Below are 56,636 nucleotides of genomic sequence, written 5' to 3'. Positions count from 1 at the left end.
CCCAGCGCGGCAAGGACACCACATGTACGCAACGAAACTCACCTTGATCCTGCTGGGCGCTTTGCTGTACCTGCTCGGAACCGTAGTCGGGTTCGTCGTGGGCATACCTGCCCTGTTCAAGTCTGGTAGCACACAAGAAATCATTGCCGCCTTTGCCGGCATCATCACCTGGGTGCTGATCACCTTCGGTTTCATCATCCACATCATCAAGACAGCGCGGCCCAGTGCGGGCGGCGGGAGGTAGCTATGCAGGCTGAAATACTGTCGGACGAAGAGCTTGCCGACCTCACCGGCTACAAGCGTCGATGTGATCAGCGCAAATGGCTCAAGGATCGCAACTGGGTGTACGTCGAGAGCCGTGGCGGCCGGCCGCTGGTGGGCAGGATGTTCGCCCGCATGAAGCTGGGCATGGTCAACGCCACAATTGCAGATCCGAACCCGCCGCCGGCGCGACCGGCTTGGACACCAGATTTTTCCAGAGTGAACTGATATGCGCCCCCGCAACATAGAAAACAGAGATTTGCCACCTGGCGTTGTAAGACGCAAGCGCAAAAGCGGCAAAGTTTGGGTCGGCTACTACTACCGCGACTCGACAGGCAAAGAGATCGCGCTCGGAAGTGATCTGAGCAAAGCGAGACTGAAGTGGGCCGAACTGGAGGCCAAGGAAAAACCAGTCGACCTGACCACAATGAACGGGATCTTCGACCGGTACGAGCACGACGTAATCCCGAAAAAGGGTGAGCGCACCCAGAAGGACAACCTGGCGGAGCTCAAACAGCTTCGACCCACGTTTGACGGAGCGCCCATCGATTCGATAACCCCTGCCAACATTGCAGGCTATCGCGATGCACGGTCAGCCAAAGTCAGGGCAAACAGGGAAATCGCCCTGCTTTCTCACGTGTTCAATATGGCGCGGGAATGGGGGCTTACCGAGCGGGAGAACCCATGCCAAGGCATCAGGAAGAACAAAGAGACGCCGCCTGACTATTACGCAAACGCGGTGGTGTGGGATGCGGTCTACGGGATGGCAGAGCCTGAACTCCGGGAAGCTATGGATCTTGGCTATTTGACCGGTCAGCGGCCCGCTGACGTGATCATCATGCGCAGCGACGATACCGAGGGCGACTACTTCCTGGTGACGCAAGGCAAGACCGGACTAAAGCTCAGGATCTTGATGCGCACCGAGGTCGGGGAAAACAGCCTGGGGCAACTTATCAGGGAGATTTCAGAAAGGAATGCACACCACCCTTCCAAATATCTGCTTATCAACAAGCATGGGAAGCGGATGACAAAGGGAATGTTGCGCTTGCGTTGGGACAAGGCAAGGGAGAAGGCGCAGCAGAAGGCAATCGAACAGGGCGACCCAATGCTGGCTGCGAAGATTGGAGGGTTTCAATTCCGTGACATCCGACCAAAGGCGGCCTCAGAAATCGTCGACATTGGCGATGCAAGCCTGCTGCTTGGCCACAGCAAACAGGAGATCACAAAGAGGGTTTACCGAAGGATTGGCGCGACTGCCAAACCCTCAAAATAGGAAAAGTTTCGGAACTCATGCTTTTGCCACTCCCCTCCAGGCCGAACCCCAGAAACGCGAAAGCCCCGCATTAACGGGGCTTTCGTGTAAATCTTGGCGGGAAACCAGGGATTCGAACCCTGGAGACGCTATTAACGTCCGCCGGTTTTCAAGACCGGTGCATTCAACCACTCTGCCAATTTCCCTTGTGCAGCACAGGATTATAGTAGTCCATCCTGTCTCAGCGGGCGCCATAATACCCGAATGAAACACACTGTCAAACTCTCGCCATCGCTTGTTACAGAGCGTCTGTTATGATCTTTGCGACTGAACGTTTCAAAACTGAAGGAGTGTCGCCATGCGCGAACAGAATTACGCAGTGAATGGCAACGCGCAGGCTGAGCAGCTAGAAGTTAGCCGCGTCCTGCGCAATACGTACGGCTTGCTCGCTCTTACCCTCGCATTCAGCGGCGTGATGGCCTACGTTGCCCAGCAAATGCGCGTCGGCTACCCGAATATCTTTGTCGTGCTGATCGGCTTCTACGGTCTGTTTTTCCTGACCAACAAGCTGCGTGACTCGGCCTGGGGCCTGGTATCGGCGTTTGCCTTGACCGGTTTCATGGGTTTCCTGCTGGGCCCTATCCTTAACCGTTACCTGGGCATGCAGGGCGGCGCTGAAGTGGTCAGCTCGGCGTTTGCCATGACCGCGCTGGTGTTTGGTGGCCTGTCGGCTTACGTGCTGATCACCCGCAAGGACATGAGCTTCCTCGGTGGTTTCATCACCGCTGGTTTCTTCGTGTTGCTGGCAGCGGTAGTGGCCGGGATGTTCTTCCAGATCAGTGGCCTGCAACTGGCGATCAGCGCAGGTTTTGTGCTGTTTTCCTCGGTCTGCATCCTGTTCCAGACCAGTGCGATCATCCACGGCGGTGAGCGTAACTACATCATGGCAACCATCAGCCTGTATGTATCGATCTACAACCTGTTCATCAGCTTGTTGCAGATCTTCGGCATCATGAGCCGCGACGACTGATCGCAGCCTTATGCAAAAAGCCCGCTTCGGCGGGCTTTTTGTTGTCTGCGGCTTTATCATTAGCCCAGGTTTGCCCACAGAGTGTTCCATGAAGTTCGCGATTGCGCTTTTCTCCGCCGCCCATGTGCCCTCCTCGCGCCGCGCCCTGCTGTTCGCCCAGGCGGCGCTGGCCGGCGGGCATGAGATTGTGCGGCTGTTTTTTTATCAGGATGGCGTCTACAGCGCGTCCAGTAACATTGTTGCGCCGCAGGACGAGCAGGATATCGCCAGCCAATGGCGTGCCTTTGTCAGCCAGCATCATCTCGATGGTGTGGTGTGCATTGCCGCAGCCTTGCGCCGTGGGGTATTGAATGCCGAAGAGGCTACGCGCTATCAGCGCAGTGCCGTAAACCTGGACGCGCCCTGGGCGCTGTCGGGCCTTGGGCAATTGCACGACGCCGCCCAGGCCGCTGACCGCTTGATCTGCTTTGGAGGGCCATGACATGTCGAAATCCTTGCTGGTGATCAGCCGCCAGGCACCGTGGTCCGGGCCCAGTGCACGGGAGGCGCTGGATATCGTGCTGGCCGGCGGTGCATTCGATTTGCCCATTGGCCTGCTGTTTCTGGATGACGGGGTGTTTCAATTGGCAACGAGCCAGGATGCCAAGGCCGTTCAGCAAAAGGACCTCAGCGCTAACCTGCAAGCGCTGTCATTATTTGGTATCGACGATGTATTTGCCTGCCGTCATAGCCTCAACGAGCGTGGGCTTGTATCACCCACCAGTGCGCAACCGCTGAGCAGCAAGCAGATCAGCGAGATGATTGACCGTTACGACCAGGTGATAACCCTCTGATGTCGACTTTGCATGTGGTCTCCCACTCCCCCTTTACCGATAGCCGGCTGGACAGCTGCCTGCGCCTCTGTGGCGCGCAGGACGCGATCCTGCTGTGCGGTGACGGCGCTTACGCCCTGCAAGCTGCCAGCGTGCCTTTCCAGGCCCTGCAGGCCAAAGGACTGAAGGTGTTTGTCCTCTCAGAAGACAGCCAGGCCCGCAATATGCCGGTGCCCGCCTGGGCCGACAGCGTCGATTACCCGGCCTTCGTCCAGTTGTCGATCGACTATGACAAGGTCAATACGTGGCTATGAACACCCTGACCATAGGCGAGCGCACCCTTGAACTGGACAAGGACGGTTACCTCATCGACTTGAGCGACTGGTCCACCGACGTGGCCAATGCCCTGGCCGCCGCCGAAGCCATGGAGTTGACCTCCGAGCACTGGGAAATCCTTGAGTTGCTGCGCGGTTTCTACGACGAGTTCCAACTGTCACCCGCCACCCGTCCGCTGATCAAGTACACCGCCTTGAAGCTGGGCCCGGAAAAGGGCAACAGCCTGCACCTCAACCGACTGTTCAAAGGCACTCCCGCCAAACTCGCCGCCAAGTTGGCGGGCCTGCCCAGACCGACGAATTGCTTATGACCGACTTTGCCCCGTTGATCACCGAAACACCTGCCGAGCATCCGTTTGCCCCCTTCGTGCGCATCCTCGGCAAAGGCAAGCGCGGCGCCCGCAGCCTGACCCGTGAGGAAGCCCGGGAAGCCATGGGCATGCTGCTCGATGAAAAGGTCGAAGACACCCAACTCGGGGCGTTCCTGATGTTGTTGCGGCACAAAGAGGAAAGCCCGGAAGAACTCGCCGGTTTCACCGAAGCCGTGCGCGAACGCTTGAATGCACCATCGCTCAACGTTGATGTTGATTGGCCTACTTACGCCGGTAAAAAACGCCACCTGCCGTGGTACCTGCTGGCGGCCAAATGCCTGGCACAAAACGGCGTGCGCATTTTGATGCACGGCGGTGGAGCGCATACAGCAGGCCGACTCTACACCGAGCAGTTGCTGGAAGGCTTGCAGATACCGTTGTGCCGCAACTGGCAGCAAGTCGAGTCAGCGCTTGAACAGGGCAACCTGGCATTTATTCCGCTAGGGGATTGGGCGCCGCAACTGCAGCGCATGATCGACCTGCGCAACACCCTGGGCCTACGTTCGCCGATCCACTCCCTGGCGCGTATCCTCAATCCTTTGAACGCCCGTTGTGGCCTGCAAAGTATCTTCCACCCCGGCTACCAGGGCGTGCACCGTGACGCCAGCGGCTTGCTCGGCGACAACGCCATTGTGATCAAGGGCGACGGCGGCGAGATCGAGATAAACCCCGACACCATCAGTCACTTGTATGGCACCACCGGCGGCGAAAGCTGGGATGAAGAGTGGCCCGCCCTCTCCACCCAACGCCACGTCAAGCCCGCCGCACTCGACCCCGAGCACTTGAAAGCGCTGTGGCGCGGCGACGCAGAGGACAGCTACCCGCAACTGGCGCTGATTGCCACCATGGCCCTGGCCTTGCGCGGCCTTGGCCACCCGCGGGAACAAGCGTTCGAACTCGCCCAGCAATACTGGGACGCCCGGAACAAATCGATTTAGTCGATCATTAACCCCCAGCCTTTGCGCTTTTTGTTCGAACCCAGACCTTTAGACTGGACTCCAACGCTTATTAGCCAAGGAGTCAGTCATGGGTTTGCTGATCGAAGGACGCTGGCATGACCAGTGGTACGAAAGTAGCGCAGATGGCGCCTTCCAACGTGAACAGGCGCAACGTCGCAACTGGGTCACTGCCGATGGCCAGCCCGGCCCCACCGGTGAAGGCGGCTTCGCTGCCGAGGCCGGGCGCTACCATTTGTACGTTTCCCTCGCCTGCCCCTGGGCCCATCGCACCCTGATTCTGCGCAAGCTCAAGGGGCTGGAAAGCCTGATCGATGTGTCCGTGGTCAGTTGGTTGATGCTGGAGAACGGCTGGACCTTCGACAAGGCCCACGGCTCTACCGGCGACACGCTTGATGACTTCACCTACATGCACCAGCGCTACACTGCCGACACCGCTACCTATACCGGACGCGTCACGGTGCCGGTACTGTGGGACAAGAAGTTGAAGCGGATTGTCAGCAATGAATCGGCGGAGATCATCCGCATGTTCAACAGTGCGTTCGACGAGCTGACTGGCAACACGCTGGACTTCTATCCTGAAGCCCTGCGCTCAGCCATTGATGCCCTGAATGACCGGATTTACCCGGCCGTAAACAACGGCGTCTACCGCGCAGGCTTTTCCACCTCGCAAAAGGCTTATGAAGCAGCGTTTGATGATGTATTCGCCGAACTGGATCATCTGGAACAGCACTTGGGCGCCCATCGTTACCTGGCAGGCGAGTACCTGACTGAAGCCGATATACGGCTGTTCACCACGATGATTCGTTTTGATGCGGTGTATTACAGCCACTTCAAATGCAACCTGCGGCGGGTTGTCGACTACCCGAACCTGTCGAGCTGGCTGCGGGAGTTGTACCAATGGCCGGGGATTGCCGAGACGGTGGATTTTGCTCACATCAAGGGGCACTACTACGCCAGCCACAGGACGATTAATCCGACGGGGATTGTGCCGAAAGGGCCGTTGCAGACGTTTGATGCGGGGCATGATCGGGCGAGGTTAAGCGGAAAAGGCGTGTGGGCCAGATCGAAATAATGCGCTGAATTTGAGGAGCCCGGCTCCCACACTGATGAGTGCAAGGCCGGGCAACGCATTATCAGACCTGCGACTGAGCGCCTTCAAACCACTTCAATTTCTCACGCAATTGCACCACTTCCCCTACGATCACTAGTGTCGGTGCATGAACCTCATGCTCCGCCACCAGTTGCGGCAGGTTGGCCAAGGTGCCCGTGAAGACCCGCTGGTTCGACGTAGTGCCTTGCTGAATCAATGCTGCCGGCGTATCTGCCGAGCGACCATGCTGGATCAGTTGCTCACAGATAATCGGCAAGCCGATCAGGCCCATATAGAACACCAAGGTCTGTGACGGCCCTACCAGATCACTCCAGGGCAGGTCCGAAGTCCCGTCCTTTAAATGCCCGGTAATAAAGCGTACCGACTGCGCATAATCGCGATGGGTCAGCGGGATACCGGCATAGGCTGCACAACCACTGGCCGCCGTAATGCCTGGCACGACCTGGAACGGGATGCCATGGGCCGCCAGCTCTTCGATCTCTTCGCCGCCACGGCCAAAGATGAACGGGTCGCCACCCTTGAGTCGCAGCACGCGCTTGCCTTGCTTGGCCAGGTCCACCAGTTGCTGGTTGATCTGGTCCTGAGGCAGCGCGTGGTCCGCACGACGCTTGCCGACATACACCCGCTCGGCATCACGGCGGCACAATTCAAGAATGGCGGGCGCCACCAGGCGGTCATACAGCACCACATCGGCCTGCTGCATCAAGCGCAAGGCACGGAAGGTCAGCAGGTCCGGATCACCGGGGCCAGCGCCCACCAGATAGACTTCACCCGGCGCATGAGGCGGCGCGCCATTGATTTTTTCCACTAGCAAGCGTTCGGCTTCATTGCCTTGCCCAGCCAGTTGCCGATCGGCAATCGGGCCTTGAAAGACGTCTTCCCAGAATGCACGACGCTGCTGTACATCCGGGAACAGGCTTTTGACCTGAGTACGAAAGCGCGCCGCCAGCCCGGCCAGTTGGCCATAGGTCGACGGCACCCAGGTTTCCAGCTTGGCCCGGATCAACCGCGCCAGCACCGGCGCATCGCCGCCACTGGACACCGCAATCACCAATGGCGAACGGTCGACAATCGCCGGGAAGATCACGCTGCACAGCGCCGGCGCATCCACCACATTGACGGGTACACAACGACGCCGGGCATCACTGGACACTTGCGCGTTCAATGGCTCGTCATCGGTGGCCGCGATGATCAGGGTGCAACCCTCAAGGTCAGCCTCCTGATAACCGCGCAAAATCAGTTCACCGCCACTGCCCAGCACCAATTCACGCAACTGGTCTTCGATCTGGGGAGCAACCACCCGCAACACCGCACCGGCGTCGGCCAGCAGCCGGGATTTGCGCAAGGCAATCTCCCCGCCACCGACGACCAACACACGACTGCCGCGCAGGTTATGAAACAGCGGCAGAAATTCCATTTAGCCGATGACCTCAACGCCCGCCATGTAAGGCTTGAGCACGTCAGGTACACGGATCGAACCGTCGGCCTGCTGGTAGTTTTCCAACACGGCCACCAGGGTCCGGCCTACAGCCAGGCCCGAACCGTTGAGGGTGTGGACCAGCTCAGGCTTGCCGGTTTCCGGGTTACGGAAACGCGCCTGCATACGACGGGCCTGGAAGTCGCCGCAGTTGGAGCACGACGAAATCTCACGGTATTTGTCCTGGCTCGGCACCCACACTTCCAGGTCGTAAGTCTTCACGGCGCTGAAACCCATGTCGCCGGTGCACAGCGCCAGAACGCGGTACGGCAACTCGAGCAATTGCAGGACGCGTTCGGCGTTGGCGGTCAGGCCTTCCAGCGCTTCCATGGAGGTGGACGGCTCGACAACCTGCACCATCTCGACCTTGTCGAACTGGTGCTGGCGGATCATGCCGCGGGTATCGCGGCCCGATGCGCCGGCTTCACTGCGAAAGCACGGCGAATGGGCAACAAACTTGATCGGCAGTTGCTTGGCGTCGAGGATTTCCCCAGCCACGATGTTGGTCAGCGACACTTCGGCAGTCGGGATCAGGTACAGATCGGCTTCGCCATCGCGGCTGATCTTGAACAGGTCTTCCTCGAACTTCGGCAGTTGGCTGGTGCCCATCAGCGCGGGAGCCTGAACCAGGTACGGGGTGTAAGCCTCTTCGTAGCCGTGTTCGCCTGTATGCAGGTTGATCATGAACTGCGCCAAGGCACGGTGCATACGCGCGATCGGACCGCGCAGCAAGGCAAAGCGTGCACCGGACATTTTGGCGGCTGTTTCAAAATCCAGGCCACCGGTCAATTCACCCAGGGCGACGTGGTCCTTGATCTCGAAATCGAAGGCTTTTGGCGTGCCCCAGCGACGGACTTCGACGTTGCCCTCTTCGTCTTCGCCGATCGGCACAGATTCGTGCGGCAGGTTCGGGATACCCAGCAGGATCGAATCCAGTTCGGTCTGGATCGCGTCCAGATCGACTTTACCGGAGGCCAACTCACCGGCCATGCGCTCAACGTCCGCCATCAGCGGCGCGATGTCTTCACCGCGCTGCTTGGCTTGACCGATGGATTTGGAACGCGCATTACGCTCAGCCTGCAGTGCTTCGGTGCGGGTCTGGACGGTCTTGCGCTGTTCTTCCAGCGCTTCGATGCGCGCAACATCCAAGGCAAAGCCACGGGATGCCAGGCGGTCCGCTACGTCCTGAAGGTTGCTACGTAACAGTTTGGAATCGAGCATGTCGGTCTCTCGTTTATCAAAGTTTGGTCAAGGACAGGCCAGCCCAGGTGGCGAGCAGCCCGCCGAACACGCTGATGGCCAGGTACCCGAAGGCGACCGGTGCCTGCCCGCTTTCCAGCAAGCGCAACGTATCCAGTGAAAAGGATGAAAAGGTCGTCAGACCGCCTACAAAGCCGACAATCAAGCCGGCGCGAATTTCAATCGGCACTTCCGGGCGCACCAGAAACCACCCGTACAACAAGCCGATGATCAAACAGCCCACCAGATTGACCGCCAACGTCGCCGCATAAAAATGCCGCGGCCAGTTGGCGCTGACCCACGTACTGGTGGCGAAACGCAATAATGTACCAGCGATGCCGGCCACGGACACGGCAAGAATCGTTCTGAGCACTACTTTCTCCGCTGTTTCGGGCTGAGCCGGTCAAGTTGGGCCAGATGGTTGAGTTTTTCACCGATCTTCAACTCCAGGCCACGGGGCACCGGTTGGTAGAAAGGTTGCGGCTCAAGCTCATCGGGAAAATAGTCTTCGCCGGCGGCGTAGGCATCCGGCTCATCGTGGGCGTAACGGTATTCGTCGCCATAACCCAGCTGTTTCATCAGCTTGGTCGGCGCATTGCGCAGGTGCAGCGGCACTTCCAGGGAACCGTGCTCGGCGGCAGCGCGCAAGGCGGACTTGAAGCCCATGTATACCGCGTTGCTTTTCGGCGCGCAGGCCAGGTAGGTGATGGCTTGGGCCACCGCCAACTCGCCTTCCGGGCTGCCCAGGCGTTCCTGCACTTCCCAGGCTGCCAGGCATAGGCTCAGGGCACGCGGGTCGGCGTTGCCAATGTCTTCGCTGGCCATGCGCACCACGCGCCGGGCGAGGTACAACGGGTCGCAACCGCCATCGATCATCCGGGCAAACCAGTACAGCGCACCGTCCGGGTTGGAGCCGCGCACCGATTTGTGCAACGCAGAAATCTGGTCGTAAAAGGCTTCGCCACCCTTGTCGAAGCGGCGGCGGGTATCGCCCAGCAGGCTTTGCAGCAGGTCGACGCCGATTTCGCTGCCATCCTCAGCCAGATCGGAAGCGTTTTCCAACAGGTTGAGGAAACGTCGCCCATCACCGTCGGCAGCCGTCAGGAGAATCTTGAAGCCTTCCTCACTGACCGTCAGTTGCCGCTTGCCCAGGCCCTTTTCCTCGGTCAGCGCCCGCTGCAGCAGCTTCTGCATCGCCGCTTCGTCGAGGCTTTTAAGCACATAAACCCGCGCCCGCGACAGCAACGCGTTGTTCAGCTCAAAGGAAGGGTTCTCGGTGGTAGCACCGATAAAGATCAGCGTGCCGTCTTCGACATACGGTAAAAACGCATCCTGCTGCGACTTGTTGAAGCGATGCACTTCGTCGACGAACAGGATGGTGCGCTTGCCGTATTGCCCGGCCTGCTGCTTGGCCACGTCCACCGCCTGGCGAATCTCCTTGACCCCGGCCAGTACCGCAGAGACTGTTTCGAAGTGCGCGTCCGAGACTTTCGCCAGCAGCCGGGCCAGGGTGGTTTTACCCACGCCCGGCGGCCCCCAGAAAATCATCGAGTGCAGGGCACCCTGCTCCAGGGCTTCGCGCAAGGGCTTGCCGCGAGCGAGCAGGTGTTCCTGCCCGACGTACTCATCCAGGTTGGTCGAGCGCAGGCGCGCCGCCAAAGGCTGAGCAATCGGGTCACTTCGAAACAAGTCCATGGGCAGCGTTTGAAACCTCTAAACAGTTTATTCCTGGATCACGTCGGCACCCTTGGGGATGTCGAACTTGAACTTGGACGCGGCGACAGGCTGGTTGGCCTTGACCCCGGTGAACAGGATGTTGGTGCGCTGGCCGACGCTGTCGATCAACTGCATGTCATTGATCACGCCATTACGGAACGACAGGCGCAGGCTGTCGAACAGCGTGTCTTTGGTGGTCGGCTTGAGGGTAAAGTCGATCACGCCGCTGGCTTGCTTGGACGTAATGTCAAAGCTCTTGCTGATCTGCGACACATCGCCGGACAACAGCAAGGCCGGCGTCTGGCTCAGGCGCGGATCAAGCTTCTTGATGGTGGCCTGTTCCAGGTCCGGGTCCCACAAGGTGACTTTCTGGCCGTCGGAAACGATGGTCTGGTCGTTTGGCGCGTCGGTTTTCCAATAGAAAAGCCCTGGACGCTGCACAGCCATCTCGCCGGCGGTTTCCTGCAACCGGGTACCACCACCATCCAGGGTCAGTTGGGAAAAGCGCGCAGTGATGGTCTTGGATTGTTCCAGCAGGTTGGTCAGGCTCGCCACGGAGGCAGGGTCTGCCTGAGCCGAAAGAGCGGTCAGGGCCAGTGCCGGTAACAACAGCATGCGGATAAGACGCATGGGAGTCCTCATAGATTCGTGTGGAAGGCGTACCGCGTGTTGCCACGCGGCACGTATCAGTCGCGCATCGGCCCTGGCGCGATGACTTCGCGCGAGCCGTTGGTGTTCATGGACGTCACCACCCCGGCCATTTCCATGGCTTCAATCATACGGGCGGCGCGGTTGTAGCCAATCTTCAGTTTGCGCTGCACCGCGGAGATAGAGGCACGCCGACTTTCCAGGACGAACTGTACCGCTTCGTCATAAAGTGCGTCGGTTTCCGCATCATCGTCACCTCCGCCACTGCCGCCATCGAAGCCGCTACCGGCCTCTTCGACGCCAGCGAGGATGTCGTCGTTGTATTCCGGTGCGCCGCGCAGTTTCCAGGCTTCCACCACACGGTGTACTTCATCATCGGACACAAAGGCGCCGTGAACCCGAATCGGCAAGCTGGTGCCCGGCGGCATGTAAAGCATGTCACCGTGGCCCAACAGCTGTTCGGCGCCACCCTGGTCGATGATGGTCCGCGAGTCGATCTTGCTCGATACCTGGAACGCCATACGGGTCGGGATGTTGGCTTTGATCAGGCCGGTGATCACATCCACCGACGGACGCTGGGTGGCGAGAATCAAGTGGATACCGGCCGCACGCGCCTTCTGGGCGATACGCGCGATCAGCTCTTCAACCTTCTTGCCGACGATCATCATCATGTCGGCAAATTCGTCGACCACCACCACGATGGTCGGCAGCTTGGTCAGCAGCGGCGCTTCGTCGTGAATGCTTTCGCGCTTGTACAGCGGATCGGTCAGCGGCGTACCGGCGTCCTGGGCTTCCTTGACCTTGGCGTTGAAGCCGGAGAGGTTACGCACGCCCATCTTCGCCATCAGCTTGTAGCGTCGCTCCATCTCGGCAACGCTCCAGCGCAAAGCGTTGGCAGCGTCCTTCATGTCAGTCACTACCGGGCACAGCAGGTGCGGAATACCTTCGTAGATCGATAATTCAAGCATTTTCGGGTCGATCATGATCAGCTTGGCGTCTTCCGGGCCAGATTTGAACAGGATCGACAGGATCATCGCGTTCACGCCCACCGACTTACCGGAGCCCGTGGTACCGGCCACCAGCAAGTGAGGCATTTTCGCCAAGTCGGTGATCACCGGCTTGCCGCCGATGTCATGACCCAAGGCCAACGTGACCGGCGATTTGAAATTGTCATATTCCGGGGTCGACAGCACTTCGGAGAAACGCACGATCTGCCGGTCTTCGTTAGGAATCTCGATACCGACGGTGGTCTTGCCGGGAATCACTTCCACCACCCGCACACTGGTCACGGCCAGGGAGCGCGCCAAATCCTTGGCCAGGTTGGAAATGCGGCTGACCTTGACGCCGGCTGCCGGCTGGATTTCGTAACGGGTAATCACCGGGCCCGGGTGGATCGAGTCCACCGAGACCTCGACCCCGAACTCCTTGAGTTTGATTTCCAGCAAGTGGCCGACAGCCGCCAGGGACTCAGGGGAATAGTTGAGTTGCTTCTTTTCGGCCGGATCGAGAATCGAGATCGGCGGCAAGGTGCCTTCCACCGCACTGTCGACAAACAGCGGTGCCTGCTTCTCTTTCTGCACGCGTTTGCTTTGCTCTGGCGCCTTGGTTGGCGCGGGGGCAATCACCGGCGGGACTTGTTTCTCGCGGTCGGACATGTGTTTGGTCAGGGCCTGCTCGCGCTCGATCAGGCGCTCCTTGACCTTGGCCTGCTCACGGCGATCCGGCGTGCTCGGCGCCACCACTTCGTTGACACGGGTGTCGACCTCACGCAGCTGCGCAACCATGCGCTTGCGATCAACACGGGCCGACCACCAACGGTTGGCGGCACCCTGGAACAGTTCAAACAGGTCGAGCGTGATCTTGCCGGTCACGTCCATGACCTTGAACCAGGACAAGTCCGTAAACACCGTCAGGCCGAACAGAAACAAGGCGATGAACATCAGGGTGCTGCCCTGGATATTCAGGGTCCTGCGGGCCAGATCACCCAGGCTTTCACCCAAAGCCCCACCCGCACCCGCCGGCAAACCGGTAGGTGCATGAAAGTGGATATGCGCCAGGGCCGCGCCCGACAACACCAGGAACACCAGGCCGATCAGCCGCCAGGAAAACAGCCAGCCGCTCCACTGCCATGGCTCATGGCGCTGGCGGAAGATCTGCCAGGTCTTGATGGCCAACAGCAACGGGAAGATATAGGCGAAGTAACCCAGGACCATGAACAGGATATCGGCGCTGTAGGAACCGGCAGGACCGCCGAAGTTCTGCACATCTTCGATCTTGCTGTTGTGGCTCCAGCCCGGATCATCCTTGCCGTAGGTCAGCAAGGCCATCATCAGGAACAGGCACAAAGCGCCGATGGCGATCAGTGCACCCTCCTTGAGCCGGTAGTGCAAGTGCTGGCGCCAGGCCGGAACTACTACTGTTTTAGGTGTTGCGGCGGATTTCTTCAAAACGAGTCTTTTCCTGCGCCTTTAGCGCGTCCATCTGTTGAATGACTACAAAACACTGCCCAATCCGAGCAGGTAAAAAATGAACAAGTGTCGATGAAACTACTTTTAACACTCTGTGACTGATTCATGAAACGGCGATAACACCTGAATCGCCGCATTGTACGGGTTTGTGTGCCCGTTGCCACGCCGTAAGCCTGCGTAGTACAGCATAGCCAAAGGCCTATTGCCTCGCGCTCAATTTGAGCATGCATTGTCTTTGCTGACAAAGGCTTATGAGCTGTTTTTATCAATCCAGGCTAGCTTGACGACAACCGGACGTTCCCTGAGCCCGATTACGACCATGCTCCTGCGATAGAGTTGCAGAACGACCCATTGATGTTCGGGCTAGCCCCGAGGCGTTTCGTCGACAATAATCACTGCTCTTGAGATGGGCTTTACACCTGTCACTCCCCTCCCCTTCCGTAAGCCTGGATGCCATGCTGACCTGGTTGCAACGCAACACTCTGACTTTCCCGCCGCTGACAAAAGCCATGCGTGAACCCAACGGCCTGCTCGCCGCCGGTGGCGATCTGTCGGCCGACCGACTGATCCAGGCCTATCGCCACGGCTGCTTCCCCTGGTTTTCGGAAGGCCAGCCGATTCTCTGGTGGTCTCCGGACCCGCGCACGGTTCTGTTCCCCGCCGAGCTGCATGTTTCCCGCAGCCTGGGCAAGCTTTTGCGCCAGCAACGCTACGAGGTGACCTTCGACCAGGACTTCGCCGCTGTCATCCAGGCCTGCGCCGCGCCCCGCAGCTACGCCGATGGCACCTGGATCACCGACGCCATGCAAAGTGCCTATCTGCAACTGCATCAACGGGGTTATGCCCACTCGGTGGAAGTCTGGGACCAGGGTACGTTGGTGGGCGGGCTCTACGGCCTGGCCATGGGCCAGTTGTTTTTTGGCGAATCGATGTTCAGTCGCGCCGACAACGCGTCGAAATTCGGCTTCGCGACACTGGTCAGGCAACTGCAGGCCTGGGGTTTTGTGCTGATCGACTGCCAGATGCCCACCGACCATCTGCACAGCCTCGGCGCCCGCGCCATACCCCGCAGCGACTTCGCAGGTTTCCTGCGCGACCATCTGGACCAACCCAGCGCCGCACCGTGGGTTTCCTAGGCGACTTCCTCGCACCTGGCTTACACTTATTTCAAAGCTTATCCGAGGGTTGATCATGACCGAGCTGGCGCGTTTGAAGTTTTATGCCACTCAACCCCACTCTTGCAGCTATCTGCCCGATGAGCAGGCCACCACGCTGTTCCTCGATCCCAGCCAGCCAATGGACGTGCATGTGTATGCCGATTTATCGGAAATGGGTTTTCGACGCAGTGGCGACCATCTCTACCGGCCTCATTGCCAGAACTGCAACGCTTGCGTGCCAGCGCGCATCCCCGTGGCGCAGTTCCTGCCTGACCGCAATCAGAAGCGCATTCTCAAACGCAATGCCGATTTGACGGTGACACCGGCAAAACCCGGCTTCAGTGAAGAGTATTTCGATCTCTACCAGCGCTATATCGAACAACGCCATGCCGACGGCGATATGTTTCCACCCAGCCGCGACCAGTTTTCCACCTTCCTGGTACGCGACCTGCCGTTCTCGCGCTTCTACGAGTTTCGCCTCGAGGGACGACTGCTGGCAGTCGCCGTCACCGACTTGCTGCCCAACGGCTTGTCAGCGGTGTACACCTTTTACGAGCCCGCCGAAGAACGCCGCAGCCTGGGACGCTTTGCGATCCTCTGGCAAATCGGCGAAGCCATACGGCTGGAACTGGAGGCGGTGTACCTCGGATATTGGATCAAGAACTGCAAAAAGATGAACTACAAGACCCAATATCGGCCCATTGAGCTGCTGATTAATCAAAGATGGGTCACCTTGAACTAGAACCCCTTGGCTTAAACTCCATTTTTCGGGCACAATGCACGCCGCTTTTGCCTGGCGCAGTTGCACCGGGCCATTCATTGGATACCGAGGGCTTTACTGCATGTCGAAAGAAGACAGCTTCGAAATGGAAGGCACTGTCGTCGACACCCTGCCCAACACCATGTTTCGCGTGGAGTTGGAAAATGGGCACGTCGTAACCGCGCATATCTCCGGCAAGATGCGCAAGAACTACATTCGTATTCTTACCGGTGACAAAGTGCGCGTCGAGCTGACGCCCTATGACTTGAGCAAAGGGCGCATCACTTACCGCGCTCGTTAAGCAAGTCAATACAAAACGCCCGGTTATGCCGGGCGTTTTTGTTTGGGCGCTATTTTGATGAGGCGCCACAAAACAAATGTGGGAGCTGGCTTGCCTGCGATAGCGACCGGTCAGGCAAAGATGCATTGCTTGATACGCCGCCATCGCAGGCAAGCCAGCTCCCACATTTGTCCCCTACTGCCTGGTTGACCGCGTTTTGACCAGACAGCAAAAAGGCGCCTCTCGGCGCCTTTTTGCTGTGTTGCAGTCAGCTATCAGGCCATTTCAGCCGTGGTTTCGAAGTCGAAGGTCAGCTCGCCATCCTTCAGATCGATATGCACCACGCCACCATGGTCGGACAGTTCGCCAAAGAGGATCTCCTCAGCCAGCGGACGCTTGATCTTGTCCTGGATCAGGCGAGCCATCGGCCGTGCGCCCATCGCAGCGTCGTAGCCACCCTCTGCCAGCCAGCCGCGCGCCGCCTCCGTCACTTCCAGCTGCACGCGCTTGTCTTCCAACTGCGCCTGAAGCTCGGTAAGGAACTTGTCCACCACGCTTTTGATGACCTCATGACTGAGGCGACCAAACTGGATAATGGTGTCCAGACGGTTACGGAATTCCGGCGTAAAGCTCTTCTTGATCACTTCCATGGCGTCGGAAGAGTGATCCTGATGAGTAAAGCCAATGGAAGCCCGCGCGGCCGTTTCGGCACCGGCGTTGGTGGTCATGATCACGATCACGTTGCGGAAATCCGCCTTGCGCCCGTTGTTGTCGGTCAGGGTCCCGTGGTCCATCACCTGCAGCAGCAGGTTAAAGACTTCCGGGTGAGCCTTCTCGATTTCATCGAGCAGCAGTACGCAATGCGGTTGCTTGGTGATCGCCTCGGTCAACAGGCCGCCCTGGTCGAAACCGACATAGCCCGGAGGCGCACCGATCAGGCGCGACACCGTGTGACGCTCCATGTACTCGGACATGTCGAAACGCACCAGCTCGATGCCCATGGCCTTGGCCAACTGCCGCGCCGCTTCGGTCTTGCCGACACCGGTAGGCCCTGCGAACAGGAACGAACCGACTGGCTTGTCCGGCGACTTGAGGCCAGCCCTGGACAATTTGATCGCGGTTGACAACGAATCGATGGCCGCATCCTGACCAAACACGGTCAGCTTGAGGTCACGCTCCAGGTTACGCAGCAGCTCCTTGTCGGAACTGGTGACGTGTTTTGGCGGAATCCGCGCGATTTTCGCCACGATGTCCTCGACCTGAGGCACGTCGATGCGTTTCACACGTTTCTCTACCGGCTGCAGGCGCTGGTAGGCCCCTGCTTCGTCGATCACGTCGATGGCCTTGTCCGGCATGTGCCGGTCATTGATATAGCGCGACGCCAGCTCGGCAGCAGCCCGCAAGGCCTCATCGGTGTATTCGATGCCATGGTGCGCCTCGAAACGACCCTTGAGCCCGCGCAGGATGCCGATGGTGTCTTCCACCGAAGGCTCGGACACGTCAACTTTCTGGAAGCGCCGCGCCAGCGCGCGGTCTTTCTCGAAGATCCCGCGAAATTCCTGGAACGTGGTCGAACCGATGCAACGGATATCACCCGACGACAACAGAGGCTTGAGCAGATTGGAGGCATCCATCACCCCACCCGAAGCCGCACCGGCACCGATGATGGTATGAATCTCATCGATAAACAGGATCGCCTGCGGGCGTTTCTTCAGCTCGCCAAGCAACGCCTTGAAGCGTTTCTCGAAGTCGCCACGGTATTTGGTACCGGCCAGCAAGGCACCGAGATCAAGGGAGTAGACGACACTGTTGGCCAGCAGGTCCGGCACCTGGTTATCGACGATGCGCTTGGCCAGGCCTTCGGCAATCGCGGTTTTACCCACGCCTGCCTCGCCCACCAGCAGCGGGTTGTTCTTGCGACGACGAGCCAGGATCTGTGCCACGCGCTCGACTTCAAGCTCACGCCCTACCAGCGGATCGATCCGCCCCTGGCGTGCCAGTTCGTTGAGATTGCTGGCATAGGCATCCAGCGGGTTGCTTGAAGAAGAAGACTCACCGCCCTCGTCATCCTGCATATCCTGCTCACCCTCGGAATGATCGCCGTGCCCTGGCACTTTCGAGATACCGTGGGCGATGTAGTTGACGACATCAATACGGGCAACGCTCTGCTGCTTGAGCAGGAACACCGCCTGGCTTTCCTGCTCGCTGAAGATCGCAACGAGTACGTTGGCGCCCGTGACTTCGCGCTTGCCGGAGCTCTGTACGTGAAAGACAGCACGCTGCAGTACCCGCTGGAAGCCCAGGGTTGGCTGGGTTTCGCGGTCCTCATCATGGACGGGGATCAATGGCGTGGTGGAGTCGATAAACTCCTGCAGATCATGCTTGAGCTTTTCAAGGTTGGCGCCGCACGCACGTAACACGGTGGCGGCAGCTTCGTTATCCAAAAGTGCCAGCAGCAGGTGTTCGACGGTCATGAATTCATGACGCTTCGAACGGGCCTCCTTGAAGGCAAGATTGAGGGTGACTTCGAGCTCGCGGTTTAACATAGCTTCACCTCATACCCAAGTGGTCGGAGTTAACCGTCCTTCTCGATTTCACAGAGTAGCGGATGCTGGCTTTCCCTGGCGTACTGGTTGACCTGCATGGCCTTTGTCTCGGCGATGTCGCGGGTAAACACTCCACATACTGCCCGTCCTTCTGTGTGAACGGCCAGCATTACCTTGGTCGCCAACTCGCGGTTCAGGTTAAAAAACACCTCGAGCACTTCGACGACGAAATCCATCGGTGTGTAGTCATCATTAAACAAAACCACCTTGTACATCGGCGGCGCCTGTAAAGCAGGCTTGGCCTCCTGAACAGCAACGCCTGCAGAACCGTCCTCGTCTTCTTGACCATCCGGGTGATCCTGATGAAGAGTCGGGCGATCCTGATTGAATGTTAGTCGAATCTGGCTGATTGCATGCATGGAAAGAAAGGTTCGTCAGTGGTTCAAATACAGTGGTGGGGGCGACCTGTCAGAATTTCAACTCTGACCGACTGGTCGCCTTGACTATCGGCAAATCGGTGTTACAACCAATAGAACCCACAGTGGGTAAAAAAGGTCCGCGCAGTCAACCTTATTTATTCGGGTTAGGACGGATAAACTGGATGATACTCCAGTGATGGAGTCTGGTGCAGAGGGATATGGGCATGGCAAGCGGTAAGGTCAAGTGGTTCAACAATGCCAAGGGTTATGGTTTCGTTATAGAAGACGGCAAGGAGGAAAACCTTTTTGCGCATTACTCGGCAATTGAAATGGATGGCTATAAAACGCTGAAAGCAGGCCAGGCGGTTTCCTTTGAGATTATCCAGGGACCAAAGGGCTTGCATGCGGTGAATATCAGCATCAGCAAAGTCAAAGAAAGCCTCGCTCAAAAACCAAAAGAACAACTGGCCTGACCCGCCACTGAGCAAGCGATCCGAAAAAGAACGGCCATCCCGAATTATCAGGATGGCCGTTTTTATTGGCCGACTATCTGCTTACATGTGCGAAATCAACGCATCCCCAAACGCTGACGACGACAGCAACTTGGCCCCATCCATCAGGCGGTGGAAGTCATACGTCACAGTCTTGGCAGAGATCGCACCGTTGGTGCCCTTGATAATCAGGTCGGCGGCTTCGGTCCAGCCCATGTGACGCAGCATCATTTCCGCCGACAGGATCAACGAACCCGGGTTGACCTGGTCCTTGCCAGCATATTTCGGCGCGGTACCGTGGGTGGCCTCGAACATGGCCACGGTGTCGGACAGGTTGGCGCCCGGCGCAATACCGATCCCCCCCACTTCCGCCGCCAGGGCGTCAGACAGGTAGTCACCGTTAAGGTTGAGGGTAGCGATCACATCGTATTCGGCCGGGCGCAGCAGGATCTGCTGGAGCATGGCGTCGGCGATAGCATCCTTGACCACCACATTCTTGCCGGTACGCGGGTTCTTGAACTGCATCCACGGACCGCCATCGAGCAGGGTCGCGCCGAACTCTTCAGCGGCCACTTCGTAGGCCCATTCCTTGAAGGCACCTTCGGTGAACTTCATGATGTTGCCTTTGTGCACGATGGTCAGCGAATCGCGATCATTGTCGACCACATACTGCAAAGCCTTGCGCGCCAGGCGCTTGGTGCCTTCCAGGGACACCGGCTTGACGCCGATCCCGCAGTTCTGGTCGAAACGGATCTTGGTGACACCCATTTCCTCTTTAAGGAACTTGATGACCTTGATCGCCTCCGGGGAACCGGCCTTCCACTCGATACCGGCGTAAATGTCTTCGGAGTTCTCACGGAAGATGGTCATGTCCACGTCGCCAGGCTTCTTGACCGGGCTCGGCACACCTTCGAACCAGCGTACCGGGCGCAGGCACACATACAGGTCAAGCTGCTGACGCAGGGCCACGTTCAGCGAACGAATACCGCCACCGACAGGGGTGGTCAGCGGGCCCTTGATGGAAACTACGTAATCCTTGACCGCATCCAGGGTTTCCTGAGGCAGCCAGGTGTCCTGGTCGTAAACTTGAGTTGCCTTCTCGCCGGCATAAACCTCCATCCAGGAAATCTTGCGCTTGCCGCCGTAAGCCTTGTTAACAGCTGCATCGACAACCTTGATCATGACCGGGCTGATGTCGACGCCAATACCGTCACCTTCAATGAAGGGAATGATCGGGTTGTCAGGAACATTGAGAGAATGGTCTGCATTGACGGTGATTTTGTCGCCGACTGCCGGAACCTGAATCTTCTTGTATCCCATGCTGAACTCCGTTTGTGGATTGAACATCTGGCTGCGTTCGAGCCTACTCCAGATAAATGAGGACTGAAACCTCACGCCCCGCACATTTGCAGCGAAAACAACACATTTAGTGGCCTACAAGCTTGAAAGCAAAGGGAAAAGCGCCAAACCTGAGCACTTCCCACGACTTTAGTCCCACGCCCTCCCCTGCGACCTTTAGACCAATGGACGAGAGACCTTTTGTATGAAGGCTCGGCGTAAGCATAGCGACCTATGTATAATGCCGCCGCTGACCAAAGAGTCACGACGGCCGACCGCTCTAAACAGAGACTATCCGCCCGAAAAGCCGGACTACCACAGCAGTCCACCCGCTTGACGCTCGACTGATGCAACCCAACATCACCGCGAAGAAACATCGACATTTCGCTCATGGATGACTTTGAACGAACGCGCTTTACCCGGCGCATCTCGAGTTTCTGCGCACGCTTTCAGCAAAGAAGAGAGTTAATCCGAATATGCCCACCCGCTCGAAGATCATCTACACCTTCACCGACGAAGCCCCAGCCCTCGCCACCTATTCACTGCTGCCTATCGTAGAGGCCTTCACCGCTTCCGCTGATATTGCCGTGGAAACCCGCGACATCTCCCTCGCTGGGCGCATCCTCGCAAGCTTCCCTGAGCAACTGGGCGCCAAAGCCGTGCCGGACCACCTCGCCGAACTGGGCGCCCTGGCCGTCACCCCTGAAGCCAACATCATCAAGCTGCCTAACATCAGTGCCTCGACCCCGCAGCTGCAAGCCGCGATCAAGGAACTGCAGGCCCAGGGCTTCGACCTGCCGGACTACCCGGAAACCGTAACCACCGACGCGGAAAAAGAAACCCGTGCACGTTACGACAAGGTCAAGGGCAGCGCCGTGAACCCGGTCCTGCGCGAAGGCAACTCCGACCGCCGCGCACCACTGTCGGTCAAGAACTACGCCCGCAAGCACCCGCACAAAATGGGCGCCTGGGCTGCTGACTCCAAGTCGCACATCGCTCACATGAGCGCTGGCGACTTCTACGGCAGCGAAAAAGCCGTACAGATCGAAACCGCTGATGCTGTCAAAATCGAGCTGATCGCCCAGGACGGCACCGCGACCGTCCTGAAAGAAAAAACCAGCGTACAAGCCGGTGAGATCATCGACAGCGCCGTGCTGAGCAAAAAAGCCCTGCGCAGCTTCATCGCCGCTGAAATCGAAGACGCCAAGAAACAAGGCGTACTGCTGTCGGTTCACTTGAAAGCCACCATGATGAAGGTCTCCGACCCGATCATGTTCGGCCAGATCGTTGCCGAGTTCTATAAAGATGCCCTGGCCAAGCACGCTGACGTGCTGGCGCAGATCGGCTTCAACCTGAACAACGGCATCGGCGACCTGTACGCTCGCATCAAGGCCCTGCCGGCCGAGCAGCAAGCGCAGATCGAAGCCGACATCCAGGCGGTGTATGCCGCTCGTCCGTCCCTGGCCATGGTCAACTCGGACAAAGGCATCACCAACCTGCACGTGCCGAGCGACGTTATTGTCGACGCCTCGATGCCAGCCATGATCCGTGACTCCGGCAAGATGTGGGGCACCGACGGTCAACTGCACGACACCAAGGCGGTGATCCCGGATCGCTGCTACGCCACCATCTACCAGGCGGTGATCGAAGACTGCAAGGCAAACGGCGCCTTCGACCCAACCACCATGGGCAGCGTGCCAAACGTTGGCCTGATGGCGAAAAAAGCCGAAGAGTATGGCTCCCACGACAAGACCTTCCAGATCAAGGCTGACGGCGTAGTCCGCGTCACCGACAGCAAGGGCAACCTGCTGATGGAACAGAAAGTCGAAGCCGGCGACATCTTCCGCATGTGCCAGACCAAAGACGCGCCGATCCAGGACTGGGTCAAACTGGCCGTCAACCGTGCCCGCGCCAGCAACACCCCGGCCATTTTCTGGCTGGACCCACAGCGCGCCCACGATGGCGTGGTGGTCGAGAAAGTTCAGGCTTACCTGAAAGACCACAACACCGAAGGCCTGGACATCCGCATCATGTCGCCAGTCGACGCGATGAAGTTCACCCTGGAACGCACCCGCAAAGGCCTGGACACCATTTCGGTAACCGGCAACGTGCTGCGTGACTACCTGACCGACCTGTTCCCGATCATGGAACTGGGCACCAGCGCCAAGATGCTGTCGATCGTACCGCTGATGAACGGTGGCGGCCTGTTCGAAACCGGCGCCGGCGGCTCGGCGCCAAAGCACGTACAGCAACTGCTGGAAGAGAACTTCCTGCGCTGGGACTCCCTGGGCGAATTCCTGGCCCTGGCTGCGTCCCTTGAGCATTTGGGTGTGAACTACAACAACCCGAAAGCCCTGGTACTGTCCAAGACCCTGGACCAGGCCACCGGCCAGTTCCTCGACAACAACAAGTCGCCATCGCGCAAAGTCGGCAACATCGACAACCGCGGCAGTCACTTCTACCTGGCGCTGTACTGGGCTCAAGCCCTGGCCGCCCAGACCGAAGACACTGCACTGCAAGCGCAGTTTGGCGAGCTGGCCAAGACCCTGGCCGCGAACGAGGCAACCATCGTTGCCGAGCTCAACGCCGTTCAGGGCAAGCCAGTGGACATCGGTGGCTACTACCACGCCGATGCCGCGCTGATCAGCAAGGCCATGCGCCCGAGCAACACCCTCAACGCGGCGATTGCTGCGCTGGTGTAAGGTTGTAAGGATGCAAAGAAGCCCCGGCCCCGTGCCGGGGTTTCTGTTTCTGCCCGCAGCTTGTTTTTTGAAGGACCCCAATCAAATGTGGGAGCTGGCTTGCCTGCGATAGCGATTTTGAATATTCCACCGCCATCGCAGGCAAGCCAGCTCCCACACTGACCGAGTTTCCCCAGCTAATTTCGAATTGAGGCCGCTTTATGACCTGGCAACCCCACATCACTGTCGCCACCCTCGTCGAAGACAACGGCCGCTTCCTGATGGTCGAAGAACTCAAGGGCGGCCGCGCCGTACTCAACCAGCCCGCCGGCCACCTGGACCCCCACGAAACCCTGACCGAGGCCGCCGTACGCGAAACCCTCGAAGAAACCGGCTGGGATGTCGAGGCCACCGGGATTGTCGGGGTTTACCTGTATACCGCCCCCAGCAATGGCGTGACCTATCAACGGGTGTGCTTTATCGCCAAGGCGCTGAAACACCACCCTGACTATCAACTGGACGACGGCATTGTCCGCGCCCGGTGGCTGACCCGCGACGAGCTGATGGCCCTGCGCGAGCACTGGCGCAGCGAGCTGATCATCCGCTGCATCGATGATTATCTGGCCGGCTTTAACCACAGTCTCGAATTGATCCGTCCTTCTCTTTAGCCTTGCAGGCTCGGGCCTGCTAGAATCGCGTCCTTTTTAAAGACACCCGTTGAAATCCTATGCGTGATCCAGCCCCTTCTGACACACAAAAGAAGCGCGTCATCGTCGGCATGTCCGGCGGCGTGGATTCTTCCGTTTCCGCCGTCCTGCTGATGGAGCAGGGTTATGAGGTGGAAGGCCTGTTCATGAAGAACTGGGAAGAAGACGATGGAACGGAATATTGCACCGCCATGGACGACCTGGCGGACGCCCAGGCTGTCTGCGACAAAATTGGCATCAAGCTGCACACCGCCAACTTTGCTGCCGAGTACTGGGACAACGTCTTCGAGCACTTCCTGGCCGAATACAAGGCCGGCCGTACGCCGAACCCGGACATCCTGTGTAACCGCGAGATCAAGTTCAAGGCGTTCCTCGACTACGCCATGATCTTGGGTGCCGACCTGATTGCCACTGGCCACTACGTGCGCCGCCGTGACATCGATGGCCACACCGAACTGCTCAAAGGCCTGGACGCGAACAAAGACCAGAGCTACTTCCTGCACGCCGTCGGCGGCGAACAGATCGCCAAGACCCTGTTCCCGGTGGGCGAACTGGAAAAGCCGGAAGTGCGCAAAATCGCGGAAAAATATGACTTGGCCACCGCCAAGAAAAAGGACTCCACCGGAATCTGCTTTATCGGCGAACGCCGCTTCAGCGACTTCCTCAAGCAATACCTGCCCGCACAACCGGGCGAGATCAAGACCACCGAGGGTGAAATCATCGGCCGCCACCATGGCCTGATGTACCACACCATCGGCCAGCGTCAGGGCCTGGGCATTGGTGGCTTGAAAGATGCTGGCGATGAACCGTGGTACGTGTTGATCAAAGACCTGGAGCACAACGAACTGATCGTTGGCCAAGGCAACGATCACCCCTACCTGTTCTCCCGCGCCCTGCTCGCGTCGGACATCTACTGGGTCAACCCGGTAGACCTGAGCACCCCGCGCCGCCTGACCGCCAAAGTGCGCTATCGCCAAAGCGACCAGCCTTGCACCCTGGAAAAAACCGCCACGGGCTATCGCGCCACCTTCGATGATCCGCAGCGTGCAGTGACGCCCGGCCAATCGGTGGTGTTCTATGACGGTGAGATTTGCCTGGGGGGCGGCGTGATCGAAGTCGCCGAGCCCTGGAGCAGTCAGGCATGAGCCCGACCCAGGAGCAACTGACGGCACTGGGCGGCGTGTTTCTCGCCGCCGTGCTGGTGGACAAGATTGCAAAGACCGGCCAAGTCACCGAGGCCGGCCTGACCTGCATGCTCGGCAGCTTGCTGATCCGCGACCCCAAGGACACCCTTGAAGTCTATGGCGGCGATGACCTGGCCCTGCGCGAAGGTTATCGCGCCCTGGTCGGCGCCCTGGAGCGCGACCCCAGCACCCTGCAGCGCGAGCCATTGCGCTACGCCCTGTCGATGCTTGGCCTTGAGCGCCAACTGGCCAAGCGTGATGACTTGCTGGAGACCATCGGCAAGCGTCTGCCGCAGATCCAGTCCCAGGTCGAGCACTTCGGCCCGGCCCACGAAAATGTGATCGCAGCCTGTGGCGCCCTGTACCAGGACACCCTGAGCACGCTGCGCCAGCGGATCCAGGTCCACGGCGACATGCGCAACCTGCAACAACCGAACAACGCCTCGAAAATCCGCGCCCTGCTCCTGGCCGGTATTCGTTCGGCGCGGTTGTGGCGACAGTTGGGCGGCCATCGCTGGCAGTTGGTCATCAGCCGTCGCAAGCTGCTTAAAGAGCTTTACCCGTTGATGCGCAACGAATAAGTCGCGCAGACAACCTTTTTTCATCGCCTTACGCGTAATACGCCGGTCAGTTGGCAACGGATCGGCGGATTTTTTCATGTATGATACGCGCCCCATTTCGTTGCCCGACTGTCCGAGAACACCCCATGCAGCTCTCTTCGCTCACTGCGGTTTCCCCTGTTGACGGCCGCTACGCCGGCAAAACCCAGGCCCTGCGCCCTATTTTCAGCGAATACGGCCTGATCCGTGCTCGTGTTCTGGTTGAAGTGCGCTGGCTCCAGCGCCTGGCCGCTCACACCGCCATCAGCGAAGTGCCGGCGTTTTCCGCCGAAGCCAACGCTGTATTGAACACCCTGGCGGAAAACTTCTCCCTGGAGCACGCCGAGCGTGTGAAAGAGATCGAGCGCACCACCAACCACGACGTAAAAGCCATCGAGTACCTGCTCAAAGAACAAGCGGCCAAGCTGCCGGAACTGGCCAAGGTCAGTGAGTTCATCCACTTTGCCTGCACCAGCGAAGACATCAACAACCTGTCCCACGCCCTGATGCTGCGCGAAGGCCGTGATGACGTAATGCTTCCACTGATGCGCCAGACCGCCGACGCCATCCGCGAACTGGCGATCCGTTTCGCCGACGTGCCGATGCTGTCGCGCACCCACGGCCAACCAGCCTCGCCGACCACCCTGGGTAAAGAGCTGGCTAACGTGGTGTACCGCCTGGAGCGCCAGATCGCTCAAGTTGCCGCCGTGCCACTGCTGGGCAAGATCAACGGCGCCGTAGGCAACTACAACGCACACATCTCCGCTTATCCGGAAATCGACTGGGAAGAAAACGCCCGCGCCTTCATCGAAGACGAACTGGGCCTGGGCTTCAACCCGTACACCACGCAGATCGAGCCGCACGACTACATCGCCGAGCTGTTCGACGCCATTGCGCGCTTCAACACCATCCTGATCGACTTCGATCGCGATATCTGGGGCTACATTTCCCTGGGCTACTTCAAGCAGCGCACCATTGCCGGTGAAATCGGCTCGTCGACCATGCCCCACAAGGTCAACCCGATCGACTTCGAAAACTCCGAAGGCAACCTCGGCATCGCCAACGCCCTGTTCCAGCATCTGGCCAGCAAGTTGCCGATCTCCCGCTGGCAGCGCGACCTGACCGACTCCACCGTACTGCGCAACCTCGGCGTGGGCTTTGCCCACAGCGTGATCGCGTACGAAGCGAGCCTCAAAGGCATCAGCAAGCTGGAACTCAACGCACAGAAAATCGCCGCTGACCTGGACGCTTGCTGGGAAGTCCTGGCTGAGCCGATCCAGACCGTGATGCGTCGCTACAACATCGAGAACCCGTACGAGAAGCTCAAAGAGCTGACCCGCGGCAAGGGCATCACCTCCGACGCCCTGCAAACGTTCATCGACGGCCTGGATATGCCAGCTGCCGCCAAGGCTGAGCTGAAACTGCTCACCCCGGCCAACTACATCGGCAACGCTGTAGCACAAGCCAAACGCATCTGATCGACCGCTAGACCCTTGAGACGCCCGGCAGCGCCGGGCGTTTTTATTCCCGTCTGAAAAGTGCATTTTTTCAATAGGTTACACATGAATCCTGATATTCCTCTTCAATTTCTGGGCGGCATCACGGCACGGGAATTCCTGCGCGACTACTGGCAGAAAAAACCGCTGCTGATCCGCCAGGCCATTCCTGATTTCGAAAGCCCGATCGACGCCGACGAACTGGCCGGCCTGGCGCTGGAAGAAGAAGTCGAGTCGCGCCTGATCATCGAGCACGGCGAACGCCCTTGGGAACTGCGCCGCGGCCCATTTGCCGAAGACGCCTTCAGCACCTTGCCTGAGCGTGACTGGACCCTGCTGGTGCAAGCCGTCGACCAGTTCGTCCCGGAAGTGGCCGAATTGCTGGAAAACTTCCGCTTCCTGCCAAGCTGGCGCATCGATGATGTGATGATCAGCTTTGCCGCCCCCGGTGGCAGTGTCGGCCCGCATTTCGACAACTACGACGTGTTCCTGCTCCAAGGCCATGGCAAGCGCAACTGGAAGATTGGCCAGATGTGCAACACCGAAAGTCCGCTGCTGCAACACGCCGACCTGCGCATCCTCGCCGAATTCGAAGAGACCGCCGAATGGGTACTGGAACCGGGCGACATGCTCTACCTGCCGCCACGCCTGGCCCATTGCGGCGTCGCCGTGGATGACTGCCTGACCTACTCGGTAGGCTTCCGCGCCCCGAGCGCCGCTGAAGTGTTGACCCACTTCACCGACTTCCTCAGCCAGTACCTGACGGACGAAGAGCGCTACACCGACGCTGACGCCCAGCCAGTCAGCGATCCGCACCAGATTCAGCACGACGCCCTGGACCGCCTCAAAGGCCTGCTGGCCGAGCACATGAGCGACGAGCGCATGCTGCTGACCTGGTTCGGCCAGTTCATGACCGAACCGCGCTATCCGGAACTGGTGGCGGGTGAAGAGCTGGGCGAAGACGACGTCATCAACAGCCTGGAAAACGGTGCGATCCTGGTCCGTAACCCAAGCGCCCGCCTAGCATGGTCGGAAGTGGACGACGACGTGTTGCTGTTCGCCAGCGGCCAGAGCCGTTACCTGCCAGGTAAACTGCGCGAGTTGCTGAAACTGGTGTGTTCGGCCGACGCCCTGCACAGCGAGAACCTCGGCGCATGGCTCGCAGACGAAGATGGCCGCGACCTGGTTTGTGAACTGGTCAAGCAAGGAAGCCTGGGATTTGCCGATGAATAAGATTCACGTAAGTGTCGCGGACTGGCAAAAGGATATCGCTGAGATTCGGCGCATTCGTGAAGCGGTGTTTATCGCTGAACAATCGGTTCCACCTGAGCTGGAGTGGGATGCGGACGACGCCGACGCAGTGCATTTTCTCGCGTTTGAAGGCGACTTCCCGATTGGTACCGCGCGCCTGCTGCCCAGCGGTGAAATCGGGCGCGTATCGGTGCTCAAAGACTGGCGCGGGCTCAAAGTCGGCGACAAGCTGATGGACGCTGTGATTGGCATGGCCGAGAAACGCGGTCAGACCCGACAGTTCCTCAGCGCACAGGTCTACGCTGCGCCGTTCTACGAGCGCCTGGGCTTCAAGATTGTCAGCGATGAGTTCCTGGAAGTCGGGATTCCGCATGTTGATATGGTGCGTGAAGGCTGATTTAAGACCGCGTCGCATTCATCGCAGGCAAGCCAGCTCCCACAGTTGACCGCATTCCAAAGGATGTACTCGGTCGAATGTGGGAGCTGGCTCGCCTGCGATAGCAATATCAGCAACACCCCCAAAAGGCCTTGCCATCCACCGATGCCAGGGCCTTTTGCCGTCTACGATTCAACTTGCCCCCAGCCAGGCCGACAAACTGGCAGAATCATTCTTTGAATCGCAGAGATAACGGACATGTCCCTACGCACCCTGCTCACCACCCTGCTCCTGGCCGCCAGTTTCTCGGTGATGGCCGCCACCGAAGTCGTGCCCCTGAGCAACCGCACCAGCACCGACCTGTTGCCGGTCGCGCAGAATTTCATCGGCAAGGATGGCACCGTCAGTGCCTACGGCAACCAGCTGATCGTGAATGCCGAACCGGACAAGATCCAAGCCCTGCGCGCGCTCCTTGCGCAACTGGACACCCCATCAAAACGCCTGCTGATCACCGTCGACACCAACGAAAACAACCAGCAGAGCAATGGTGACAACCAAACTCAGGTCATTACCTACAGCACCGAGAGCCGTGACGGCGGGATCCAGCAGATCCAGGCCAGCGAAGGCGTGCCCGCACTGATCCAGATCGGCCAGAGCGTGCCGCTGACCACCACTCAGCCAGACGCCTACGGCCGTCCGCAAAATCAGACCCAGTATCGCAACGTCACCCAAGGCTTCTACGTCACCGCCAGCGTCACCGGCGAGACCGTTCACCTGAGCATCAGCACAAATCGTGACCGCATGAGCCAGGAACGTCCCGATGTAGTGAACGTGCAAAGCACCGACACAACCGTCAGCGGACGCCTGGGCGAGTGGATCACCCTCGCCGGCGTCAATCGCCAGACCCAGGCCGACAAAACCGGTACAACCCGCAGCTACTCTACTCAGGGCCGGGATGACCTGAGCCTGAAGGTCAAAGTCGAGACCCTGAACTGAAGCACCAAAAACTGACTGACGAGTCGTATTAGACTAAAGATGTAGTGCTTCAAAAAAAGCACTACAAAACATTTGACGATCCAAAAAAGCATGGGCATGATGGCCTCGCTCCCGCTAATCAGGGGCCCTGGCAAGGGCCTTCGGATCGCCGCTCTAAGCTACCCACCTGAGCCGATTCGTGTCTGTACCGCCCACAAGGTGTGTTTGACGAGGTTGCGACTGGAACGAAGTTGTCCCGAGGGACGGAAGCTAACCAGGTAACCCGGCAATACACTGACTGACCGTACCAAGGCCCACGATGCCCGAAGACTGTCCGCAGCCCGCCCTTACCTCGCTCGCCTTCCCCTCTTGAGCCTATCGTTCATCCCGTCGCCTTCCCCGTCGAACCTGACTTGACCGCCTAAGCTTCTGGTCAGCGAGCAGCCATCCCACGCAACGATTGCGCGGCTGGCAAACGGAATTTTCAACCCAGTAGTTTTTCCACAAAAGACGCGACGAGGTTTTTCCCCATGGCACTGACACGCGAACAGCAAATTGCAGCCCTTGAAAAAGACTGGGCTGAAAACCCACGCTGGAAAGGCGTGACCCGCGCTTACTCCGCTGCTGACGTCGTCCGCCTGCGTGGCTCTGTTCAACCTGAGCACACCTTTGCAAAACTCGGCGCCGAGAAGCTGTGGAACCTGGTGACCCAGGGTGCCAAGCCGTCCTTCCGCCCCGATAAAGATTTCGTCAACTGCATGGGCGCCCTGACTGGCGGCCAGGCTGTGCAACAAGTCAAGGCCGGTATCCAGGCGATCTACCTGTCGGGCTGGCAAGTAGCCGCGGACAACAACTCCGCCGAATCGATGTACCCGGACCAGTCGCTGTACCCGGTGGATTCCGTGCCGACCGTGGTCAAGCGCATCAACAACTCTTTCCGTCGTGCCGATCAGATCCAGTGGAAAGCCGGCAAGAACCCAGGCGATGAAGGCTACATCGACTACTTCGCGCCAATCGTGGCTGACGCCGAAGCCGGTTTCGGCGGCGTACTGAACGCCTACGAACTGATGAAAAGCATGATCGAAGCAGGCGCTGCCGGCGTTCACTTCGAAGACCAACTGGCTTCCGTGAAGAAATGCGGCCACATGGGCGGCAAGGTACTGGTTCCAACCCAGGAAGCCGTACAGAAGCTGACCGCTGCTCGTCTGGCAGCTGACGTGGCCGGCACCCCGACCATCATCCTGGCCCGTACCGACGCCAACGCAGCTGACTTGCTGACGTCGGACTGCGATCCGTATGACCAGCCATTCGTCACCGGCGAACGTACCCAGGAAGGCTTCTATAAAGTGCGCGCTGGTCTCGACCAGGCCATCGCTCGCGGCCTGGCCTACGCCCCGTACGCCGACCTGATCTGGTGCGAAACCGCCAAGCCAGACCTGGACGAAGCGCGTCGCTTCGCTGAAGCGATCAAAAAGGAATACCCGGACCAACTGCTGTCCTACAACTGCTCGCCTTCTTTCAACTGGAAGAAGAACCTGGACGACGCAACCATCGCCAAGTTCCAGCGTGAACTGTCCGCCATGGGCTACAAGCACCAGTTCATCACCCTGGCCGGCATTCACAACATGTGGCACAGCATGTTCAACCTGGCGCACGACTACGCCCGCAACGACATGACTGCCTACGTGAAGCTGCAAGAGCAGGAGTTCGCTGACGCCTCCAAGGGCTACACCTTCGTGGCTCACCAGCAGGAAGTGGGTACCGGCTACTTTGACGACATGACCACCGTGATCCAGGGCGGCACCTCGTCCGTGACCGCGCTGACCGGCTCGACCGAAGAAGAACAGTTCCACTGAGTGACTTGAGTACACGGCCATTGCGGATCCGATAGAAAGCTAACCGCAGTGCCGCACGATCTGACGCCCCGACTGGTTCGGGGCGTTTTTTTGCCTTCGAAATAATCCCCCTGACACAACGACGGTCAACTGTGGGAGCTGGCTTGCCTGCGATGGCATCAGCTCAGTCTCACTGAAACACCGAGGCGTCTGCATCGCGGGCAAGCCCGACTCCCACAGAGAACGAGTCGACCTTCAGATTTTGCGCAAAACATTGATCCAGGGCGGTATTTGCATCGCTAAAGTCAGTTAAAAGATCCGCTTTACCAACTTGCGCCGAACGGGCAAGTAACAACAACTTCCCCCGCTACATGCCAAACACCCGTTTAAAACCCACGCAAACAATATTCATTATCATTTAGAGCATGAAAACTTCGTTACAGGTTAAACAAAACATAATTCACAAAAACCCGGCTAATGCCCGCGCAGCATGGGCTGCAGCCTTAAAAAGGTGCACTATGTCCTTATTCCACCGAATAATTTCGCTATAGGAATTTTACTTGCCCGGTGTTTAGCCATAAAATCACCGCGATTGATTGCGCTGCGACATATCGTCACTGCATCGTTACTTTTTCAAGCTCAGAGACCCTTGCTCTCTGTTAAGGATTTTCAGCATGCCCGAAGCGACAGGACTCATGGCCCACAACTGGGGCTTTGCCATTTTCCTTCTGGGTGTTGTTGGCCTTTGCGCCTTCATGCTCGGCGTATCCAGCCTCCTGGGGTCAAAAGCCTGGGGTCGCAGCAAAAACGAACCGTTCGAGTCCGGCATGCTACCTACAGGTGGCGCCCGCTTGCGGCTCTCAGCCAAATTCTATCTGGTCGCGATGCTGTTCGTGATCTTCGATATCGAAGCCCTCTTTCTCTTTGCCTGGTCTGTGTCTGTTCGCGAAAGCGGCTGGACCGGATTCGTCGAAGCTCTCGTTTTCATAGCAATTCTGTTGGCAGGCCTTGTCTACCTATTTCGAGTGGGCGCCCTTGATTGGGCTCCGGAAGCTCGTCGCAAGCGGCAAGCGAAGCTGAAACAATGAGGCTTTGGCGATGCAATACAATCTCACCAGGATCGACCCGGATGCTCCTAACGAGCAGTACCCCATCGGCGAACGGGAAACCGTTTCCGATCCGTTAGAAGACCAAGTCCACAAAAACATCTACATGGGCAAGCTCGAAGACGTGCTGAATGGCGCGGTCAACTGGGGACGTAAGAACTCCCTGTGGCCGTACAACTTCGGCCTGTCCTGCTGCTATGTGGAAATGACCACCGCCTTCACGGCGCCCCACGACATCGCGCGCTTTGGCGCCGAAGTTATCCGGGCATCGCCGCGTCAGGCGGACTTCATGGTTATCGCCGGAACCTGCTTTATCAAGATGGCGCCGATCATTCAGCGTCTCTACGAGCAAATGCTCGAGCCAAAGTGGGTTATCTCCATGGGTTCGTGCGCCAACTCCGGTGGCATGTACGACATCTATTCCGTCGTTCAAGGGGTGGACAAGTTCCTGCCCGTGGACGTCTACGTGCCTGGCTGCCCGCCCCGCCCCGAAGCTTTTCTGCAAGGCTTGATGCTGTTGCAGGAATCGATTGGCAAGGAGCGTCGCCCACTGTCCTGGGTCGTCGGTGATCAAGGCGTATACCGCGCCGAGATGCCTTCGCAAAAGGAACAGCGCCGCGAACAGCGAATCGCAGTCACCAACCTGCGCAGCCCCGACGAAGTCTGATCCAGCCCGCTTCTTCTATAGAACGAAAACCTGGCCTCATTCTTTACGTTGACCGAAAGCGATAAAAAACCATGACTACAGGCAGTGCTCTGTATATCCCGCCTTATAAGGCAGACGACCAGGATGTGGTCGTCGAACTCAATAACCGTTTTGGCCCTGACGCCTTCACCGCCCAGGCCACACGTACCGGTATGCCGGTGCTGTGGGTGGCGCGTGCCAAGCTCGTCGAAGTCCTGAGCTTCCTGCGCAACCTGCCCAAGCCGTACGTCATGCTCTATGACCTGCATGGCGTGGACGAGCGCCTGCGCACCAAGCGCCAGGGCCTGCCGAGCGGTGCCGACTTCACCGTGTTCTACCACCTGATGTCGCTGGAACGTAACAGCGACGTGATGATCAAGGTTGCCCTGTCCGAGAGCGACCTGAGCATTCCGACCGTGACCGGTATCTGGCCAAACGCCAACTGGTACGAGCGTGAAGTGTGGGACATGTTCGGTATCGACTTCCCGGGCCACCCGCACCTGTCGCGCATCATGATGCCGCCGACCTGGGAAGGTCACCCGCTGCGCAAGGACTTCCCTGCCCGCGCCACCGAATTCGACCCGTTCAGCCTGAGCCTCGCCAAGCAGCAGCTTGAAGAGGAAGCCGCACGTTTCCGTCCGGAAGACTGGGGCATGAAGCGCTCCGGCACCAACGAGGACTACATGTTCCTCAACCTGGGCCCGAACCACCCTTCGGCTCACGGAGCCTTCCGTATCATCCTGCAACTGGACGGCGAAGAAATCGTCGACTGCGTGCCGGACGTCGGTTACCACCACCGTGGTGCCGAGAAAATGGCAGAGCGTCAGTCCTGGCACAGCTTCATCCCGTACACCGACCGTATCGACTACCTCGGCGGCGTGATGAACAACCTGCCGTACGTGCTCTCGGTCGAGAAGCTGGCGGGCATCAAGGTTCCGGACCGGGTCGACACCATCCGCATCATGATGGCCGAGTTCTTCCGGATCACCAGCCACCTGCTGTTCCTGGGTACCTATATCCAGGACGTCGGCGCCATGACCCCGGTGTTCTTCACCTTCACCGACCGTCAGCGCGCCTACAAGGTCATCGAAGCCATCACCGGTTTCCGTCTGCACCCGGCCTGGTACCGCATCGGCGGTGTGGCACACGACCTGCCGAACGGCTGGGAACGTCTGGTCAAGGAGTTCATCGACTGGATGCCCAAGCGTCTGGACGAGTACCAGAAAGCCGCCCTGGACAACAGCATCCTCAAGGGCCGGACCATCGGCGTCGCTGCCTACAACACCAAAGAAGCCCTGGAATGGGGCGTCACCGGTGCAGGCCTGCGTTCCACCGGTTGCGATTTCGACCTGCGTAAAGCGCGCCCGTACTCCGGCTACGAGAACTTCGAATTCGAAGTCCCGCTGGCGGCCAACGGCGATGCCTACGACCGTTGCATCGTGCGCGTCGAAGAAATGCGCCAGAGCCTGAAAATCATCGAACAGTGCATGCGCAACATGCCGGCCGGCCCGTACAAGGCAGATCACCCGCTGACCACGCCGCCGCCGAAAGAGCGCACGCTGCAGCACATCGAGACCTTGATCACGCACTTCCTGCAAGTTTCGTGGGGCCCGGTGATGCCGGCCAACGAATCCTTCCAGATGATCGAAGCGACCAAGGGCATCAACAGTTATTACCTGACGAGCGATGGCGGCACCATGAGCTACCGCACCCGGATTCGTACCCCAAGCTTCCCGCACCTGCAGCAGATCCCTTCGGTGATCAAAGGTGAAATGGTCGCGGACTTGATTGCGTACCTGGGTAGTATCGATTTCGTTATGGCCGACGTGGACCGCTAAGCATGAACAGCACGCTTATCCAGACAGACCGTTTCACCTTGAGTGAAACCGAGCGCTCGGCCATCGAGCACGAGCTGCATCACTACGAAGACCCGCGCGCGGCGTCGATCGAAGCCTTGAAGATCGTCCAGAAGGAACGTGGCTGGGTGCCGGACGGCGCCCTCTACGCCATCGGCGAAATCCTCGGCATCCCCGCCAGCGACGTTGAAGGTGTGGCGACGTTCTACAGCCAGATCTTCCGCCAGCCGGTGGGCCGCCACATCATTCGCGTGTGCGACAGCATGGTCTGCTACATCGGTGGCCACGAGTCTGTCGTCAGCGAGATCCAGAGCAAGCTGGGCATCGGCCTCGGCCAAACCACCCCGGACGGGCGCTTCACGCTGCTGCCGGTGTGCTGCCTGGGCAACTGTGACAAGGCGCCGGCGTTGATGATCGACGACGACACATTCGGCGACGTGCAGCCTGCTGGCGTCACCCAATTGCTCGAGGGCTACCCATGACCCTGACTTCCTTTGGTCCTGCCAACCGCATCAAGCGGTCGGCCGAGACTCACCCGCTGACCTGGCGCCTGCGTGACGACGGCGAAGCCGTATGGCTCGACGAGTACCAGGCCAAGAACGGTTACGCGGCCGCCCGTAAAGCCTTTGCCGACATGGCCCAGGACGACATCGTCCAGACCGTGAAAGACGCAGGCCTTAAAGGCCGTGGCGGTGCAGGCTTCCCCACGGGTGTGAAGTGGGGCCTGATGCCCAAGGACGAATCCATCAACATCCGCTACCTGCTGTGCAACGCGGATGAAATGGAGCCCAACACCTGGAAAGACCGCATGCTGATGGAGCAACTGCCCCATCTGCTGATCGAAGGCATGCTGATCAGTGCGCGCGCGCTGAAAACCTACCGTGGCTACATCTTCCTGCGTGGCGAGTACACCACCGCCGCCAAGCACCTCAACCGTGCCGTGGAAGAAGCCAAGGCCGCTGGCCTGTTGGGTAAAAATATCCTGGGCAGCGGCTTCGATTTCGAGCTGTTCGTGCACACCGGCGCCGGGCGTTACATCTGCGGTGAAGAAACCGCACTGATCAACTCCCTCGAAGGCCGCCGCGCCAACCCGCGCTCCAAGCCGCCCTTCCCTGCCGCCGTGGGCGTGTGGGGCAAGCCGACGTGCGTGAACAACGTTGAGACCCTGTGCAACGTACCGGCGATCATTGCCGACGGCGTGGACTGGTACAAATCGTTGGCCCGCGAAGGCAGCGAAGACATGGGCACCAAGCTCATGGGCTTCTCCGGCAAGGTCAAGAACCCGGGTCTGTGGGAGTTGCCTTTCGGCGTGACCGCACGCGAACTGTTCGAGGACTACGCCGGCGGCATGCGCGACGGTTACACCCTCAAGGCCTGGCAGCCAGGCGGCGCCGGTACCGGCTTCCTGTTGCCCGAGCACCTGGACGCACAAATGTATGCCGGCGGCATCGGCAAGGTGGGCACCCGTATGGGTACCGGCCTGGCCATGGCCGTAGACAACACCGTCAACATGGTGTCGTTGCTGCGCAACATGGAAGAGTTCTTCTCCCGCGAATCCTGCGGCTTCTGCACCCCTTGCCGCGACGGCCTGCCATGGAGCGTCAAGCTTCTGCGTGCCATCGAGAACGGTGAAGGCCAGGCCGGTGATATCGAGACCCTGCTGGGTCTGGTCGGCTTCCTCGGCCCGGGCAAGACCTTCTGTGCTCACGCACCGGGCGCCGTGGAGCCATTGGGCAGCGCGATCAAATACTTCCGCTCGGAGTTCGAAGCCGGCATCGCGCCTACCAGCGCCGCCGTCCCGCCTCTGGCAAGGCCGATTGTAGTCGGCGCGTAACGCTTAAAGAGGCGAAGGGTCCGTACCCTTCGCCTTCGTGTGTGATGACGCCTTAACGGCTGTGTTGATTCACACCCATAACAAGATTCCATTAGCCACGCCCGCTGACACCGGGCCAACGAAGAACTTTGAACCATGGCCACTATCCACGTAGACGGCAAAGAGCTCGAAGTCGATGGGGCAGACAACCTGTTACAGGCGTGTCTGTCGCTAGGCCTCGACATCCCTTATTTCTGCTGGCACCCCGCCCTTGGCAGCGTTGGCGCTTGCCGCCAGTGTGCGGTCAAGCAGTACACCGACGAGAACGACACCCGTGGTCGTATCGTCATGTCCTGCATGACACCGGCCACCGACGGTAGCTGGATCTCCATCGAAGACGAAGAAGCGAAAGTGTTTCGCGCCAGCGTCGTCGAATGGCTGATGACCAACCACCCCCACGACTGTCCGGTCTGTGAGGAAGGCGGTCACTGCCACCTGCAAGACATGACGGTGATGACCGGCCACAACGAGCGCCGTTATCGCTTCACCAAGCGCACCCACCAGAACCAGCAACTGGGCCCGTTCATTTCCCACGAAATGAACCGCTGCATCGCTTGCTACCGCTGCGTGCGCTTCTATAAGGACTACGCCGGCGGCACCGACCTCGGTGTATTCGGCGCCCACGACAACGTGTACTTCGGTCGCGTTGAAGACGGCACCCTGGAAAGCGAGTTCTCCGGCAACCTCACCGAGGTCTGCCCGACCGGTGTGTTCACCGACAAGACTCACTCCGAGCGCTACAACCGTAAGTGGGACATGCAGTTCTCGCCGAGCATCTGCCATGGCTGCTCCAGCGGTTGCAACATCTCCCCGGGCGAGCGCTACGGCGAACTGCGTCGGATCGAAAACCGCTTCAACGGTTCGGTCAACCAGTACTTCCTGTGCGACCGTGGCCGTTTCGGCTATGGCTACGTCAACCGCGAAGACCGCCCTCGTCAGCCGCTGCTGGCCGATGGCGCCAAGCTGAGCCTGGACGAAGCACTGGATAAAGCCGCCGACCTGCTGCGCGGTCGCAACATCGTTGGTATCGGTTCGCCCCGCGCCAGCCTCGAAAGCAACTACGCGTTGCGCGAGCTGGTGGGTGCCGAGCACTTCTACTCCGGTATTGAAGCCTCTGAACTGGAGCGCATCCGCCTGGTCCTGCAAGTGCTGAACGACAGCCCGCTGCCCGTTCCGAACATGCGCGACATCGAAGACCACGACGCGATCTTCGTCCTCGGTGAAGACCTGACCCAGACCGCCGCTCGCATGGCCCTGGCCCTGCGCCAGTCGGTCAAGGGCAAGGCCGAAGACATGGCCGACGCGATGCGCGTCCAGCCTTGGCTCGACGCTGCGGTGAAAAACATCGGCCAGCACGCGCTGAACCCGCTGTTTATCGCAAGCCTGGCTGAAACCAAGCTCGACGACATCGCCGAAGAATGCGTACACGCAGCGCCCGACGACCTGGCCCGCATCGGTTTCGCCGTGGCCCACGCCCTCGACGCCAGCGCGCCTGCCGTTGAAGGCCTGGACGCTGAAGCCGTTGAACTGGCCAAGCGCATCGCCGACGCCCTGCTGGCGGCCAAGCGCCCTCTGATCATTGCCGGTACCTCGTTGGGTTCCAAGGCGCTGATCGAAGCCGCTGCCAACATCGCCAAGGCCTTGAAGCTGCGCGAGAAGAACGGTTCCATCAGCCTGATCGTGCCGGAAGCCAACAGCCTCGGCCTGGCCATGCTCGGTGGCGAATCGCTTGATGCTGCCTTGCAAGCCGTGATCGACGGCAGTAGCGATGCCATCGTGGTGCTGGAAAACGACCTGTACACCCGCACTGACTCGGCCAAGGTCGACGCAGCGCTGAACGCCGCCAAAGTGCTGATCGTTGCCGACCACCAGAAAACCGCCACCAGCGACCGCGCTGATCTGGTCCTGCCAGCGGCGAGCTTCGCCGAAGGCGACGGTACGTTGGTCAGCCAGGAAGGCCGCGCCCAGCGCTTCTTCCAGGTCTTCGATCCGAAGTACATGGACGCCAGCATCCTGGTTCACGAAGGCTGGCGCTGGCTGCATGCCCTGCGCGCTACCCTGCTGAGCCAGCCGATCGACTGGACCCAGCTCGACCACGTGACCGCCGCCGTCGCTTCCAGCGCACCGCAGTTGGCCCGGATTGTCGACGCCGCACCGTCCGCCGCGTTCCGCATCAAGGGCATGAAACTGGCCCGTGAACCGCTGCGTTACTCCGGCCGTACCGCCATGCGTGCTGACATCAGCGTGCATGAGCCACGTACTCCGCAAGACAACGACACCGCGTTTGCCTTCTCCATGGAAGGTTACTCTGGTTCGGTCGAGCCTCGTCAGCAGGTGCCTTTCGCCTGGTCGCCGGGCTGGAACTCGCCGCAAGCCTGGAACAAGTTCCAGGACGAAGTCGGTGGTCATATCCGTGCTGGCGATCCGGGCACCCGCCTGATCGAAAGCCAGGGTGATGCGCTGAACTGGTTCGCCGCTGTACCGCGTCCGTTCAACCCGGCCCCGGGTACCTGGCAGGTTGTGCCGTTCTTCCACCTGTTCGGCAGCGAAGAGACCTCTTCCAAAGCCGCCCCGGTTCAAGAACGCATTCCGGCTGCCTACGTCTCCCTGGCCAAGTCCGAAGCCGATCGCCTGGGCGTCAACGACGGTGCCCTGCTCAGCCTGAACGTAGCCGGCCAGACCTTGCGCCTGCCACTGCGTATCAATGAAGAGCTGGGGGCAGGCCTGGTTGCATTGCCAGCGGGTATCGCCGGCATTCCTCCCGCCATTTTCGGCAAAACCGTTGACGGTCTGCAGGAGGCAGCGCAATGACCTGGTTCACCCCTGAAGTGATCGACGTGATCATCGCGGTGGTCAAGGCCATCGTGATCCTGTTGGCCGTGGTCGTGGCGGGCGCCCTGCTCAGCTTCGTCGAACGTCGCCTGCTGGGCTGGTGGCAGGACCGTTACGGTCCGAACCGCGTTGGCCCGTTCGGCATGTTCCAGATCGCCGCCGACATGCTGAAAATGTTCTTCAAGGAAGACTGGACCCCGCCGTTTGCCGACAAGGTGATCTTCACCCTGGCACCGGTCGTGGCCATGAGCGCCTTGCTGATTGCCTTCGCAATCATCCCGATCACCCCGACCTGGGGCGTGGCGGACCTGAACATCGGCTTGCTGTTCTTCTTCGCCATGGCCGGCTTGTCGGTCTACGCGGTGCTGTTCGCCGGTTGGGCCAGTAATAACAAGTTCGCCCTCTTGGGCAGCTTGCGGGCCTCGGCCCAGACCGTGTCCTACGAAGTGTTCATGGGCCTGGCGCTGATGGGCATCGTGGTGCAGGTTGGCTCGTTCAACATGCGCGACATCGTCGAATACCAGGCGCAGAACCTGTGGTTCATCATTCCGCAGTTCTTCGGCTTCTGTACCTTCTTCATCGCAGGCGTGGCCGTGACTCACCGTCACCCCTTCGACCAGCCGGAAGCGGAACAGGAACTGGCCGACGGTTACCACATTGAATACGCCGGCATGAAATGGGGCATGTTCTTCGTCGGTGAGTACATCGGCATCATCTTGATCTCGGCCCTGCTGGTCACGCTGTTCTTTGGCGGCTGGCACGGTCCGTTCGGCATCCTGCCGCAGTTGGCCTTCTTCTGGTTCTTCCTGAAGACCGCGTTCTTCATCATGTTGTTCATCCTGCTGCGCGCTTCCATCCCGCGTCCACGGTATGACCAGGTGATGGATTTCAGCTGGCGTTTCTGCCTGCCGCTGACCCTGATCAATTTGCTGGTGACTGCTGCCGTTGTGTTGTTGAACACGCCAGCCGGCGCGGTTCAGTGAGGATTTGACCCATGTTCAAATATATTGGCGACATCATTAAGGGTACCGGTACCCAGTTGCGAAGCCTGGTGATGATATTCGGTCACGGCTTTCGCAAACGCGACACCCTGCAATACCCGGAAGAAGCGGTCTACTTGCCGCCGCGTTATCGCGGCCGCATCGTCCTGACCCGCGACCCCGACGGCGAAGAGCGCTGTGTAGCCTGCAACCTGTGCGCCGTGGCGTGCCCGGTGGGCTGCATCTCGCTGCAGAAAGCTGAAACCGAAGACGGTCGCTGGTACCCGGACTTCTTCCGCATCAACTTCTCGCGCTGCATTTTCTGCGGCCTCTGTGAGGAAGCCTGCCCGACCACCGCGATCCAGCTGACACCGGATTTCGAAATGGCCGAGTTCAAACGTCAGGACCTGGTGTACGAGAAAGAAGATCTGTTGATCTCCGGTCCCGGTAAAAACCCTGATTACAACTTCTATCGTGTTGCAGGTATGGCCATTGCCGGTAAGCCAAAAGGCTCCGCGCAAAACGAAGCCGAGCCGATCAACGTGAAGAGCTTGCTGCCTTAAGGAAGAAAGATGGAATTCGCTTTCTATTTCGCATCGGGTATTGCAGTGGTGTCCACGCTTCGCGTGATCACCAACACTAACCCCGTGCACGCCCTGCTCTACCTGATCATTTCGTTGATCGCCGTGGCCATGACCTTCTTCAGCCTCGGCGCACCGTTCGCCGGTGTACTGGAAGTGATCGCCTACGCTGGCGCCATCATGGTGCTGTTCGTGTTCGTGGTGATGATGCTCAACCTGGGGCCGGCTTCGGTCGCCCAGGAGCGTGTCTGGCTCAAGCCCGGCATCTGGCTCGGTCCGGTGATCCTGGCCGCCCTGCTGCTGGCTGAACTGCTGTATGTGCTGTTCGCTCACCAGAGCGGCCACGCCATCGGCCACACCACCGTAGACGCCAAGGCCGTGGGCATCAGCCTGTTCGGCCCGTACCTGCTGGTGGTCGAACTGGCTTCGATGCTGCTGCTCGCTGCAGCCATCACCGCCTTCCACTTGGGCCGCAACGAAGCCAAGGAGCAATGACGATGCCTGCTATCCCTTTGGAGCATGGTCTGGCGGTCGCCGGCATCCTGTTCTGCCTTGGCCTGGTCGGCCTGATGGTTCGCCGTAACATTCTGTTCGTGTTGATGAGCCTGGAAATCATGATGAACGCTGCGGCACTGGCGTTCATCGTGGCGGGTAGCCGTTGGGGCCAGCCGGATGGACAAGTCATGTTCATCCTGGTGATCAGCCTGGCAGCCGCCGAGGCCAGTATTGGCCTGGCGATCCTGCTGCAACTGTATCGTCGCTTCCACACGCTTGATATCGACGCTGCCAGTGAGATGCGCGGATGAACATGATCTTTCTGACTTTCCTGTTTCCCCTGATCGGTTTCCTGCTGCTGTCGTTCTCCCGTGGACGCTGGTCGGAAAACCTCTCGGCCCTGGTCGGCGTCGGTTCCATCGGCTTGTCGGCGATTGTCGCGGCTTATGTGATCTGGCAATTCAACGTCGCACCGCCTGAAGGTGGTCACTACACCCTGGTGCTGTGGCAGTGGATGTCGGTGGAGGGCTTCAAGCCCAACTTCGCCCTGTACGTCGACGGTCTGTCGATCACCATGCTCGGCGTGGTGGTGGGTGTTGGCTTCCTGATCCACCTGTTCGCGTCCTGGTACATGCGCGGTGAGGCCGGTTACTCACGCTTCTTCGCCTACACCAACCTGTTTATCGCCAGCATGCTGTTCCTGGTGCTGGGCGATAACCTGTTGTTCCTGTACTTCGGCTGGGAAGGCGTGGGCCTGTGCTCGTACCTGTTGATCGGTTTCTACTACAGCAACCGCAACAACGGTAACGCGGCACTCAAGGCCTTTATCGTCACCCGGATCGGCGACGTGTTCATGGCCATCGGCCTGTTCATCCTGTTCCAACAGGTGGGCACGCTGAATATCCAGGAACTGCTGGTGCTGGCACCGCAGAAATTCCAGGTCGGTGACTTCTGGATCACCCTGGCGACCCTGATGTTGCTGGGTGGTGCAGTGGGTAAATCCGCGCAACTGCCGCTGCAAACCTGGCTGGCAGATGCGATGGCGGGCCCTACCCCGGTGTCGGCACTGATCCACGCCGCAACCATGGTGACCGCGGGTGTCTACCTGATCGCCCGTACCCACGGCCTGTTCACCCTGGCACCGGAGATTCTGCATCTCGTCGGTCTGGTGGGTGGCGTGACCCTGGTACTGGCGGGCTTCGCAGCCCTGGTTCAGACCGACATCAAGCGGATCCTCGCCTACTCGACCATGAGCCAGATCGGCTACATGTTCCTGGCCCTGGGCGTTGGTGCCTGGGACGGCGCGATCTTCCACCTGATGACCCACGCCTTCTTCAAGGCCCTGCTGTTCCTTGCGTCCGGTGCGGTGATCGTTGCCTGCCACCACGAGCAGAACATCTTCAAGATGGGCGGCCTGTGGAAGAAGCTGCCGTTGGCCTACGCCAGCTTCATCGTCGGCGGTGCGGCCTTGTCGGCCTTGCCACTGGTGACCGCAGGTTTCTACTCGAAAGACGAAATCCTCTGGGAAGCCTTTGCCAGCGGTAACCACGGCCTGCTGTACGCCGGCCTGGTCGGTGCGTTCATGACCTCGCTTTACACCTTCCGCCTGATCTTCATCACGTTCCACGGTGAAGCCAAGACCGAAGCCCACGCAGGCCATGGCATTTCCCACTGGTTGCCACTGTCGGTGCTGATCATCCTGTCGACCTTCATCGGCGCCATGATCACCCCGCCGCTGGCCGGTGTACTGCCACAAAGCGTCGGCCATGCCGGCGGCGAAGCCAAGCACAGCCTGGAACTCGCCTCGGGTGCCATTGCCATCGCAGGTATCCTGCTGGCGGCCCTGCTGTTCCTCGGCAAGCGCCGCTTCGTCACCGCCGTCGCCAACAGTGGCATTGGCCGCTTCCTTTCGGCCTGGTGGTTCGCTGCCTGGGGCTTCGACTGGATCTACGACAAACTGTTCGTCAAGCCTTACCTTGCCATCAGCCATGTACTGCGCAAAGACCCGCTCGACCAGACCATCGGTTTGATCCCGCGCGCTGCCAAGGCCGGTCATACCGCCCTGAGCCGCAGCGAGACTGGCCAATTGCGTTGGTATGCAGCGTCCATGGCGGCCGGTGCCGTGTTGGTGATCGGTGCCATCGTCGTGGTAGCGGTCTGACCATGCCTAAGTACATTGCGAACTTTGCGAACTTGCGAAAGGAAACGAGCCCGTCATGATTCTGCCCTGGCTAATCCTGATCCCTTTTATCGGCGGCCTGCTCTGCTGGATGGGCGAGCGCTTCGGCGCTACCCTGCCCCGCTGGATTGCGTTGCTGACCATGTCCCTGGAACTCGCGCTCGGCCTCTGGCTGTGGGCCCATGGCGACTATTCATTTGCTCCGGCACCGGGTGCCGATCCAACCTTCGCGCTTGAATTCAAGCACGTGTGGATCCAGCGCTTCGGCATCAACGTGCACCTGGCCCTCGACGGCCTGTCGCTGCTGATGATCCTGCTGACCGGCTTGCTGGGTATCCTCTCGGTACTCTGCTCCTGGAAAGAGATTCAGCGTCACGTGGGCTTCTTCCACCTGAACCTGATGTGGATCCTGGGCGGCGTTGTCGGCGTGTTCCTTGCGCTGGACCTGTTCATGTTCTTCTTCTTCTGGGAAATGATGCTGGTGCCGATGTATTTCCTCATCGCGCTCTGGGGTCACAGCTCTTCGGACGGCAAGAAAACCCGGATCTACGCGGCGACCAAGTTCTTCATCTTCACCCAGGCTTCCGGCCTGATCATGTTGGTGGCGATCCTGGGTCTGGTACTGGTCAACTTCAACAGCACGGGCGTGATCACGTTCAACTACGCCGACCTGCTGAAAACCAAGATGTCCCTAACCACCGAGTACATCCTGATGCTGGGCTTCTTCATCGCGTTCGCGGTGAAGCTTCCGGTGGTGCCGTTCCACTCCTGGCTGCCTGACGCTCACGCCCAGGCACCGACTGCCGGTTCCGTGGACCTGGCGGGTATCCTGCTGAAGACCGCTGCGTATGGTCTGCTGCGTTTCGCCCTGCCGCTGTTCCCGAATGCCTCGGCCGAGTTTGCGCCGATCGCCATGACCCTCGGTCTGATCGGGATTTTCTACGGTGCGTTCCTGGCGTTCGCGCAAACCGACATCAAGCGTCTGATTGCTTTCTCGTCCGTTTCCCACATGGGCTTCGTACTGATCGGTATCTACTCGGGTAGCCAACTGGCGCTGCAAGGCGCCGTGATCCAGATGCTGGCTCACGGCGTGTCGGCAGCGGCACTGTTTATCCTCAGTGGCCAACTGTACGAGCGTCTGCACACCCGTGACATGCGTGAGATGGGCGGCGTGTGGTCGCGTATCGCCTACTTGCCGGCCATCAGCCTGTTCTTCGCCGCCGCATCCCTGGGCTTGCCGGGTACCGGCAACTTCATCGGCGAGTTCCTGATCCTGATGGGGGCCTTCGTGCATACACCGTGGATCAGTGCGATCGCGACCTCCGGCCTGGTGTTCGGTTCGGTCTACTCGCTGATCATGATCCACCGCGCGTACTTCGGTCCGGCCAAGTCCGACACCGTGCTGCACGGCATGGACGGTCGCGAACTGATCATGGTGCTCGGCCTTGCGGTACTGCTGGTGTTTATCGGCGTGTACCCGCAACCGTTCCTGGATACTTCTGCCGCAACGATGCATGGCGTGCAGCAATGGTTCAGCACCGCCTTCACTCAACTCGCTTCGGCCCGGTAAGAGCGCTATGGAATTCACGATCCAACACTTTATCGCGCTTGCGCCGCTGCTGATCTCCAGCCTCACCGTTGTGGTGGTGATGCTGGCGATCGCATGGCGCCGCAACCACTCACAGACCTTCCTGGTTTCCGTGGCAGGTTTGAACCTGGCCTTGCTGTCGATTATCCCGGCACTCAAGGTCGCACCGCTGGCGGTCACTCCGCTGTTGATGGTCGATGATTTCGCGCTGCTGTATATCGCGTTGATCCTCGTCGCCACCCTGGCCTGCGTCACCCTCGCCCACGCCTACCTCGGCGAAGGCGGCACCGGTTACCCGGGCAACAAGGAAGAGCTGTACCTGTTGATCCTGCTGGCGGCTACCGGCGGTATCGTACTGGTCAGCGCGCAGCACCTGGCCGGCTTGTTCATCGGCCTGGAACTGCTGTCGATCCCGGTCTACGGCCTGGTGGCTTATGCCTTCTTCAACAAGCGCTCCCTGGAAGCCGGCATCAAGTACATGGTGCTGTCGGCCGCCGGCTCCGCGTTCCTGTTGTTCGGTATGGCCCTGCTGTACGCAGAAGCCGGCAGCCTGAGCTTCAGCGGCATCGGTCACGCCCTGGCAGCTTCCGGCAGCCCTGCGCCAATCGCCCAACTGGGCCTGGCCATGATGCTGATCGGCCTGGCGTTCAAGCTGTCGCTGGTGCCCTTCCACCTGTGGACCCCGGACGTGTACGAAGGCGCCCCGGCGCCGGTGGCCGCGTTCCTGGCTACCGCGTCGAAAGTCGCCGTGTTTGCCGTGATGGTGCGTCTGTTCCAGATCTCCCCTGCGGCCAATACCGGCGTGCTCAGCAACGTGCTGACCATCATCGCTATTGCCTCGATCCTGTTCGGTAACCTGCTGGCGCTGACCCAGAACAACCTCAAGCGTCTGCTGGGTTATTCGTCCATCGCCCACTTCGGTTACCTGCTGATCGCCCTGGTGGCGAGCAAAGGCCTGGCGATGGAAGCCATCGGTGTCTATCTGGTCACCTACGTGATCACCAGCCTCGGTGCGTTCGGTGTGATCACCCTGATGTCCTCGCCTTATAAAGGCCGTGACGCCGACGCCTTGTACGAATACCGCGGCCTGTTCTGGCGCCGTCCGTACCTGACCGCCGTGCTGACCGTGATGATGCTGTCCCTGGCCGGTATCCCGCTGACCGCTGGCTTCATCGGCAAGTTCTACATTGTGGCGACCGGTGTTGAAGCCCACGAATGGTGGTTGGTTGCATCCCTGGTACTGGGTAGCGCCATTGGCGTCTTCTACTACCTGCGCGTGATGGTGACCCTGTACCTGATCGAGCCAAACCTGCGCCGTGTGGATGCCGAGTTGCACTGGGAACAGAAAGCAGGCGGCGTAATGCTGCTGGCAATCGCCCTGCTGGCGTTCTTCCTGGGTGTCTACCCACAACCGTTGCTCACCCTGGTGCAGCATGCGGTGATGGCGGGTTGATCGCTTAGCGGCAAGCAGTAAAAAGAACGGCACCTTCGGGTGCCGTTTTGCGTTTCTGGGAGGATGGTTTTGTTCCCCCACTTCACTCAAGGAATATTCCTCACTGAGATGCCTCCCCATCTGGCATCTACCCGCCAGAGTCGCCCGTATGGTGTTTGCGCTTTAGGAAAGATCCCACAGCCGGGTCACTTGACCCATTGCAGATGGGCCACCAAACTATACGCAGGCTACGTATGAACATGGATGCTCTATTTATCGAACTGCCGCCCTTTGAGCGGTATCGCAGGGACTATCTGAGTGACGAGCTTTTTCACGGTTTTCAACAGGCGTTGATGAGAAACCCGCAAGCGGGTGACGTGATCGAGGGGACTGGCGGGCTACGCAAGGTTCGCTTTGTTGATGAACGACGAAACAAGGGCAAACGCGGTGGCCTGCGGGTCATTTATTACTGGTGGTCGGGCGGCACACAATTCTGGCTGTTTACCTTGTACGGCAAACATGAGCAGGACGATTTAACCCCACCTCACAAAAAAGCCCTCAAACAGATGCTGGACAGGGAAATCAAAGAGAGAACACCCCATGAAACGTGACATCTTTTCAGAATTGGTCGAAGGCCTCGAGGCCCTGGCAGATGAGCGCCAGGGTAAAGTCACCCTGCGTACCCACAAGGTACACCTGAACAAACTGGCGCCACTCACCGCCGAAGAGGTGGTGGCGGTGCGTCAACAACTGAACCTGTCCCGGTCGGTATTTGCCATGTACCTGCGGACCAACACACGGACACTGGAGAACTGGGAGCAAGGGAGGGCAACACCGAATGCCCAAGCAGCCACGCTGATCCGATTGGTAGCGAAATTTCCGGAAACCGTCGAGCGTCTGGCAGCATTGACCTGATGTGTAGCCGCTGCCGAGGCACGAGGCTGTGATGGGTTGAAGAGGTCGGTCCTGCGGACCGCATCACAGCCTCGTGCCTCGGCAGCGGCTACAGAACACACCTATTTACGCGCCGCCTCCCACGACTTGAGCAAGTCGTTATAACTGACCGTTTCGCCCTTGGGCTTCTCGTTCGCCAACTTCGGCTTCGGTGCGCCTGGCTGATCAAACCAGTATTGTGCATCCCGCTCCGGGTTCATCTTCGGCCCGCAAACAGGCTGCACCTTGGAGCGCTCCAGCCGGGTCATGATGGCATCCTGGTCCTTGGCCAGGCCATCCAGCGCCTGTTGCGGGGTCTTCTCGCCGCTGGCGGCTTCCGAGATATGGCTCCACCACAATTGCGCCAGCCGCGGGTAGTCCGGCACGTTGGTCCCGGTCGGGGTCCACTCCACACGGGCCGGGCTGCGGTAGAACTCCACCAGGCCACCGAGTTTCGGCGCCAGGTCGGTCATGGCCTGGGAGTTGATGTCGGATTCGCGGATCGGTGTCAGGCCCACAATGGTTTTCTTCAGCGATACGGTTTTCGAGGTCACAAACTGCGCATAGAGCCAGGCCGCGAGTTTTTGCTTTTCAGGCGTCGACTTGAGGAAGGTCCACGAACCCACGTCCTGATAACCCTTCTTCATGCCCTTTTCCCAATAGGGCCCGACGGGAGATGGCGCCATGCGCCATTTCGGCGTGCCGTCGGCGTTCACCACCGGCAAGCCCGGTTTGGTCATGTCCGCGGTAAACGCGGTGTACCAGAAGATCTGCTGGGCGATATTGCCCTGGGACGGCACCGGGCCGGATTCGGAGAAGGTCATACCCGCCGCCTCCGGTGGCGCATAGGCCCGCAGCCAGTCGACATACTTCTGCGTGGCAAACACCGCCGCCGGGCCGTTGGTGTCGCCGCCACGGGTCACGCTGGAACCCACCGGATGGCAATCCTCGACCCGAATGCCCCACTCGTCCACCGGCAGGCCGTTAGGCAGGCCCTTGTCACCGCCGCCGGCCATGGAGAACCAGGCATCGGTGAAGCGCCAGCCCAGGGATGGGTCCTTCTTGCCGTAATCCATGTGCCCGTAGACACGCTTGCCGTCGATCTCCTTGACGTCTTCACTGAAGAACTTGGCAATGTCCTCATACGCCGACCAGTTCACCGGCACGCCCAAGTCGTAGCCGTACTTTTCCTTGAACTTGGCTTTCAGCTCCGGCCGCTCGAACCAGTCGGCACGGAACCAGTACAGGTTGGCAAACTGCTGGTCGGGCAATTGATAGATCTTGCCGTCCGGCGCGGTGGTAAACGAGATACCAATGAAGTCCTTGATATCCAGGGTCGGCGAGGTGAAGTCCTTACCTTCATTGGCCATCAGGTCGGTGATGGATTCGGTCTTGCCATAGCGAAAGTGCGTGCCGATCAGGTCCGAGTCGTTGACCCAGCCGTCATAGATGTTCTTGTCGGACTGCATCTGGGTCTGCAGCTTTTCCACCACGTCGCCTTCCTGCAGCAGGTCGTGGGTCAGCTTGATCCCGGTGATTTCACTGAAGGCCTTGGCCAGCACCTTGGACTCGTACTCGTGGGTGGTGAGGGTTTCCGACACCACGTTGATCTTCATCCCACGAAACGGCTCGGATGCCTTGATAAACCACTTCAACTCATCGAGTTGCTGGGCTTCGGTGAGGGTCGACGGTTTGAACTCGCTGCCGATCCATTTTTTCGCGGCGTCTTCGTAAGCATCGGCCCAGGCCGTGGCGCTCAGGCCGCTGAGGGCCAGTACGGCGGCCAATGAAATGCTATGTCGCAGCTTATTGTTTTTATCGAACATAGAGACCTCCTGGTTAAGTTCAGATGGGGATGCCAGACCCGGCCACTAGCCCCAGCGCATCACAGACAACAGCCACACCAGAGACAGCGCGGACGCTACCCAGATGCTCCAGCCGGTTACGCCAATCACCAGCAAATGCAGGTAGGCGCTGCCGAGAAGACCGATAAACAAGCGATCACCACGGGTGGTGCTGATCGGTAAAAAACCGCGCCGGGGAATACTCGGCGAACGCAGTTCCCACGTGGTCATGCCCGTGAGCAACAGGGCAATGGCGACAAAGAACAATGCAGTCGGGGTGGTCCAGGCCATCCATTCCATCATCGACTCCTCAGACCCGGCCCAGGGCAAAGCCCTTGGCCACGTGGTTGCGAACAAACCAGATCACCAGCATGCCCGGCAGGATGGTCAACACCCCGGCGGCGGCCAGCACCCCCCAGTCAATCCCGGAGGCCGAGACCGTGCGGGTCATCACCGCCGCGATCGGCTTGGCGTTCACCGAAGTCAGTGTTCGCGCCAGCAGCAGTTCGACCCAGGAAAACATGAAGCAGAAAAACGCCGTCACGCCGATCCCCGAGCCAATCAACGGGATGAAAATCTTCACGAAGAACTTGGGAAAGCTGTAGCCATCAATGTAGGCGGTTTCGTCAATTTCCTTGGGCACCCCAGACATGAAGCCTTCGAGGATCCACACCGCCAGCGGCACGTTAAACAAGCAATGGGCCAGGGCCACGGCGATGTGGGTATCGAACAGGCCGATGGACGAATACAACTGGAAGAACGGCAGCAGAAACACTGCAGGCGGCGCCATGCGGTTGGTCAGCAGCCAGAAAAACAGGTGCTTGTCCCCCAAAAAGCGATAGCGCGAAAACGCGTAGGCCGCCGGCAGTGCCACGCTCAGGGAAATCACCGTGTTCAGGCTGACGTAGTACAGCGAGTTGAGATAACCGGTGTACCAACTGGGGTCGGTGAAAATGACTTTGTAGTTGGCGAACGTGAAATTCTGGGGAAACAGTGTCAGCCCGCCGAGGATTTCGGTGTTGCTCTTGAAGGACATGTTCAGCAGCCAGTAGATCGGCACCAGCAGGAACAGGATGTAGATCAGCAGTGGCACCACCTTGCGTTTAGTCATGATGGCGGCCTCAGCGGTTGGCGTCGGAATGGGTCATGGCGGTGTAGAACAGCCAGGACACCAGCAGGATGATCAGGAAGTACACCAGGGAAAACGCCGCCGCCGGGCCCAAGTCGAATTGCCCTACAGCCATTTGGGTCAAGGTCTGACTCAGGAAGGTGGTGGCATTGCCCGGTCCACCGCCGGTCAGTACAAACGGCTCGGTGTAGATCATGAAACTGTCCATGAACCGCAGCATCACCGCGATCAACAGTACGCTCTTCAACTTCGGCAACTGAATATGTCGGAATACCGCCCAACTGGAGGCCCGATCGATCCGTGCCGCCTGGTAGTACACATCCGGAATCGCCCGCAGCCCCGAGAAACACAGCAGCGCCACCAGGGACGTCCAGTGCCAGACATCCATCACCAGCACCGTGACCCAGGCGTCCATGGTATTGGCCGCGTAGTTGTAGCTGATGCCCATGGCGTTGAGTGTGGAACCGAGCAAGCCGATATCGGCCCGGCCAAAGATCTGCCAGATGGTGCCCACCACGTTCCACGGGATCAGCAGCGGGATGGCCATCACGATCAGCACCAGCGACGACCAACGGCCCTTGGTGGGCATGGTCAGGGCGATGGCGATCCCGAGGGGAATCTCGATCAGCAGCACGCAGGCCGAATAGATGAATTGGCGCAGCAGCGAATCATGCAGCCTGGGGTCCAGCAACACCTGTTTGTACCAGTCGGCGCCGACGAAATAGCGACTGGACTGATCGAAAATGTCCTGCACCGAATAGTTGACCACGGTCATCATCGGGATCACCGCGCTGAAGGCCACCAGCAAAAACACTGGCAGCACCAGCCACCAGGCCTTGTTGTTCTGCACCTTGTTCATGGCAGCACCTCGAGCAGGTAGTCATCGGCATACACCATCAGCCATTGCGCCGGGAAACTGATGGACGCCTGGCTTTCAGGCACCGGCTTGTCTTCGGCCAGGCGTACTTTCAAGGGTGCACCGTCCAGGTCCAGGGTCATGATCTTGTAAGTACCGAGGTCTTCGACGTGAACCACCTGCGCTTGCAGCGCGTCGGCATAGGGCTCGTCCCACACATGGATAAACTCCGGGCGAATGCCGACCTGCAGCTTCTTGTAGTCCGTTTCTGCGATCCGCTGCTGCAACGCCTCGGACAATGCCAGATGGGTGCCTGCAAACCTCACACCGCCCGCCTCCGCCTGCACTTCAATCAGATTCATCCCAGGACTGCCGATGAAATAACCGACAAAGGTATGGCTCGGCCGCTCGAACAACTCCCGGGGCGTGCCGAACTGCACAATCTGTCCGCCGTACATCACCGCGATCTTGTCGGCGAAGGTCGAGGCCTCCAACTGGTCGTGGGTGACGTAGACCATGGTGATGTTGAATTGCTCGTGGATCTGCTTGAGTTTGCGCCGCAGCTTCCACTTCAGGTGTGGGTCGATCACCGTCAGCGGTTCGTCAAACAGGATCGCCGAGACGTCGTCGCGTACCAGCCCGCGGCCCATGGAGACTTTCTGCTTCTCGTCAGCGGTGAGGTTGCGGGCTTTTTTGCTCAACAGGCTTTGCAGGTCGAGGACTTCGGCGATTTCCTGCACCTTGCTGTGGACTTTCGCCTCGCCCAGCCCCTGATTGCGCAGGGGAAACGCCAGGTTGTCGAACACCGTCATGGTGTCGTACACCACCGGGAACTGGAACACCTGGGCAATGTTGCGCTTCTCCGGGGTCAGGTCATTGACCACCTTGCTGTCGAACAGCACCTGGCCTTCGGATGGGCTGAGCAGGCCGGAGATGATATTGAGCAGGGTCGACTTACCGCAGCCTGAGGGGCCGAGCAAGGCGTAGGCGCCACCCTGCTCCCAGATGTGGTTCATTTCACGAATGGCATAGTCCTCAGGGCCTGCTGGCGTAAGGCTGTAGCTGTGGGCCAGGTTCTGCAAATGGATTTCGGCCATCAGGCAACCCTCGCGACACGTCGTCCGGGCGCCTGGACCAAACGTCCCTGACCATCGAACACAAACAGTTTGTGGGTGGGGATGTAGATGCGAATCGGCGCGTCGACGTCGTACTCATGAACCCCGGGCAAGTGCAGCACCAGCAGGAAATGCTCGCTGCGTACATGCAGGAAGGTTTCCGAACCACTGATTTCCGCGACTTCCACGGTCACCGCCAGTTCCAGATCGTCATCATTGCTCGGCACCAGGCTGATATGGCTGGGGCGCACGCCAAAACGAAACTCACCGTCACCAATAGGTCGCAGATCAACGTTCAGCGGGAAGTGTACGAAGTTGGCGAAGCTCACTTCATTACCGCTGATGCGCCCCGGCATCAGATTGATCGGCGGTTCGGAAAACAGCTCGGCGGCCAATACGGTTTGCGGCTGGTGATAAACCTCGGCGGCCTTGCCGCTCTGGATCACCCGGCCTTCGTGGAGAATCGTTGTGGTGCCACCCAGGGCCAGGGCTTCGTTGGGTTCGGTGGTGGCGTAGATGGCGATGGTATGCCGTGCCTTGAACAGCTCGCGCATTTCCTGGCGCAGCTCTTCGCGCAGTTTGTAGTCGAGGTTCACCAGTGGCTCGTCGAACAGAATCAGCTCCGCATCCTTGACCAGCGCCCGAGCCATGGCCGTGCGTTGCTGCTGGCCACCGGAAAGCTCCAGGGGGTGACGCTGCAGGAACTTCTCGATGCGCAGCATCTTTGCGGTCTCCAGCACCTTGCTCTGGATCAGCTCCGCCGAGACCCCGGCCTGGCGCAGCGGCGAGGCGATATTCTCGAACACGGTCATGGTCGGGTAGTTGATGAATTGCTGGTAGACCATCGACACGTTGCGCAGACGCACCGGTTGCCGGGTGACATCGACGCCATTCATCAGGATGCGCCCGCTATCGGGCTTGTCCAGGCCGGCCATCAGGCGCATCAGGCTGGTCTTGCCGGACAGCGTGCGGCCCAGCAGGACGTTGAACGAACCGGCCTCGAAACGCAGGTTGGCATCGTCGATCCAGGTCTGGCCTTCGACAACACGAGTGACATGTTCCAGGGTCAATGACATGACATGCCCTTTTTTATTATTGGAAGAGTGCTGGCGAAAGAGCAGAGCGAGTTTCGTGCCAGAAGCTTAAAACTCAGGCGGATCAATGGATTGAGCAAAAAGGTGAATTCACTCCTGAACAGAAATGAACATATCGCACTGAACAATTGAACAACTGCCGGGTTGACAATGAACAGTTCTGAACAACACTGAATAAACTTTTTCGGGCTCCACCCTGTAGCCGCTGCCGAGGCACGAGGCTGCGATGGGTCGCGTAGCGGCCCTTGGGGCGGTCCTGCGGACACGCATCGCAGCCTCGTGCCTCGGCAGCGGCTACAGCCTCATAACAACAATAAAATAGAGGGTGACCACCATGGCTGCTCCTGCCCCACCACTGGCCCATGACACCATCATCCAGGACTCCTGGCGCCGCTGCCGCGCCTTCGGCCTGGATCACCAGAGCCCACCAAGCTTCGACCAACTGCCCGCCGAAGGCATCAGTCAACTGCTGGAAAGCCAGCACTCCCTGGTGCAGACCACCCACCAGGAAGTCCTGCCTTACTACGAAAATATCCTCAGTAATTCGAACTGTTTGATTATGCTGGCCGACAATCAAGGCCAGGTCCTCACATCCTGGGGCACCCAGCGTTTTATCGAGCCAAAACTGGCCCGTGGCTTCAGCGCCGGCGCCAGCTGGCAAGAGCGCGCAAGCGGCACCAATGCCATCGGCACCGCGCTGGCCTGTGCCCAAGCGGTGCATATCGAACATGACGAACACTTCCTCAAGGCCAACCGCTTCATGACCGGCTCCGCGGCGCCGATCTTCGATGCCCAGCGCGAGATCATTGCGGTGCTGGATGTGTCCAGCGACAGCTACCTGCCGCCGTCCCACACCTTGGGCATGGTCAAGATGATGAGCCAGACGGTAGAAAACCGGCTGATCCTCAACCTGTTTCGGGGCGAGCACTTCCAACTGACCTTCAACACCGGCCTGAGTAACCTTGACAGCCAGTGGGCCGGCCTGCTGATCTTCGATGAAAGCGGCCAGGTGCTGTCAGCCAACCGTCGTGCCGACAACCTGCTGGGCATCAGCCTGTCGCGGGTGATGATCGACAGCCTGTTCAAGGTCTCGCTGCTGGAACTGCTCAATCAACCCGAGGGCCTGCCCTTTGCGTTGCAGGCTGCGGGCCGCAACCGTTTCCAGTGCCTGTTGAAGCGGCCCAAGCAGGCGCCGGTGCAGGCGCGGGTATTTGTCGAACCGAAGAAACCCGAACCAACGCCTGCGGCGATCAGCCTCAAGACCTTGCACTTCGGTGACAGCCGCGTGGAAAAAGCCGTGCGCCAGGCCGAGCGCCTGCTGGAGAAGGACATCCCTCTGCTGATCCACGGCGAAACCGGCGTCGGCAAGGAAGTGTTCGTCAAAGCCCTGCACCAGGCCAGTTCCCGCAGCCAACAGGCGTTTATCGCAGTCAACTGCGCGGCGATCCCCGCCGAACTGGTGGAGTCTGAGTTGTTTGGCTACGAAAAAGGCGCGTTCACCGGCGCCAACCAGAAAGGCAGCATCGGCCTGATCCGCAAGGCCGACAAGGGCACGCTGTTTCTCGACGAGATCGGCGACATGCCGCTGCCCACCCAGGCGCGTTTGCTGCGGGTGCTCCAGGAGCGTTGCGTGCAACCGGTGGGCAGCAGCGATGTGTTCCCGGTGGACTTGCGGATCATCTCCGCCACCAACCGTTCGCTGCGTGAACAGGTGCAGATCGGCCGCTTTCGCGAAGACCTGTATTACCGCATTGGCGGCCTGACCCTGGAACTGCCGCCGTTGCGCGAGCGCAGTGACAAACAGGCACTGTTCAAGCAGTTGTGGGCGCAACACCGTGAACCGAGCCAGTGGGCCGGGCTCAGCCATGAGGTGCTGGCGCTGTTCGAACAGCATCCATGGCCGGGAAATTTGCGTCAGGTCAGCAGCGTGATGCAGGTCGCGTTGGCCATGGCCGAGGACCAGCCGGTGCGGGTGGAGCATTTACCGGATGATTTTTTTGTCGACCTCAACCTGTCCGCCCCGCCGTCCCCCAACGAGTTGCCGGATGACAGCCTGGACCTCAACCAGCGATTGAAAGCGGTGGGCGGCAACATCTCCCACCTCGCCCGGGAACTGGGTGTCAGCCGCAACACCCTGTACAAACGCCTGCGCCGGAACGACGCCTAACCCCAACTCAACACCGGCCAACCCGCCGCCTCGTTGGCGACCATTCGTCGCCACTGTCAATTCTGACAGGTAGACGTTCTATGCCCGCCGGGTGTCTGATTTTCCTTGCCCCGCGCC

54 protein-coding genes and 1 tRNA gene are annotated in these 56,636 nt (G+C 59.4%); 39 read left to right on the top strand and 16 right to left on the bottom strand.

The features are described 5' to 3' along the window. Positions 1–22: 22 nt before the first annotated feature. Genes GNF76_RS15480 through GNF76_RS15470 form a run of 3 tightly spaced genes read left to right on the top strand, consistent with a single transcriptional unit; the run spans position 23 to position 1,534 of the window. A complete protein-coding gene (locus tag GNF76_RS15480) occupies positions 23–244 on the top strand; it encodes a hypothetical protein (protein ID WP_155584018.1) in 222 nt (73 codons plus the stop codon). Positions 245–246: 2 nt separating this feature from the next. Then, positions 247–489, top strand: a complete 243-nt coding sequence (locus GNF76_RS15475) for a DUF4224 domain-containing protein (protein WP_155584017.1) — start codon at positions 247–249, stop codon at positions 487–489. A 1-nt stretch (position 490) separates the two neighbouring features. Next, the gene (locus GNF76_RS15470) at positions 491–1,534 is read left to right on the top strand and encodes a tyrosine-type recombinase/integrase (RefSeq protein ID WP_155584016.1); all 1,044 of its coding nucleotides are present in this window, start codon (positions 491–493) and stop codon (positions 1,532–1,534) included. A 94-nt stretch (positions 1,535–1,628) separates the two neighbouring features. On the opposite strand, the gene GNF76_RS15465 is transcribed toward GNF76_RS15470, so the two are convergent. After that, a tRNA-Ser gene (locus GNF76_RS15465) sits at positions 1,629–1,719 on the bottom strand. Positions 1,720–1,871: 152 nt separating this feature from the next. Here GNF76_RS15465 and GNF76_RS15460 point away from each other — a divergent pair. The 7 genes from GNF76_RS15460 (at position 1,872) to GNF76_RS15430 (ending at position 6,092) form a co-directional block, all read left to right on the top strand. Next, entirely contained in the window at positions 1,872–2,543 is a 672-nt protein-coding gene (locus GNF76_RS15460; protein ID WP_155584015.1) for a Bax inhibitor-1/YccA family protein, read from the top strand. Between the two features lie 88 nt (positions 2,544–2,631). Then, positions 2,632–3,024 carry a sulfurtransferase complex subunit TusD gene (gene tusD / locus GNF76_RS15455; RefSeq protein ID WP_155584014.1) on the top strand — a complete coding sequence of 131 codons (393 nt, stop codon included), beginning with the start codon at positions 2,632–2,634 and terminating at the stop codon, positions 3,022–3,024. Position 3,025: 1 nt separating this feature from the next. Continuing rightward, the gene (gene tusC / locus GNF76_RS15450; protein WP_155584013.1) at positions 3,026–3,376 is read left to right on the top strand and encodes a sulfurtransferase complex subunit TusC; all 351 of its coding nucleotides are present in this window, start codon (positions 3,026–3,028) and stop codon (positions 3,374–3,376) included. After that, positions 3,376–3,669 carry a sulfurtransferase complex subunit TusB gene (tusB, locus tag GNF76_RS15445; RefSeq protein WP_155584012.1) on the top strand — a complete coding sequence of 98 codons (294 nt, stop codon included), beginning with the start codon at positions 3,376–3,378 and terminating at the stop codon, positions 3,667–3,669. Before tusC ends, tusB begins: the two co-directional genes overlap by 1 nt. Continuing rightward, a complete protein-coding gene (locus GNF76_RS15440) occupies positions 3,666–4,001 on the top strand; it encodes a TusE/DsrC/DsvC family sulfur relay protein (protein ID WP_155584011.1) in 336 nt (111 codons plus the stop codon). The genes tusB and GNF76_RS15440 overlap by 4 nt, the downstream gene beginning before the upstream one ends. 14 nt (positions 4,002–4,015) lie before the next feature. Beyond that, positions 4,016–4,999 carry a glycosyl transferase family protein gene (locus tag GNF76_RS15435; RefSeq protein ID WP_178123361.1) on the top strand — a complete coding sequence of 328 codons (984 nt, stop codon included), beginning with the start codon at positions 4,016–4,018 and terminating at the stop codon, positions 4,997–4,999. 88 nt (positions 5,000–5,087) lie between these two features. Then, the gene (locus GNF76_RS15430) at positions 5,088–6,092 is read left to right on the top strand and encodes a glutathione S-transferase family protein (RefSeq protein WP_155584009.1); all 1,005 of its coding nucleotides are present in this window, start codon (positions 5,088–5,090) and stop codon (positions 6,090–6,092) included. Positions 6,093–6,153: 61 nt separating this feature from the next. Here the strand turns inward: GNF76_RS15430 and cysG are convergent, their stop codons facing one another. From cysG to ftsK, 6 genes are read right to left on the bottom strand one after another with little or no spacing between them, the layout of a single operon-like run. Further along, positions 6,154–7,548, bottom strand: coding sequence for a siroheme synthase CysG (gene cysG, locus GNF76_RS15425; RefSeq protein ID WP_155584008.1), 1,395 nt, complete (start codon positions 7,546–7,548; stop codon positions 6,154–6,156). Then, on the bottom strand, positions 7,549–8,829 hold the full coding sequence (serS, locus tag GNF76_RS15420; protein WP_155584007.1) for a serine--tRNA ligase: 1,281 nt from the start codon (positions 8,827–8,829) through the stop codon (positions 7,549–7,551). It lies immediately after the preceding gene. A 16-nt stretch (positions 8,830–8,845) separates the two neighbouring features. Beyond that, complete coding sequence (crcB, locus tag GNF76_RS15415; RefSeq protein WP_169354137.1) at positions 8,846–9,220, bottom strand: fluoride efflux transporter CrcB; 375 nt, start codon at positions 9,218–9,220, stop codon at positions 8,846–8,848. Beyond that, positions 9,220–10,542, bottom strand: a complete 1,323-nt coding sequence (locus GNF76_RS15410; protein WP_155584006.1) for a replication-associated recombination protein A — start codon at positions 10,540–10,542, stop codon at positions 9,220–9,222. Before GNF76_RS15410 ends, crcB begins: the two co-directional genes overlap by 1 nt. A gap of 27 nt (positions 10,543–10,569) precedes the next feature. After that, positions 10,570–11,193 carry an outer membrane lipoprotein periplasmic chaperone LolA gene (gene lolA / locus GNF76_RS15405; protein WP_155584005.1) on the bottom strand — a complete coding sequence of 208 codons (624 nt, stop codon included), beginning with the start codon at positions 11,191–11,193 and terminating at the stop codon, positions 10,570–10,572. A gap of 56 nt (positions 11,194–11,249) precedes the next feature. After that, complete coding sequence (gene ftsK, locus GNF76_RS15400) at positions 11,250–13,658, bottom strand: DNA translocase FtsK (RefSeq protein ID WP_155584004.1); 2,409 nt, start codon at positions 13,656–13,658, stop codon at positions 11,250–11,252. Positions 13,659–14,134: 476 nt separating this feature from the next. Between ftsK and aat the strand changes: the two genes are divergently transcribed. The 3 genes from aat (at position 14,135) to infA (ending at position 15,897) form a co-directional block, all read left to right on the top strand. Then, positions 14,135–14,815, top strand: a complete 681-nt coding sequence (gene aat, locus GNF76_RS15395) for a leucyl/phenylalanyl-tRNA--protein transferase (protein ID WP_155584003.1) — start codon at positions 14,135–14,137, stop codon at positions 14,813–14,815. Positions 14,816–14,870: 55 nt separating this feature from the next. Next, positions 14,871–15,578 (top strand): arginyltransferase, encoded by a 708-nt coding sequence (locus GNF76_RS15390; RefSeq protein ID WP_155584002.1) that lies wholly within the window; start codon positions 14,871–14,873, stop codon positions 15,576–15,578. 100 nt (positions 15,579–15,678) lie between these two features. Next, positions 15,679–15,897 (top strand): translation initiation factor IF-1, encoded by a 219-nt coding sequence (gene infA / locus GNF76_RS15385; RefSeq protein ID WP_002553999.1) that lies wholly within the window; start codon positions 15,679–15,681, stop codon positions 15,895–15,897. Between the two features lie 254 nt (positions 15,898–16,151). Here infA and clpA read toward each other — a convergent pair whose 3' ends face one another. Then, positions 16,152–18,422 carry an ATP-dependent Clp protease ATP-binding subunit ClpA gene (gene clpA / locus GNF76_RS15380; protein ID WP_155584001.1) on the bottom strand — a complete coding sequence of 757 codons (2,271 nt, stop codon included), beginning with the start codon at positions 18,420–18,422 and terminating at the stop codon, positions 16,152–16,154. Between the two features lie 29 nt (positions 18,423–18,451). Next, positions 18,452–18,841, bottom strand: coding sequence for an ATP-dependent Clp protease adapter ClpS (gene clpS, locus GNF76_RS15375; protein ID WP_155584000.1), 390 nt, complete (start codon positions 18,839–18,841; stop codon positions 18,452–18,454). Positions 18,842–19,059: 218 nt separating this feature from the next. Here clpS and cspD point away from each other — a divergent pair, with 218 nt between their 5' ends. Continuing rightward, positions 19,060–19,314: a cold shock domain-containing protein CspD gene (cspD, locus tag GNF76_RS15370; protein ID WP_155583999.1), complete on the top strand. Its 255-nt coding sequence runs from the start codon at positions 19,060–19,062 to the stop codon at positions 19,312–19,314. An 81-nt stretch (positions 19,315–19,395) separates the two neighbouring features. Here the strand turns inward: cspD and icd are convergent, their stop codons facing one another. Further along, positions 19,396–20,652, bottom strand: a complete 1,257-nt coding sequence (gene icd / locus GNF76_RS15365) for an NADP-dependent isocitrate dehydrogenase (protein ID WP_010172708.1) — start codon at positions 20,650–20,652, stop codon at positions 19,396–19,398. A gap of 494 nt (positions 20,653–21,146) precedes the next feature. On the opposite strand from icd, the gene GNF76_RS15360 reads away from it, so the two are divergent. From GNF76_RS15360 to GNF76_RS15245, 24 genes are all read left to right on the top strand, one after another. Continuing rightward, on the top strand, positions 21,147–23,372 hold the full coding sequence (locus GNF76_RS15360; protein WP_155583998.1) for an NADP-dependent isocitrate dehydrogenase: 2,226 nt from the start codon (positions 21,147–21,149) through the stop codon (positions 23,370–23,372). A gap of 200 nt (positions 23,373–23,572) precedes the next feature. After that, positions 23,573–24,019, top strand: coding sequence for an NUDIX hydrolase (locus GNF76_RS15355; RefSeq protein ID WP_155583997.1), 447 nt, complete (start codon positions 23,573–23,575; stop codon positions 24,017–24,019). A 59-nt stretch (positions 24,020–24,078) separates the two neighbouring features. Then, positions 24,079–25,203, top strand: coding sequence for a tRNA 2-thiouridine(34) synthase MnmA (gene mnmA, locus GNF76_RS15350; protein ID WP_155583996.1), 1,125 nt, complete (start codon positions 24,079–24,081; stop codon positions 25,201–25,203). Then, positions 25,200–25,823 (top strand): high frequency lysogenization protein HflD, encoded by a 624-nt coding sequence (gene hflD / locus GNF76_RS15345; protein ID WP_010172715.1) that lies wholly within the window; start codon positions 25,200–25,202, stop codon positions 25,821–25,823. Before mnmA ends, hflD begins: the two co-directional genes overlap by 4 nt. Before the next feature lie 125 nt (positions 25,824–25,948). Further along, positions 25,949–27,319 (top strand): adenylosuccinate lyase, encoded by a 1,371-nt coding sequence (purB, locus tag GNF76_RS15340; RefSeq protein ID WP_155583995.1) that lies wholly within the window; start codon positions 25,949–25,951, stop codon positions 27,317–27,319. Between the two features lie 84 nt (positions 27,320–27,403). After that, positions 27,404–28,570 carry a ribosomal protein uL16 3-hydroxylase gene (locus GNF76_RS15335; protein WP_155583994.1) on the top strand — a complete coding sequence of 389 codons (1,167 nt, stop codon included), beginning with the start codon at positions 27,404–27,406 and terminating at the stop codon, positions 28,568–28,570. Further along, on the top strand, positions 28,563–28,985 hold the full coding sequence (locus tag GNF76_RS15330; protein ID WP_155583993.1) for a GNAT family N-acetyltransferase: 423 nt from the start codon (positions 28,563–28,565) through the stop codon (positions 28,983–28,985). Before GNF76_RS15335 ends, GNF76_RS15330 begins: the two co-directional genes overlap by 8 nt. Before the next feature lie 237 nt (positions 28,986–29,222). After that, positions 29,223–29,960, top strand: a complete 738-nt coding sequence (locus tag GNF76_RS15325) for a secretin N-terminal domain-containing protein (RefSeq protein WP_155583992.1) — start codon at positions 29,223–29,225, stop codon at positions 29,958–29,960. A gap of 509 nt (positions 29,961–30,469) precedes the next feature. After that, positions 30,470–31,795: an isocitrate lyase gene (aceA, locus tag GNF76_RS15320; RefSeq protein ID WP_034120253.1), complete on the top strand. Its 1,326-nt coding sequence runs from the start codon at positions 30,470–30,472 to the stop codon at positions 31,793–31,795. Positions 31,796–32,448: 653 nt separating this feature from the next. Continuing rightward, a complete protein-coding gene (locus GNF76_RS15315) occupies positions 32,449–32,862 on the top strand; it encodes an NADH-quinone oxidoreductase subunit A (RefSeq protein ID WP_003223812.1) in 414 nt (137 codons plus the stop codon). Between the two features lie 10 nt (positions 32,863–32,872). Further along, complete coding sequence (locus GNF76_RS15310) at positions 32,873–33,547, top strand: NuoB/complex I 20 kDa subunit family protein (protein WP_155583991.1); 675 nt, start codon at positions 32,873–32,875, stop codon at positions 33,545–33,547. Between the two features lie 71 nt (positions 33,548–33,618). Next, entirely contained in the window at positions 33,619–35,403 is a 1,785-nt protein-coding gene (gene nuoC / locus GNF76_RS15305; protein ID WP_155583990.1) for an NADH-quinone oxidoreductase subunit C/D, read from the top strand. A gap of 2 nt (positions 35,404–35,405) precedes the next feature. Further along, positions 35,406–35,903 carry an NADH-quinone oxidoreductase subunit NuoE gene (gene nuoE / locus GNF76_RS15300; protein WP_003219568.1) on the top strand — a complete coding sequence of 166 codons (498 nt, stop codon included), beginning with the start codon at positions 35,406–35,408 and terminating at the stop codon, positions 35,901–35,903. Continuing rightward, positions 35,900–37,255 carry an NADH-quinone oxidoreductase subunit NuoF gene (nuoF, locus tag GNF76_RS15295; RefSeq protein WP_155583989.1) on the top strand — a complete coding sequence of 452 codons (1,356 nt, stop codon included), beginning with the start codon at positions 35,900–35,902 and terminating at the stop codon, positions 37,253–37,255. Before nuoE ends, nuoF begins: the two co-directional genes overlap by 4 nt. A 135-nt stretch (positions 37,256–37,390) precedes the next feature. After that, entirely contained in the window at positions 37,391–40,105 is a 2,715-nt protein-coding gene (gene nuoG, locus GNF76_RS15290) for an NADH-quinone oxidoreductase subunit NuoG (RefSeq protein ID WP_155583988.1), read from the top strand. Further along, on the top strand, positions 40,102–41,109 hold the full coding sequence (gene nuoH / locus GNF76_RS15285; protein ID WP_076016755.1) for an NADH-quinone oxidoreductase subunit NuoH: 1,008 nt from the start codon (positions 40,102–40,104) through the stop codon (positions 41,107–41,109). The genes nuoG and nuoH overlap by 4 nt, the downstream gene beginning before the upstream one ends. Before the next feature lie 11 nt (positions 41,110–41,120). Beyond that, positions 41,121–41,669, top strand: a complete 549-nt coding sequence (nuoI, locus tag GNF76_RS15280) for an NADH-quinone oxidoreductase subunit NuoI (RefSeq protein ID WP_155583987.1) — start codon at positions 41,121–41,123, stop codon at positions 41,667–41,669. A 9-nt stretch (positions 41,670–41,678) separates the two neighbouring features. Continuing rightward, entirely contained in the window at positions 41,679–42,182 is a 504-nt protein-coding gene (gene nuoJ / locus GNF76_RS15275) for an NADH-quinone oxidoreductase subunit J (protein WP_155583986.1), read from the top strand. Positions 42,183–42,184: 2 nt separating this feature from the next. Beyond that, positions 42,185–42,493: an NADH-quinone oxidoreductase subunit NuoK gene (gene nuoK / locus GNF76_RS15270; RefSeq protein ID WP_003219560.1), complete on the top strand. Its 309-nt coding sequence runs from the start codon at positions 42,185–42,187 to the stop codon at positions 42,491–42,493. Beyond that, positions 42,490–44,343 carry an NADH-quinone oxidoreductase subunit L gene (nuoL, locus tag GNF76_RS15265; protein WP_155583985.1) on the top strand — a complete coding sequence of 618 codons (1,854 nt, stop codon included), beginning with the start codon at positions 42,490–42,492 and terminating at the stop codon, positions 44,341–44,343. The genes nuoK and nuoL overlap by 4 nt, the downstream gene beginning before the upstream one ends. A 55-nt stretch (positions 44,344–44,398) precedes the next feature. Then, positions 44,399–45,931, top strand: coding sequence for an NADH-quinone oxidoreductase subunit M (gene nuoM, locus GNF76_RS15260; RefSeq protein ID WP_155583984.1), 1,533 nt, complete (start codon positions 44,399–44,401; stop codon positions 45,929–45,931). 7 nt (positions 45,932–45,938) lie between these two features. Beyond that, positions 45,939–47,402: an NADH-quinone oxidoreductase subunit NuoN gene (gene nuoN / locus GNF76_RS15255; protein ID WP_155583983.1), complete on the top strand. Its 1,464-nt coding sequence runs from the start codon at positions 45,939–45,941 to the stop codon at positions 47,400–47,402. A gap of 233 nt (positions 47,403–47,635) precedes the next feature. After that, positions 47,636–47,992 carry a type II toxin-antitoxin system RelE/ParE family toxin gene (locus GNF76_RS15250; protein ID WP_246211917.1) on the top strand — a complete coding sequence of 119 codons (357 nt, stop codon included), beginning with the start codon at positions 47,636–47,638 and terminating at the stop codon, positions 47,990–47,992. Continuing rightward, positions 47,982–48,296: a helix-turn-helix domain-containing protein gene (locus GNF76_RS15245; protein ID WP_155583981.1), complete on the top strand. Its 315-nt coding sequence runs from the start codon at positions 47,982–47,984 to the stop codon at positions 48,294–48,296. The genes GNF76_RS15250 and GNF76_RS15245 overlap by 11 nt, the downstream gene beginning before the upstream one ends. A 101-nt stretch (positions 48,297–48,397) precedes the next feature. Here GNF76_RS15245 and GNF76_RS15240 read toward each other — a convergent pair whose 3' ends face one another. The 6 genes from GNF76_RS15240 to GNF76_RS15215 are packed head-to-tail and all read right to left on the bottom strand — an operon-like array spanning position 48,398 to position 54,334. Beyond that, positions 48,398–50,140 carry an ABC transporter substrate-binding protein gene (locus tag GNF76_RS15240; RefSeq protein WP_155583980.1) on the bottom strand — a complete coding sequence of 581 codons (1,743 nt, stop codon included), beginning with the start codon at positions 50,138–50,140 and terminating at the stop codon, positions 48,398–48,400. Between the two features lie 45 nt (positions 50,141–50,185). After that, a complete protein-coding gene (locus GNF76_RS15235) occupies positions 50,186–50,458 on the bottom strand; it encodes a DUF2160 domain-containing protein (protein WP_155583979.1) in 273 nt (90 codons plus the stop codon). A gap of 10 nt (positions 50,459–50,468) precedes the next feature. Next, on the bottom strand, positions 50,469–51,269 hold the full coding sequence (locus GNF76_RS15230; protein ID WP_155583978.1) for a carbohydrate ABC transporter permease: 801 nt from the start codon (positions 51,267–51,269) through the stop codon (positions 50,469–50,471). A gap of 10 nt (positions 51,270–51,279) precedes the next feature. Then, positions 51,280–52,146: a carbohydrate ABC transporter permease gene (locus GNF76_RS15225; protein ID WP_010173085.1), complete on the bottom strand. Its 867-nt coding sequence runs from the start codon at positions 52,144–52,146 to the stop codon at positions 51,280–51,282. Further along, on the bottom strand, positions 52,143–53,240 hold the full coding sequence (locus GNF76_RS15220) for an ABC transporter ATP-binding protein (RefSeq protein WP_155583977.1): 1,098 nt from the start codon (positions 53,238–53,240) through the stop codon (positions 52,143–52,145). Before GNF76_RS15220 ends, GNF76_RS15225 begins: the two co-directional genes overlap by 4 nt. Beyond that, a complete protein-coding gene (locus tag GNF76_RS15215; RefSeq protein WP_155583976.1) occupies positions 53,240–54,334 on the bottom strand; it encodes an ABC transporter ATP-binding protein in 1,095 nt (364 codons plus the stop codon). Before GNF76_RS15215 ends, GNF76_RS15220 begins: the two co-directional genes overlap by 1 nt. A gap of 352 nt (positions 54,335–54,686) precedes the next feature. Here GNF76_RS15215 and GNF76_RS15210 point away from each other — a divergent pair, with 352 nt between their 5' ends. Further along, on the top strand, positions 54,687–56,519 hold the full coding sequence (locus tag GNF76_RS15210) for a sigma-54-dependent Fis family transcriptional regulator (RefSeq protein ID WP_155583975.1): 1,833 nt from the start codon (positions 54,687–54,689) through the stop codon (positions 56,517–56,519). Positions 56,520–56,636 lie beyond the last annotated feature (117 nt).

It is taken from the genome of Pseudomonas spelaei (genome assembly GCF_009724245.1).
Classification (GTDB): Bacteria; Pseudomonadota; Gammaproteobacteria; order Pseudomonadales; family Pseudomonadaceae; genus Aquipseudomonas; species Aquipseudomonas spelaei.
Note: the sequence above shows the minus strand (reverse complement) of the source record. Positions and strands in the feature narration are given on the sequence as shown.

What these genes read in the sequence shown, in the direction of transcription:
- GNF76_RS15480 (WP_155584018.1), top strand. Translation starts at nt 23, where the DNA reads ATGTACGCAACGAAACTCACCTTGATCCTGCTGGGCGCTTTGCTGTAC.
- GNF76_RS15475 (WP_155584017.1), top strand. Translation starts at nt 247, where the DNA reads ATGCAGGCTGAAATACTGTCGGACGAAGAGCTTGCCGACCTCACCGGC.
- GNF76_RS15470 (WP_155584016.1), top strand. Translation starts at nt 491, where the DNA reads ATGCGCCCCCGCAACATAGAAAACAGAGATTTGCCACCTGGCGTTGTA.
- GNF76_RS15460 (WP_155584015.1), top strand. Translation starts at nt 1,872, where the DNA reads ATGCGCGAACAGAATTACGCAGTGAATGGCAACGCGCAGGCTGAGCAG.
- tusD (WP_155584014.1), top strand. Translation starts at nt 2,632, where the DNA reads ATGAAGTTCGCGATTGCGCTTTTCTCCGCCGCCCATGTGCCCTCCTCG.
- tusC (WP_155584013.1), top strand. Translation starts at nt 3,026, where the DNA reads ATGTCGAAATCCTTGCTGGTGATCAGCCGCCAGGCACCGTGGTCCGGG.
- tusB (WP_155584012.1), top strand. Translation starts at nt 3,376, where the DNA reads ATGTCGACTTTGCATGTGGTCTCCCACTCCCCCTTTACCGATAGCCGG.
- GNF76_RS15440 (WP_155584011.1), top strand. Translation starts at nt 3,666, where the DNA reads ATGAACACCCTGACCATAGGCGAGCGCACCCTTGAACTGGACAAGGAC.
- GNF76_RS15430 (WP_155584009.1), top strand. Translation starts at nt 5,088, where the DNA reads ATGGGTTTGCTGATCGAAGGACGCTGGCATGACCAGTGGTACGAAAGT.
- cysG (WP_155584008.1), bottom strand. Translation starts at nt 7,548, where the DNA reads ATGGAATTTCTGCCGCTGTTTCATAACCTGCGCGGCAGTCGTGTGTTG.
- serS (WP_155584007.1), bottom strand. Translation starts at nt 8,829, where the DNA reads ATGCTCGATTCCAAACTGTTACGTAGCAACCTTCAGGACGTAGCGGAC.
- GNF76_RS15410 (WP_155584006.1), bottom strand. Translation starts at nt 10,542, where the DNA reads ATGGACTTGTTTCGAAGTGACCCGATTGCTCAGCCTTTGGCGGCGCGC.
- lolA (WP_155584005.1), bottom strand. Translation starts at nt 11,193, where the DNA reads ATGCGTCTTATCCGCATGCTGTTGTTACCGGCACTGGCCCTGACCGCT.
- aat (WP_155584003.1), top strand. Translation starts at nt 14,135, where the DNA reads ATGCTGACCTGGTTGCAACGCAACACTCTGACTTTCCCGCCGCTGACA.
- GNF76_RS15390 (WP_155584002.1), top strand. Translation starts at nt 14,871, where the DNA reads ATGACCGAGCTGGCGCGTTTGAAGTTTTATGCCACTCAACCCCACTCT.
- infA (WP_002553999.1), top strand. Translation starts at nt 15,679, where the DNA reads ATGTCGAAAGAAGACAGCTTCGAAATGGAAGGCACTGTCGTCGACACC.
- clpA (WP_155584001.1), bottom strand. Translation starts at nt 18,422, where the DNA reads ATGTTAAACCGCGAGCTCGAAGTCACCCTCAATCTTGCCTTCAAGGAG.
- clpS (WP_155584000.1), bottom strand. Translation starts at nt 18,841, where the DNA reads ATGCATGCAATCAGCCAGATTCGACTAACATTCAATCAGGATCGCCCG.
- cspD (WP_155583999.1), top strand. Translation starts at nt 19,060, where the DNA reads ATGGGCATGGCAAGCGGTAAGGTCAAGTGGTTCAACAATGCCAAGGGT.
- icd (WP_010172708.1), bottom strand. Translation starts at nt 20,652, where the DNA reads ATGGGATACAAGAAGATTCAGGTTCCGGCAGTCGGCGACAAAATCACC.
- GNF76_RS15360 (WP_155583998.1), top strand. Translation starts at nt 21,147, where the DNA reads ATGCCCACCCGCTCGAAGATCATCTACACCTTCACCGACGAAGCCCCA.
- GNF76_RS15355 (WP_155583997.1), top strand. Translation starts at nt 23,573, where the DNA reads ATGACCTGGCAACCCCACATCACTGTCGCCACCCTCGTCGAAGACAAC.
- mnmA (WP_155583996.1), top strand. Translation starts at nt 24,079, where the DNA reads ATGCGTGATCCAGCCCCTTCTGACACACAAAAGAAGCGCGTCATCGTC.
- hflD (WP_010172715.1), top strand. Translation starts at nt 25,200, where the DNA reads ATGAGCCCGACCCAGGAGCAACTGACGGCACTGGGCGGCGTGTTTCTC.
- purB (WP_155583995.1), top strand. Translation starts at nt 25,949, where the DNA reads ATGCAGCTCTCTTCGCTCACTGCGGTTTCCCCTGTTGACGGCCGCTAC.
- GNF76_RS15335 (WP_155583994.1), top strand. Translation starts at nt 27,404, where the DNA reads ATGAATCCTGATATTCCTCTTCAATTTCTGGGCGGCATCACGGCACGG.
- GNF76_RS15330 (WP_155583993.1), top strand. Translation starts at nt 28,563, where the DNA reads ATGAATAAGATTCACGTAAGTGTCGCGGACTGGCAAAAGGATATCGCT.
- GNF76_RS15325 (WP_155583992.1), top strand. Translation starts at nt 29,223, where the DNA reads ATGTCCCTACGCACCCTGCTCACCACCCTGCTCCTGGCCGCCAGTTTC.
- aceA (WP_034120253.1), top strand. Translation starts at nt 30,470, where the DNA reads ATGGCACTGACACGCGAACAGCAAATTGCAGCCCTTGAAAAAGACTGG.
- GNF76_RS15315 (WP_003223812.1), top strand. Translation starts at nt 32,449, where the DNA reads ATGCCCGAAGCGACAGGACTCATGGCCCACAACTGGGGCTTTGCCATT.
- GNF76_RS15310 (WP_155583991.1), top strand. Translation starts at nt 32,873, where the DNA reads ATGCAATACAATCTCACCAGGATCGACCCGGATGCTCCTAACGAGCAG.
- nuoC (WP_155583990.1), top strand. Translation starts at nt 33,619, where the DNA reads ATGACTACAGGCAGTGCTCTGTATATCCCGCCTTATAAGGCAGACGAC.
- nuoE (WP_003219568.1), top strand. Translation starts at nt 35,406, where the DNA reads ATGAACAGCACGCTTATCCAGACAGACCGTTTCACCTTGAGTGAAACC.
- nuoF (WP_155583989.1), top strand. Translation starts at nt 35,900, where the DNA reads ATGACCCTGACTTCCTTTGGTCCTGCCAACCGCATCAAGCGGTCGGCC.
- nuoG (WP_155583988.1), top strand. Translation starts at nt 37,391, where the DNA reads ATGGCCACTATCCACGTAGACGGCAAAGAGCTCGAAGTCGATGGGGCA.
- nuoH (WP_076016755.1), top strand. Translation starts at nt 40,102, where the DNA reads ATGACCTGGTTCACCCCTGAAGTGATCGACGTGATCATCGCGGTGGTC.
- nuoI (WP_155583987.1), top strand. Translation starts at nt 41,121, where the DNA reads ATGTTCAAATATATTGGCGACATCATTAAGGGTACCGGTACCCAGTTG.
- nuoJ (WP_155583986.1), top strand. Translation starts at nt 41,679, where the DNA reads ATGGAATTCGCTTTCTATTTCGCATCGGGTATTGCAGTGGTGTCCACG.
- nuoK (WP_003219560.1), top strand. Translation starts at nt 42,185, where the DNA reads ATGCCTGCTATCCCTTTGGAGCATGGTCTGGCGGTCGCCGGCATCCTG.
- nuoL (WP_155583985.1), top strand. Translation starts at nt 42,490, where the DNA reads ATGAACATGATCTTTCTGACTTTCCTGTTTCCCCTGATCGGTTTCCTG.
- nuoM (WP_155583984.1), top strand. Translation starts at nt 44,399, where the DNA reads ATGATTCTGCCCTGGCTAATCCTGATCCCTTTTATCGGCGGCCTGCTC.
- nuoN (WP_155583983.1), top strand. Translation starts at nt 45,939, where the DNA reads ATGGAATTCACGATCCAACACTTTATCGCGCTTGCGCCGCTGCTGATC.
- GNF76_RS15250 (WP_246211917.1), top strand. Translation starts at nt 47,636, where the DNA reads ATGAACATGGATGCTCTATTTATCGAACTGCCGCCCTTTGAGCGGTAT.
- GNF76_RS15245 (WP_155583981.1), top strand. Translation starts at nt 47,982, where the DNA reads ATGAAACGTGACATCTTTTCAGAATTGGTCGAAGGCCTCGAGGCCCTG.
- GNF76_RS15240 (WP_155583980.1), bottom strand. Translation starts at nt 50,140, where the DNA reads ATGTTCGATAAAAACAATAAGCTGCGACATAGCATTTCATTGGCCGCC.
- GNF76_RS15235 (WP_155583979.1), bottom strand. Translation starts at nt 50,458, where the DNA reads ATGGAATGGATGGCCTGGACCACCCCGACTGCATTGTTCTTTGTCGCC.
- GNF76_RS15230 (WP_155583978.1), bottom strand. Translation starts at nt 51,269, where the DNA reads ATGACTAAACGCAAGGTGGTGCCACTGCTGATCTACATCCTGTTCCTG.
- GNF76_RS15225 (WP_010173085.1), bottom strand. Translation starts at nt 52,146, where the DNA reads ATGAACAAGGTGCAGAACAACAAGGCCTGGTGGCTGGTGCTGCCAGTG.
- GNF76_RS15220 (WP_155583977.1), bottom strand. Translation starts at nt 53,240, where the DNA reads ATGGCCGAAATCCATTTGCAGAACCTGGCCCACAGCTACAGCCTTACG.
- GNF76_RS15215 (WP_155583976.1), bottom strand. Translation starts at nt 54,334, where the DNA reads ATGTCATTGACCCTGGAACATGTCACTCGTGTTGTCGAAGGCCAGACC.
- GNF76_RS15210 (WP_155583975.1), top strand. Translation starts at nt 54,687, where the DNA reads ATGGCTGCTCCTGCCCCACCACTGGCCCATGACACCATCATCCAGGAC.